50 protein-coding genes and 2 pseudogenes (1 of these 52 running past the window's edge) are annotated in these 57,671 nt (G+C 55.9%); 27 read left to right on the top strand and 25 right to left on the bottom strand.

The window, feature by feature from the left end; genetic code table 11:
- Positions 1–319 precede the first annotated feature (319 nt).
- The 10 genes from HY868_24310 to HY868_24355 all read right to left on the bottom strand — a co-directional run bounded on the left by HY868_24310 (position 320) and on the right by HY868_24355 (position 13,689).
- Positions 320–493 (bottom strand): hypothetical protein, encoded by a 174-nt coding sequence (locus tag HY868_24310; GenBank protein MBI5305277.1) that lies wholly within the window; start codon positions 491–493, stop codon positions 320–322.
- Between the two features lie 271 nt (positions 494–764).
- Positions 765–3,206 (bottom strand): glycoside hydrolase family 3 C-terminal domain-containing protein, encoded by a 2,442-nt coding sequence (locus tag HY868_24315; protein ID MBI5305278.1) that lies wholly within the window; start codon positions 3,204–3,206, stop codon positions 765–767.
- A gap of 157 nt (positions 3,207–3,363) precedes the next feature.
- The gene (locus HY868_24320) at positions 3,364–4,194 is read right to left on the bottom strand and encodes a carbohydrate ABC transporter permease (GenBank protein MBI5305279.1); all 831 of its coding nucleotides are present in this window, start codon (positions 4,192–4,194) and stop codon (positions 3,364–3,366) included.
- Between the two features lie 71 nt (positions 4,195–4,265).
- Entirely contained in the window at positions 4,266–5,252 is a 987-nt protein-coding gene (locus tag HY868_24325) for a sugar ABC transporter permease (protein ID MBI5305280.1), read from the bottom strand.
- Positions 5,253–5,372: 120 nt separating this feature from the next.
- Positions 5,373–6,998, bottom strand: a complete 1,626-nt coding sequence (locus tag HY868_24330; GenBank protein ID MBI5305281.1) for an extracellular solute-binding protein — start codon at positions 6,996–6,998, stop codon at positions 5,373–5,375.
- A 49-nt stretch (positions 6,999–7,047) separates the two neighbouring features.
- The gene (locus HY868_24335) at positions 7,048–8,577 is read right to left on the bottom strand and encodes a sulfatase (GenBank protein ID MBI5305282.1); all 1,530 of its coding nucleotides are present in this window, start codon (positions 8,575–8,577) and stop codon (positions 7,048–7,050) included.
- Between the two features lie 81 nt (positions 8,578–8,658).
- Positions 8,659–10,383, bottom strand: coding sequence for a SulP family inorganic anion transporter (locus tag HY868_24340; GenBank protein MBI5305283.1), 1,725 nt, complete (start codon positions 10,381–10,383; stop codon positions 8,659–8,661).
- Positions 10,380–11,666, bottom strand: a complete 1,287-nt coding sequence (locus HY868_24345; GenBank protein MBI5305284.1) for an anaerobic sulfatase maturase — start codon at positions 11,664–11,666, stop codon at positions 10,380–10,382. Before HY868_24345 ends, HY868_24340 begins: the two co-directional genes overlap by 4 nt.
- Before the next feature lie 5 nt (positions 11,667–11,671).
- Complete coding sequence (locus HY868_24350; protein ID MBI5305285.1) at positions 11,672–12,334, bottom strand: transaldolase; 663 nt, start codon at positions 12,332–12,334, stop codon at positions 11,672–11,674.
- Positions 12,335–12,444: 110 nt separating this feature from the next.
- Positions 12,445–13,689, bottom strand: a complete 1,245-nt coding sequence (locus HY868_24355) for an ROK family protein (GenBank protein MBI5305286.1) — start codon at positions 13,687–13,689, stop codon at positions 12,445–12,447.
- Between the two features lie 150 nt (positions 13,690–13,839).
- Between HY868_24355 and HY868_24360 the strand changes: the two genes are divergently transcribed.
- The 18 genes from HY868_24360 (at position 13,840) to HY868_24445 (ending at position 32,993) form a co-directional block, all read left to right on the top strand.
- Entirely contained in the window at positions 13,840–15,207 is a 1,368-nt protein-coding gene (locus tag HY868_24360; GenBank protein ID MBI5305287.1) for a hypothetical protein, read from the top strand.
- Positions 15,208–15,241: 34 nt separating this feature from the next.
- A complete protein-coding gene (locus HY868_24365; GenBank protein MBI5305288.1) occupies positions 15,242–16,171 on the top strand; it encodes a triose-phosphate isomerase in 930 nt (309 codons plus the stop codon).
- 127 nt (positions 16,172–16,298) lie between these two features.
- A complete protein-coding gene (locus HY868_24370; GenBank protein MBI5305289.1) occupies positions 16,299–17,747 on the top strand; it encodes a DUF2088 domain-containing protein in 1,449 nt (482 codons plus the stop codon).
- A 105-nt stretch (positions 17,748–17,852) separates the two neighbouring features.
- On the top strand, positions 17,853–18,089 hold the full coding sequence (locus HY868_24375; GenBank protein MBI5305290.1) for a hypothetical protein: 237 nt from the start codon (positions 17,853–17,855) through the stop codon (positions 18,087–18,089).
- Complete coding sequence (locus tag HY868_24380; protein MBI5305291.1) at positions 18,086–18,235, top strand: hypothetical protein; 150 nt, start codon at positions 18,086–18,088, stop codon at positions 18,233–18,235. The genes HY868_24375 and HY868_24380 overlap by 4 nt, the downstream gene beginning before the upstream one ends.
- Before the next feature lie 207 nt (positions 18,236–18,442).
- Positions 18,443–18,997 (top strand): transposase, encoded by a 555-nt coding sequence (locus tag HY868_24385; GenBank protein ID MBI5305292.1) that lies wholly within the window; start codon positions 18,443–18,445, stop codon positions 18,995–18,997.
- 261 nt (positions 18,998–19,258) lie between these two features.
- Positions 19,259–20,626 (top strand): alpha-glucosidase/alpha-galactosidase, encoded by a 1,368-nt coding sequence (locus HY868_24390; protein MBI5305293.1) that lies wholly within the window; start codon positions 19,259–19,261, stop codon positions 20,624–20,626.
- Positions 20,627–20,651: 25 nt separating this feature from the next.
- Complete coding sequence (locus HY868_24395; GenBank protein ID MBI5305294.1) at positions 20,652–21,689, top strand: LacI family DNA-binding transcriptional regulator; 1,038 nt, start codon at positions 20,652–20,654, stop codon at positions 21,687–21,689.
- Between the two features lie 231 nt (positions 21,690–21,920).
- On the top strand, positions 21,921–23,336 hold the full coding sequence (locus HY868_24400) for an extracellular solute-binding protein (GenBank protein MBI5305295.1): 1,416 nt from the start codon (positions 21,921–21,923) through the stop codon (positions 23,334–23,336).
- A gap of 116 nt (positions 23,337–23,452) precedes the next feature.
- Positions 23,453–24,403: a sugar ABC transporter permease gene (locus HY868_24405; GenBank protein ID MBI5305296.1), complete on the top strand. Its 951-nt coding sequence runs from the start codon at positions 23,453–23,455 to the stop codon at positions 24,401–24,403.
- A 134-nt stretch (positions 24,404–24,537) separates the two neighbouring features.
- The gene (locus tag HY868_24410) at positions 24,538–25,266 is read left to right on the top strand and encodes a carbohydrate ABC transporter permease (protein ID MBI5305297.1); all 729 of its coding nucleotides are present in this window, start codon (positions 24,538–24,540) and stop codon (positions 25,264–25,266) included.
- 104 nt (positions 25,267–25,370) lie between these two features.
- Entirely contained in the window at positions 25,371–26,417 is a 1,047-nt protein-coding gene (locus HY868_24415) for a zinc-binding dehydrogenase (GenBank protein ID MBI5305298.1), read from the top strand.
- A gap of 75 nt (positions 26,418–26,492) precedes the next feature.
- Positions 26,493–27,494: a Gfo/Idh/MocA family oxidoreductase gene (locus HY868_24420; protein ID MBI5305299.1), complete on the top strand. Its 1,002-nt coding sequence runs from the start codon at positions 26,493–26,495 to the stop codon at positions 27,492–27,494.
- Positions 27,491–28,657, top strand: a complete 1,167-nt coding sequence (locus tag HY868_24425) for a hypothetical protein (protein MBI5305300.1) — start codon at positions 27,491–27,493, stop codon at positions 28,655–28,657. Before HY868_24420 ends, HY868_24425 begins: the two co-directional genes overlap by 4 nt.
- A 114-nt stretch (positions 28,658–28,771) precedes the next feature.
- Positions 28,772–29,641: an SDR family oxidoreductase gene (locus HY868_24430; GenBank protein ID MBI5305301.1), complete on the top strand. Its 870-nt coding sequence runs from the start codon at positions 28,772–28,774 to the stop codon at positions 29,639–29,641.
- A 103-nt stretch (positions 29,642–29,744) separates the two neighbouring features.
- Complete coding sequence (locus tag HY868_24435) at positions 29,745–30,833, top strand: transaldolase family protein (GenBank protein MBI5305302.1); 1,089 nt, start codon at positions 29,745–29,747, stop codon at positions 30,831–30,833.
- Between the two features lie 19 nt (positions 30,834–30,852).
- Entirely contained in the window at positions 30,853–32,325 is a 1,473-nt protein-coding gene (locus HY868_24440; GenBank protein ID MBI5305303.1) for a CoA-acylating methylmalonate-semialdehyde dehydrogenase, read from the top strand.
- Positions 32,326–32,339: 14 nt separating this feature from the next.
- Positions 32,340–32,993: a corrinoid protein gene (locus HY868_24445; protein MBI5305304.1), complete on the top strand. Its 654-nt coding sequence runs from the start codon at positions 32,340–32,342 to the stop codon at positions 32,991–32,993.
- Positions 32,994–33,193: 200 nt separating this feature from the next.
- On the opposite strand, the gene HY868_24450 is transcribed toward HY868_24445, so the two are convergent.
- Complete coding sequence (locus HY868_24450) at positions 33,194–33,892, bottom strand: recombinase family protein (protein ID MBI5305305.1); 699 nt, start codon at positions 33,890–33,892, stop codon at positions 33,194–33,196.
- A 37-nt stretch (positions 33,893–33,929) separates the two neighbouring features.
- On the opposite strand from HY868_24450, the gene HY868_24455 reads away from it, so the two are divergent.
- Together HY868_24455 and HY868_24460 are read left to right on the top strand one after the other, a co-directional pair.
- Entirely contained in the window at positions 33,930–34,727 is a 798-nt protein-coding gene (locus HY868_24455; protein ID MBI5305306.1) for an ISAs1 family transposase, read from the top strand.
- Positions 34,728–34,932: 205 nt separating this feature from the next.
- The gene (locus HY868_24460) at positions 34,933–35,208 is read left to right on the top strand and encodes an SWIM zinc finger family protein (protein MBI5305307.1); all 276 of its coding nucleotides are present in this window, start codon (positions 34,933–34,935) and stop codon (positions 35,206–35,208) included.
- A 50-nt stretch (positions 35,209–35,258) separates the two neighbouring features.
- Here the strand turns inward: HY868_24460 and HY868_24465 are convergent, their stop codons facing one another.
- Together HY868_24465 and HY868_24470 are read right to left on the bottom strand one after the other, a co-directional pair.
- Positions 35,259–35,852: an XTP/dITP diphosphatase gene (locus HY868_24465; GenBank protein ID MBI5305308.1), complete on the bottom strand. Its 594-nt coding sequence runs from the start codon at positions 35,850–35,852 to the stop codon at positions 35,259–35,261.
- The gene (locus tag HY868_24470) at positions 35,853–36,191 is read right to left on the bottom strand and encodes a DsrE family protein (protein MBI5305309.1); all 339 of its coding nucleotides are present in this window, start codon (positions 36,189–36,191) and stop codon (positions 35,853–35,855) included.
- Between the two features lie 94 nt (positions 36,192–36,285).
- On the opposite strand from HY868_24470, the gene HY868_24475 reads away from it, so the two are divergent.
- Positions 36,286–36,756: a DUF4446 family protein gene (locus HY868_24475; protein MBI5305310.1), complete on the top strand. Its 471-nt coding sequence runs from the start codon at positions 36,286–36,288 to the stop codon at positions 36,754–36,756.
- A 128-nt stretch (positions 36,757–36,884) separates the two neighbouring features.
- On the opposite strand, the gene HY868_24480 is transcribed toward HY868_24475, so the two are convergent.
- A complete protein-coding gene (locus HY868_24480) occupies positions 36,885–38,351 on the bottom strand; it encodes a glycosyltransferase (GenBank protein ID MBI5305311.1) in 1,467 nt (488 codons plus the stop codon).
- Positions 38,352–38,531: 180 nt separating this feature from the next.
- Here HY868_24480 and HY868_24485 point away from each other — a divergent pair, with 180 nt between their 5' ends.
- The 5 genes from HY868_24485 (at position 38,532) to ndk (ending at position 45,236) form a co-directional block, all read left to right on the top strand.
- On the top strand, positions 38,532–39,500 hold the full coding sequence (locus HY868_24485; protein ID MBI5305312.1) for a glycosyltransferase: 969 nt from the start codon (positions 38,532–38,534) through the stop codon (positions 39,498–39,500).
- 14 nt (positions 39,501–39,514) lie between these two features.
- The gene (locus HY868_24490; protein ID MBI5305313.1) at positions 39,515–41,134 is read left to right on the top strand and encodes a hypothetical protein; all 1,620 of its coding nucleotides are present in this window, start codon (positions 39,515–39,517) and stop codon (positions 41,132–41,134) included.
- Between the two features lie 41 nt (positions 41,135–41,175).
- Positions 41,176–42,204 carry a histone deacetylase gene (locus HY868_24495; GenBank protein ID MBI5305314.1) on the top strand — a complete coding sequence of 343 codons (1,029 nt, stop codon included), beginning with the start codon at positions 41,176–41,178 and terminating at the stop codon, positions 42,202–42,204.
- 145 nt (positions 42,205–42,349) lie between these two features.
- On the top strand, positions 42,350–44,701 hold the full coding sequence (locus HY868_24500) for a tetratricopeptide repeat protein (GenBank protein ID MBI5305315.1): 2,352 nt from the start codon (positions 42,350–42,352) through the stop codon (positions 44,699–44,701).
- An 85-nt stretch (positions 44,702–44,786) separates the two neighbouring features.
- Positions 44,787–45,236: a nucleoside-diphosphate kinase gene (gene ndk / locus HY868_24505; protein MBI5305316.1), complete on the top strand. Its 450-nt coding sequence runs from the start codon at positions 44,787–44,789 to the stop codon at positions 45,234–45,236.
- Between the two features lie 131 nt (positions 45,237–45,367).
- Here ndk and rsfS read toward each other — a convergent pair whose 3' ends face one another.
- Positions 45,368–45,715: a ribosome silencing factor gene (gene rsfS / locus HY868_24510; protein MBI5305317.1), complete on the bottom strand. Its 348-nt coding sequence runs from the start codon at positions 45,713–45,715 to the stop codon at positions 45,368–45,370.
- A 181-nt stretch (positions 45,716–45,896) separates the two neighbouring features.
- On the opposite strand from rsfS, the gene HY868_24515 reads away from it, so the two are divergent.
- Positions 45,897–46,841 (top strand): NAD-dependent epimerase/dehydratase family protein, encoded by a 945-nt coding sequence (locus tag HY868_24515; GenBank protein ID MBI5305318.1) that lies wholly within the window; start codon positions 45,897–45,899, stop codon positions 46,839–46,841.
- 69 nt (positions 46,842–46,910) lie between these two features.
- Here HY868_24515 and HY868_24520 read toward each other — a convergent pair whose 3' ends face one another.
- The 10 genes and pseudogenes from HY868_24520 to HY868_24565 form a co-directional block, all read right to left on the bottom strand.
- Complete coding sequence (locus tag HY868_24520; protein MBI5305319.1) at positions 46,911–47,720, bottom strand: hypothetical protein; 810 nt, start codon at positions 47,718–47,720, stop codon at positions 46,911–46,913.
- Positions 47,721–47,924: 204 nt separating this feature from the next.
- Complete coding sequence (locus tag HY868_24525; protein MBI5305320.1) at positions 47,925–48,269, bottom strand: SEC-C domain-containing protein; 345 nt, start codon at positions 48,267–48,269, stop codon at positions 47,925–47,927.
- Positions 48,270–49,412: 1,143 nt separating this feature from the next.
- Positions 49,413–50,219 (bottom strand): annotated as a pseudogene (locus tag HY868_24530) (hypothetical protein).
- Positions 50,220–50,834: 615 nt separating this feature from the next.
- Positions 50,835–52,385: pseudogene (locus HY868_24535) on the bottom strand (preprotein translocase subunit SecA).
- Between the two features lie 87 nt (positions 52,386–52,472).
- Entirely contained in the window at positions 52,473–53,429 is a 957-nt protein-coding gene (locus tag HY868_24540) for a ribose-phosphate diphosphokinase (protein MBI5305321.1), read from the bottom strand.
- A 157-nt stretch (positions 53,430–53,586) separates the two neighbouring features.
- Entirely contained in the window at positions 53,587–54,069 is a 483-nt protein-coding gene (locus tag HY868_24545; GenBank protein ID MBI5305322.1) for a peptidylprolyl isomerase, read from the bottom strand.
- A gap of 576 nt (positions 54,070–54,645) precedes the next feature.
- A complete protein-coding gene (locus HY868_24550) occupies positions 54,646–55,275 on the bottom strand; it encodes a histidine phosphatase family protein (GenBank protein ID MBI5305323.1) in 630 nt (209 codons plus the stop codon).
- 3 nt (positions 55,276–55,278) lie between these two features.
- Positions 55,279–56,166 carry a thermonuclease family protein gene (locus tag HY868_24555; GenBank protein ID MBI5305324.1) on the bottom strand — a complete coding sequence of 296 codons (888 nt, stop codon included), beginning with the start codon at positions 56,164–56,166 and terminating at the stop codon, positions 55,279–55,281.
- A gap of 546 nt (positions 56,167–56,712) precedes the next feature.
- Positions 56,713–57,654 (bottom strand): methylmalonyl Co-A mutase-associated GTPase MeaB, encoded by a 942-nt coding sequence (meaB, locus tag HY868_24560; protein ID MBI5305325.1) that lies wholly within the window; start codon positions 57,652–57,654, stop codon positions 56,713–56,715.
- A protein-coding gene (locus tag HY868_24565; GenBank protein MBI5305326.1) for a cobalamin B12-binding domain-containing protein crosses the window boundary here: on the bottom strand, positions 57,654–57,671 show its 3' end. 399 nt of this gene lie beyond the right edge of the window; only the last 18 of its 417 coding nucleotides appear in the window; its start codon lies beyond the right edge, outside the window; it ends in the stop codon at positions 57,654–57,656. The genes meaB and HY868_24565 overlap by 1 nt, the downstream gene beginning before the upstream one ends.

Here is a 57,671-nt window from a genome sequence, read left to right on the forward strand (position 1 = left end):
CCCAAAGGCAAGGCACGCCAGCGTGCCGAACGGCATCCGATCATCAAGAAGAGCAAGAAATAGCGCGATTGACGATTCGGTTTCGATTGTAAGGTGCGATTTTCTCAACTCGGAAAACCCGAGTCGTTCGGCGTTAGTCTAAACTCGAATGGAATGCAGCACATTGCGCAAGACCCAACGATCACTGGCTACGATCGCTTGATTCCGACCGCGAGTCATCGCGCCGCCGATGTTGCGCCGGCAGCCGTTCAATTTTTGCAGAGCGAACCGCCACAACCATTTTTTCTTTCATCGGTTTTGAGGAAACGCATTGCCCATTTCATCGCGCGAGCGAAAAAGAAGATGCGCGATATACACTGCTGCCGGCGACCTTGCCCGACACGCCGGAAATTCGCGCCGACTTTGCCGATTTCAAAACCAGCGCGCGCGTGTTCGACAACGCGGTGGGCACGGTGTTGCGCGGACTAGCGGCAAGTGGTCTCGCCCAAAACACCTTACGGTTTGTCTCCGAACGAACGCGCCCATTTTGTTATGCCCGGATAGACGATCGTGGGCTTGGGATTTCTCCTCAACTACGATCCGAGCTCTCATGCTGATCGTCAATCCAATGCCTTCGCCAATATCAAAAGCTATCCGCGAATAACGCGAATAAAAAACAAAATTAGCGACGATTCGCGTGATTCGCGGATAAATTGACAGGTGAAGACGATATGGCGAAGGTATTGCAATAAGAACGGCGTTGAACTATGGATCAATGTCAATTCCTATCTCTCGACATGCACTCGCGAGAGGTAACTGCGTTTGCCTAATACTTGCACGGTTTCGCCGGTGATTTCAAACGCACCTTTCAGGCGAATATCAGCCGAACTAGCGCCGATCATTACTTCCATATTCCCTGGTTCGACGGCGAACTGCATGTTGTGATTGTAAAAGCCAAGTTGGTTCATCTTGACTGTGAACGTTACTTTGCAGCGCTCTCCCGGCTGAAGCTCGACACGTTTGAATCCCACCAGTTCCTGCACCGGGCGAGTGACGCGCGCTTCACAGTCATGCAGGTAGAGTTGCACCACTTCACTGCCCGCCACAGCGCCAACGTTTTTGACGGAACACGCAATCGCAATTTCACCGGTCGCGTCCACGTGTTTTGCGCTCAATTGCAAATCGCTGAATTCAAATCTTGTGTAACTCAAGCCATGCCCAAACGCATACAAGGGTAGGTTCGACTCGTTGACGTATCCGTAACCCAGGAAAGCGGTAACGCCTTCAGTGTAAATAGTTTGGTAGCCGCTGCCCGCTTTGTGATTGTAGAAAAGCGGCACCTGACCGGTACTGCGCGGTATCGTCACCGGCAATTTTCCGCCGGGGTTGACCTCGCCGAACAAAACATCCGCGAGTGCTTCGCCGCCGGCTTGACCAGGGAACCAAGCATGAAGGATCGCCGGGATATGCGAAGCGTCTGCCGCCCACGGAATCGCGAGCGGACGCCCATCGAAAAGCACTAGCACAATGGGTTTGCCGGTTGCGTGAATGGCTTGAAGCAATTCTTGCTGAACGCCCATCAATTCGATGGTGGACGCATCGCGCCCTTCACCGCAGGTGCATTCCTTGCCCCAGCCCGATCTGCCGCCGAGCGCGACCACAACCACATCGGATTTTTGCGCGGCATTGATCGCTTCGGCAAATCCATCCTTGGATGGATCGGTGATGCCACAGCCCTTGGCGTAAATCACCTCCACGCCTTGGCGCTGGGCGATTGCATCGCGCAAACTGAGCGCGTCATATTCTTTCTCGATGTATTGATTGATGTCGCCCATCTCGCCCAGCGCAACGAAAAATTCGGGACGCTTTTTCTTGTCATCTTGCTCCGCGACTTTATCCGACACACCTTGCATCGATGCTCTGCCGCCGCGACGCAAATTCTTCATCATCTCCATCATTGCCGGGAACGTGTACCCGGCAAACAAGCTATCGCGCACGCTATCGGCGTGAGGACCGATCACCGCGATTGTCTTGGCGTTTTTCAATGGAAGCAAGTCCGCATCGTTTTTGAGCAACGTAATGGATTGCTCTGCCAATTTACGCGAGAGTTGACGATGTGCCGGATTTTCAAAAGCAGTTCTGACTTTGTTCACATCGACAAATGGATTTTCGAACAGCCCCAGTTTGAACTTGATGGTCAGGATGCGCCGCACCGCTTCATCGACATACGCCACATCGACCAAGCCCTGGTTGACCGCGCCCACCAATTCGTAATATGCTTCGGCGACGGGCGTATCCCCATCCAGTCCGGCTTCAATCGCCATGATTGCGGCTTCTTGCATGTTCTTGGCGACATGTTGTTTCGTAACGGTCAGTTCAATCGAGCCGCCGTCGCACGTCGCCGAACCTTTGAACCCCATCGTGTCGCGCAATAAATCGCGCAAAATATTTTTGTTGACGCTCACGGGCTGACCGTCGATTTCGGAATACGTCACCATCACCATGCCCAAATCGCTTTCGTGGATCGCAGTCTCGAAGGGTCGAGCGAATGTCTCGTACAATTCGCGTTCGCCGATGTGTACTGCCGCCATGTTCAATCCACCCTGCGAAATGCTGTAACCCAGGAAATGTTTGGCGCACGAGATGACGCCAGTGCGCAAATCATCGCTCTGCAAACCATGCGTGAACGCCGCACCAAACGCCGACGATAGATATGGGTCTTCGCCAAACGTCTCGTGCCCACGTCCCCAGCGCGGATCTTGCGCCAGGTCGATCACTGGCGCGAGCGCGATGTGTACGCCCGTAGCGCGCATCTGTTCGCGGATCACTTGCGCGGCTTGTTCGACCAACTCGGGTTCCCAGGTTGATGCGAGCGCAATCGGCGTGGGAAAGTTGGTCGCGCCGACGGCGACGAATCCGTTCAACGCTTCATTCTGGAACATCAAGGGGATTCCCAGTCGCGTGTTTTCCAGTACAAATTTCTGAATGCGATTGGCGAACTCGGCGATTTGCTCCGGGTTGTCCACGAATATCATCGAGAACTGCGCCATCCGCCCGAGACCATTCGCCATGTGTTTTATCATCAGTGCTGGGTCGGGGACCTGTTCACCGATCAACATGCGCGGCATCACACAACACAGTTGCGCCACTTTTTCTTCCAATGTCATTTGCGCCAGCAGATCATCTACGCGTTGTTCAATCGGCAAGGTTGCATCTTTATAGGACATGATCTCTCCAGAAAATAGGACGCGGATGAACGCGGACACCTGCACTTGCGTGCGGTGCAAGTGTGAACGCGGATAAATATAATAAAATCCGCGTTTGTCCGCGTTTGTCCGCGTCCAAGAATTCTTGCTCGTTATACAAATGTTTCATTCGGAGGTACTATTGCTTGACCGCGCCAGAAATACCTTCGACGAAATAGCGTTGCAGGAGAATGAACATGATAATCACCGGCAAAAGACTGATCGTCGCCGCCGCCGCCATGCCACTCCAATCCACATAGTACTCGCCTCTGAACGCATAGATCCCAACGGCGAGTGTGCGAAGACCTGGGCGCGAAAGGGTCAGCACGAGCGGCAACAAGAAACTGTTCCAGATCGTAATGAAACGCAAGATGACCGTCGAGGCGATCACCGGCTTGGACAGCGGTAGCATGATGGACCAAAACACGCGCAAGAATCCGGCTCCATCCATTTGCGCGGCTTCTTCCAGTTCACGCGGGAGTTGCGCGAAATACCCGGCAAAGAGCAAGATCGAGAGGACGTTCACCCCACCAGCTTCCGCGAGAATCACGCCCCACAACGTATCCGCGAGTCCCAACCGATTGACGATCTCGAAAATCGGGATGACCGTATAGCCCTGCGGGATGAACACAGTCGCGACGAACAAACCCATCAGCAGTTTCTTACCAGGAAACGAATAGCGTCCCAGGACGTAACCGATCATCGCGGCGGTTGTGGTTGCAATTGCCACAGCCGCGACGGTGACGATGACCGAGTTGAAGAAATAATCTCCGATGTGTGCGTTCTGCCACGCCCGTACGTAATTGTCCCAGTGCAACGTCGTCGGAATCAAACCCGTGCCTTGGAAAAATTCTGCATTCGTCTTGAGCGATGCGGAAATCATCCACAGAAACGGATAGATCCAGATCAGGCAGATCGGAATCAGGATGAGACTCACAATGGTGGCACGCCGATTGGAGCCTTGCCCCATCCGTAGTAATACTTGTGTCCAAGTTGTGCGTTGGGGTCGCAAAGAAGCCAGTTCCATCTATGTTCTCCTGCTCACACCGATTGTAGATCCGATCGAAAATCGCGCAAACTGCGCGCGCCCCATGCTTGAAAGAGCGCAAGGATCATCACGGCGACGCCAAAGAACACGCCCGCTGCCGACGCATATCCCAAGCGGGGCGTGCCCATGCCCGTCTCGCCGCCGAACGCGACGCGATAGATATAAACTTCCATGACTTCGGTGGCGAAGAATGGACCACCACCGGTCAAGGTTTGGATCAGTGGAAAGACGTGCAGTGCGCCGACCGCCGTGACGAGAATGATCACAATCGCAAACGGCACGATGAGGGGAAGTGTGATATTCCACAGTTGTCTCCACCAGCCCGCGCCATCAACCTTGGCGGCTTCGTACAGTTCGCGCGGAATCGTCTGGAGCGCGGCGAGCCAATAGATCATCGGCTGACCCAGCCACTTCCAAATGAAAACCGCAATCACAGTCCAAAGCGTCGTTTGCGGGTCGCCCAAGAAATCAATCGGCTGAGTGATCAGGTGGAGGTCGCGGAGGACGCCGTTGATCGGACCATTGAATGGGCTGAGGATCAGCGTCATCAACATACCGACGATGGCAGCCGTCGTGACGACCGGCAAAAAGATCATGGTTCGGAATAGAGGTGAGAGCTTGAGCGCCTGGTCGTTCAGGACGATGGCGATGAGCAACGCCAAGATGAGTTGTATCGGCACGGCGACGATCATAAACTGAAACGAGCGAAGGAACGCATCCCAAAAGTACTTGTCTTGAATGAGTTCCGCATAGTTCGCCAGTCCGACGAAGGTCTTGTCCGCCGTAAACCCAGACCATTGCAACAGCGAAAAGTACCATGATGAGACAATCGGGTAGAACGTGAACATGGTGGCGAGGATCAGTGAAGGCGCGGCGAAAAGATAGCACCAACGCCTGTCCCAGAGTTGGCGCACCCAACTCGATTTTTTCTGCTCCGTGGTCGCGGACGCTCTTCTGGCGATGCGCAATTTAGCTTCCATAGGCAAGTCTCCTTCTCTCTCGGATGAATCGGAACCGAACAGGAAAATATTGGAGGCGTGATAGGCGATGCGTGATACGTGATGCGTCCCGAATCACGCATCACGTATCACGTTTCATGCCTATTTCTTTATCGCCTTATAGTCCGCTTCGGTGTAATCCTTGGTCAAATCCCAGTTCGGGAAGACGTAATCATCGCGTGACACGTTCGCGCCTTTGTCTTTTGCCGCTTTGAGCGCGCGGTCGAGTTCTTTATCGTACGCGTCCTTGACGCCTTGCATCGCTTGCTTGACGCCGGTGATCTGACCTGACATCAAACCTTGGATAACCTGCTCAACGCTCGGCGTAGGAGCTTTGCGTTCGAGGTCAACCTTGACAATGTCCGGATTCCGCACAGCAAGTGTTGGTCCCACACGGAACATCTTGAACTGCATCTCCAACGACTTGAGGTCAGATGGAATATCGGACGCCGTCTCGATGGCTTGCGGGAAGATGCCGGGGTTGCCCAAGCCGGCGATCTTGTTCCAAGCATATTGCCCTTCCAACGTACCGCGCAGGCAAAAGATATCGGCGACGATTTCCGGAACCTTGCTCTTGGCGTAAAGCCACCACTCGACATTGCCGCCTGCCGATGCGTGCAAGGGCGAGTAGGTGCCGCCACCTTTTTGAGTCGGCGTGAGTGCGACCGCGTACTTAAAGTTGGGATTTTCCGCGCGCCACGTATCAATGCACCACAACCCTTGCAACATCATGCCGGCATTCCCTTGACCCATATTCGCACGCGCCTGAAGCGCATTGAGCGACATGAATCCCGGGAAAAAGCTGCCATCGGCTTTCATCGCGAGCAATAACTCGATCGCGCCGATGTAGTTATCGTTCGTAAAGATGTATTCGCCTTTGCGTAAATCAAGGAAACCCTCGGCGCCGGTCGCATTCACGTACGAGACACCGCCATTCAGACGCATTAGGTCGCCGATCAAAAAGCCCCAGCGCGGGAGTTGCGCCCCACCGTCAATGATGCCAAAGTATTTGCCCGCCCCTTGCTCGGTGATTTTCTTTGCGGCAGCGCGAAAGTCATCCCAAGTGAATGGCTTGCCAATCGGGTCATAGCCGGCTTTTTGCATCTGCTCCTGATTGAACAGCAACATCGTGTTTGAGCGCTGGTTCGTGCCCAAGGGGAACGTATAGGTTTTGCCGCCAAACATATTGATGCCTTCGACGAACGACATCGGTGGGAAAGCGGCTTTGACCTTGTCCAAGTCCGGAATCAGGTCGTCCAGCGGGCGAATCCATCCTTCTTGAATCGCTTGGGCGGGCGAGATACCGAGGGGGATACTAAAGCAGTCGTGCGCGTTCCCGTTCTGCACACCCAACGGGACAATCTTGGCGATTTCGTTCCAGCCCAGACCATCGTATTGGCAGGTGATGTTGGGATAGCTTTTCTGATACAGCTCGAAGAATTTTTTCCAGTAAACGCCTTTGACATCGCCGCTATCCAGCAAACGGAACGTCACCGCGCCTTTGGGCAACTTGACTGAGGTGGGTTTGATGCAGATGTCTCCCTTGGAGCACGCCATCGCGGCAGCCGTTGTTGCAGGCACAGCGGTTGCCGACATTGCGGCGGCTTTGGTCGGTGCAGCGGTTGGCACCGGCGTCGCAGCGGGCGCACACGCCGCCAAGACACTCCCTGCCGCGAGTGTGGCAGAGAGTCGCAAAAACTCACGTCGTGAAATCGGTTGGTCAGACATACGCCTCCTTTGGCTCTGATAAAAATTTTTTGCGATTGTATGCGGAATACTAAAAGATGCTCGGTTGGGTCATTGCTATCTCCTTTCGCCGGGTACCAAACGCGCCAATCAAAGTCAGACCCAGCCGCGTGAATTGTTCGGGAGGCGCATCGTTCTCGCGCATCAAGCGGACCATGTGGTCAATCATTTTTGTTTCGACAACTGGGTCGTGGATGGGGTGTTCCTGTTTTGGATCAGTTTCTAAATCGAAAAGGACGGTGCCGACGTTGAGCGGGTCTCTAAGCGGACGTTCCACGGAACGAATTTTCATCACGCGCGCGGCTTTCGTAAATGAGAAGGGTTCTGCCAATTCGACAGTCTCAAAATCTTTTACATCGAACATCTGCCGCATGTGAGTCGGCATCAGCGTATATTCGAACAGCGGTTTATTTTCGGCATTGGGTGCGCGCATGTAGACATAGCGACCGTCGGTACAGTAAACGAACTTGCCATGCTCCCCGAACAAACCCGCGGTGTGATGTGGAACATCCTCGGCGATTGCATCTTTGAGCGCAATACCCTGCATGTCCTTTGGGATTGGCACACCAAAATATTCCAAGAGCGTAGGCGGCAGGTCAATGATCTGGGTCAGACCCGATCGCCGTTCACCCTGTTTCTTGCAACGCGGGTCCCAAATAAACAACGGCTTGCGCGCGATTTCGTTGTAAAATGGGTGCATTCCCTTTGCCCACCAATCGTGTTCGCCCAGCATAAAGCCATGGTCCGTCGTCACGATGAGCAGTGTATCCTTCCACAAATCATACTCATCCATCCGGTCAAGCACTTTGCCGAGCTGGGTATCGCACATGCTGACGAGCGCCGCGTATTGATACCGCAGATGCTCGACCTGTTCGCGCGTCTCCTTCACTGGCGCGTAGGGGGGCCAATCGAAATGCGGACCGAGATAATCGTGCGGGTAGAGGTCTTTGTAGTTCTGCTGAGTGTAAAATGGCTCGTGCGGGTCAAACGTTTCGATTTGCAGAAACCAGTTATCCTGTTCGCGATTCGTCGCGATAAATTCGAGACCCAGGTTGAACGTTTGCACCTGCGGCATTTCGTCATCGCGCCGTAGATACTTGCGATTCACCCAATCCTGTCGCCAACTCTTGCCCGGATGCGCAGAGACGACTTCTGGGATATTTGGATCCTTGACCTCGCCCTTCCACGGATCGCCTTCCTGTCCGCGAACGCATTCCCAACTGCTATAGCGCGTATGGTATGTCGCGCCGCCATCTTCCCAGTAATGCTGGTGATCGCTGACCAGATGCGTATAAACACCATTGTTCTTCAGAATCTCCGGCATCGAATCGTCAAAGGGTTCAAGCGGTCCCCAACTGCGATGCAAAAAGTTGTATCGTCCGGTGTGCAACTCGCGACGCGCGGGCATACACGGCATACTCGAAATGTAGCAGTTGTCGAACGTCACCGTGCGTTGCGCGAGCCGTTCAAAGTTCGGCGCGATGACGCCAAGCGATTCGTTGCCGTACGGTGGCAGGAAATGTCGGTCAAGAGAATCGAACATGACCAGAATTGCTTTCACTGATTATTGCTCCGGAAAATGTGACGAGTGGCGCGATGCGTTGAATTCACGCATGTCGAATTGGTTCGGGATCGTCAATCGCTACGAGATGAATTGATGTGCCCCTTCCTGAATTTGCTTGGCTCGCTGCAATGCCGCGCGGGTAGATTCAAAAAGCATATCGTTCGCTTCAAAAATATTTTCTCTGCCAAAGAGCGTGACCACACCGGCGGATTGGAGAGTTGCAATCAGGTTCGTGCGCACGCCGCATAAAATCACGCGCGCTCCATTTCGCTTTGCGCTCGCGGCAATCCGCTCGAGTGCGATGATGCCGGTGCTGGCAAGATGATGCACTCGGCGCAAACGCAGAATCACCACTTTAACTCCCGACTGAAACAACGCATCCAATCGCCGTTCGAGTTCATCCGCCGCGCCAAAATACAGCGTGCCTTCGACGTGAATAATCGCGATGGGAACGGGGTGCTTGAGCAAGTCATCGTAACTGCGCTCGATGAACTGACCGTCATCCTCAATGAGATAACTCAACTGTATCTTGCCACTCTCATACAGATACAAGCCGATGGACAACACCACGCCGAGGTAAATCGCGTAATGCAAAGGCAAGAGCAACGTCGCCACCAGCGTGACGAGAAGCGTAATGCGACTGGTTGTATGACTCGACCACGTCAATTGGATATGCTTGACATCAATCATCTTTGCCGCTGCCACGACGACGATGCCCGCCAGCGCGGCGGTGGGAATGAAGCCCAGCCACGGCGCGAACACAAGCGCCGCGAGAAAAACAAAGACACCTGAAAAGATACTCGCTATCTGCGTCTGAGCGCCGCTGCTGAAATTTACCGCGCTGCGGGAAAGTGACCCCGACGCGGGAATACATTGGAAAAATCCGCCGACCAAGGAAGCCAGTCCCTGCCCAACAAACTCGCGTGATGAATCAATTCGTTGCCCCGATGTCGCCGCAAGCGACTTGGCAACGGACATCGGTTCGACCAAGCCCAGCAAAGCCACTGCCCCACCGCCGGCGACCAGCATTTCCAAATACTGCGGATCGATTTGCGGAAGATGGAACGCGAGCATGACCTGAACCGATCCCAGGTTGCTCACGAGTTCGACTCCTTGCGCTTTCAAGTCCAACATCTCTACGCCGACACTCGCGCCAACGATAGCAAGTAAAGGTGCGGGCAACTGCATGTTGAGTTGTCGAATCACGACCAACAGCACTATCGTCGCCATCCCGGTTATCGCGGTGAAAGGATTGATCAAGAACACATCGCGCAGCGCATCGAGGAGAATGCTCAACGGTTCACGCGAGATCGTACGCGGGAGACCAAGCAAATTGCCCAGTTGATTGAGGACGATCAAAATACTCGCGCCCGTGAGAAAGCCAGTGAGGACAGAGTTGGAAACATAGCGAATAATGCCGCCGAGTCGGAACACACCGAGCGCCAGGCGAATCGCGCCGCTGAGGATAGCAATCGCAAAAACATATTCGACATAGTCGGCGCGTTGAACGACGGGCAGCAAAACACCAATCGTCACGAGCGCGATACCGTTGGTTGGACCGGTGTTGAGATGGCGTGAGCTGCCGAACAGCGCGGCGATGATCGCCGGCAGAATCGCGGTGTAGAGTCCGTAGATGGGATTGACGCCCGCAATCGCGGCATACGCCATTGCTTGCGGCACAGCGACCATCGCGACCGTGAATCCGGCAACGAGATCGGGGCGCAACGACCCTGCCGCATACGACGCGAGTCGGTGCGCGAGCGAACCAGGATTTGGGGATTGCAGCGTGGTCGTCGTTTTCATGGGGTGCGATCGGCTCCATGACATTGCTTGAATTTTTTCCCACTGCCACAGGGACACGGCGAGTTACGCCCCGCCATCTTAAACGCGTGTTTCAATTCGACTTCGTGCCGCGCCAACATGAGCATGATGTCTGCTGGCGGACGCTGTTCCCGGAGCAACTGTGCCATGGTCTTCATCGGTTGATCAATGTGCGTGAAGAATGCCTTGAATCCTTCGCACAGATAGTTCAACCCAGGTTCGCCCTCGGGAGTTTTGAGCACACGGTCTTTGGGACAACCGCCGTTGCATATGAACCGCACGGAACATTCGCGACAGTAGCGCGGGAGCGTGTCCTGTTTGTCCAAACCAAACTGGCGTTGTTGCGGCGAGGCGACCATTTCAATCAACCGCGTTTCGCTGAGCTTACCCAATTTGAAACGCGGCTCGACAAAGTGGTCGCACGCAAACAGATCGCCGTTGTGCTCCATGGCAAGCGCGCTCCCACACGTATCGGCAAAGATGCACAACGAAGCAGGATGTCCTGACCACACTCCGAGCGCCACATCAAAGAGTTGGACGAATACGCGTCCGACATCGCGGCGCACCCACTCGTCAAAGATCGCGATCAGGAAATTGCCGTACTGCTTGCCAGTCACCGAGCGCGCTGTGACCTCGTCGCCTTCTTGGAATCCCGTCGCATTGTCTCGCTCGACGATGGGAATGAATTGGATAAAGTGCGTTTTGACTTCATCGCGCAAAAAACGATAGACTTGCAAGGGATGCTCGGCATTGGCGGCGTGAACGGTGGTGAGGATGTTGAATTCGACGCGATACTGTTTCAGCAATTCAATGCCGCGCATCACGCGGTCAAACGTTGGCGCGCCGCCTTTGTCCACGCGATACGCATCGTGAAGTTCGCACGGACCATCGAGACTGACTCCGAGCAAGAAATCATTTTCGCGAAAGAACTTGCACCATTCGTCATCGAGCGTCGTCGCGTTCGTTTGCAACGCATTGTGAATGGTCATTTCCGGCTTGGCATACTGCTTTTGCAGTTCGACCGCGCGCCGGAAAAAATCTAATCCCATCAGCGTCGGTTCACCGCCTTGCCACGCAAACGTCGCTTCCGGCACACGCTGGGCTTGTATGTATTGGCGCGTGTAATCTTCCAAGAGCGCATCGCTCATTCGAAATGTGCTATTGGGATACAACCGCTCCTTGGAGAGGAAGAAGCAATAGCGACAATCGAGATTACAGATCGCGCCGCGCGGCTTGAGCATCACGTGGAATGCGGATGGTGTCATAGAAATTACTGATACGGTGTCGCGTCCCAGCTCTCGCTAAATATCTTTAATCCCTTTGCCGTGTACGGATGATCGAACGCGTCTTTGTACACGTCGAACCCAGCGGTCACGATGTCCGCGCCGGCGATTCCAGCTTCGACGATCTGGCGCGCATTGCGAACCGCCGCGACGAGCACCTCCGTTTTGAAATCATAGTTGCGATAGATGCGCGTAATTTCGGCGACCATCTGTGAGATTTCTTCGCCGTTCGATTCCTTCCAACCGACAAAGACCGACATGTACGTCGCGCCGAGTCGCGCGGCTTGCAGCGCCTGCGCCGCCGAAAAAACGAGCGTGAGATTGACGCGCACATTTTTTTGGCGCAACATCCACAGCGCTTTGAAGCCGGCTTCGGTCGCCGGAATCTTGATCACAAAGTTGGGCGACATCGCCGCGAGTTTCATACCTTCCTCGAACATTGCTTCCGCATCTGTAAAGTGCGGATTCACCTCGACGGACAAAGTCTTGTTCGTGCCAGCGAGCAGTTTACCGATTTCGTTGATCGCCGTGAGAAATGGTTTGCCACTGTTTCGCACATGACGCGGATTACTCGTCACGCCATCCACGTTCCACATTTCGAGCGCATACTTGACTTCATCTACTTTCGCAGAATCCAGAAAGAATTTCATCCCGATCTCCTTCGTTATTTATTATTTTCTTTGCGTTTTTGCTTCTTTGCGTGAGGATGGTGCGGAAGTAGACAAGTGGCGCGCGAAACATTTCTCCGCGCGTCACCACATCAGACTTCCTCAGGATTCAGATAAAGATATTTCGCCAGCGCCAACGCCGCCGCACCGACCATGCCAGCTTGCCAGCCGAAGGTGGTCGCTTGCAAACGCGCTTGTTGCCCCATGCCACCAAACGCCGTCGCTTGCATCGTCGCTTTGGCAATGGGTAAAATCACATCCGCTTCGTCGCTAAAAAGCCCACCCAGGAGAATCAACTCGGGGTTGATCAGATTGACGAGATTCGTCAATGCGAGACCCAAATAGTTTGCGCTCGTCTCAACCAGTTGCTTGGCGAGCGGATCGCCCGCACGTGCCGCGAGGTACAAACGCTTGATCGGACGGACGCTCGTTTCGGTGTGCCAGATCGTCGCGAGCTGGCTCGCGGGGTTCGCGCACACAAGGTCCCCGGCGCTTTGCGCCAGGGAGGGTTCCGATACGAGCGTTTCCAGGCAACCGCGCTGACCGCAACGACACATCAGTCCGTCGCGCGGCATGACAATCGTATGCCCGATTTCGCCCGCGCCTAAACCACTGCCGCGTAAAACTTGGCTATTCATCACGATGCCCGCGCCAACGCCGAAACGACCGTACACAAACACCAGCGAGCGGACACCGCGTCCCGCGCCGAACATGGCTTCGCCCAATGCCATGCAGCGCACGTTGTTATCAACAACAATGGGCAATTTGAGTCGTGCATGCAACCACTCGTGGATGGGAACATCCCGCCATCCAAAGTTCGCCGCCAGGAGATTGACGCCGGTGTGATAATCAACCAAGCCGGACGCGCCCACACCGATACCCAAAATCTTACGGCGCTTGATCTGATGACTTGCAATCAGCGTCTCGATTTTCTCGGCGACGCATTGAATCACATCGAAAGCCGGGGTTTCGTTCGAGAAAGGTGTTTCGGTATAGTCCACCAATTCGCCCAGCAGGTTGGCAAGCGCCACGCGAAACACACCGACGCGCATCTGCACGCCCAGCACGTAACGGGCGTCAGGCACCAAACACAATTTCGCGCGCGGTCTGCCCACCCGTCGCTCTGCCACAAACTGCTTGCTATTGCATTCACGCACGATACCCTGTTTGTACAAGTCATCAACCAGATTGGTGATGGCGGTCGCGGAGAGCGAGGTCTTTTCGGCGAGTTGGATGCGCGAGAGCGCACCCTCGGAAAGCAAACGCAGCAAGAGGGCGCGGAGGTTATGCTCTTTGACCAGACTGACGTTACGTCCTAGAGAATTCGTTTCGGTCATCGGTAATTATTAAACCTTGTTGAATAATTCTCGATTCTATTGTATAATAGAATTGTCCGCCTGTCAATACCGGCTTTAATTATTCAAACTCCTTGAATAATTGGCGGTTTACAGACGATGCCATAAACATTTTTAGAGGAGGCGTTAACCTTGACCCACTTTCCCACTTTGCGACTTGGCTTGGCTTGCATTGCGCGCAGTCGGTTTGATTATCAAGCGGCGCGCGACATTTACCATCGCTCCGTTGCGGCGTTGAAACAGTTTCCAAATGTTGACGTCATTGCGCCCGACGATTTGATTTTGGATAACCCCGACGATCCAACTCCCGGCTTGATCCCGCAAGCGATCAACTTTTTCCAGCAGGCACAGATCGACGCGCTCATTATTCAAAATGGTACGTTCACGATGGGCGACTTGTCGTTGGAATTAGCGGATCGTTTCAGTGTGCCGCTCATCCTATGGTCGCCGCTGGAGCCGGATTGGACGAGCGGACGTTTGCGTTTGAACTCGCTCGTTGGGCTGAATGTCAATTCCAGTCATTTCTTCAAGATCGGTCGTCCCTTTCGTTACCTCGTTGCGAATCCGGGCGATCAAGTGTTTCAAGAAGAGATGGGACGATTTGTACGCGTGCTCGGTCTCGTGCGTGGATTGCGCCGCACCAAGATTGCGATGCTGGGCACGCGCGCGCAAGGGTTCTTCGATCTCGCCTTCAACGAGATGGAACTGCGCGCGAAACTCGGCGTCGAAGTCGTTGCAGTCGGCTTGGGTGATGTGTTCAGCATCGCGCGCGATCTGCCGGCGAAACAAGTGAACGAAACCAAAGTGCGTGTGCGCGAAATGCTCGACGACATGTCCGAGGTTTCGCCGGAGAAAGAAGACTTGCAAGCGCGCGCGTATCTCGCGATGCGTCAGGTCGCCGAGCAGACGAACGCGAGTGCGCTCGCGGTCAAGTGCTGGCCCGAATTTCCATTCGATTATGGCGTCGCCGCGTGTTCTTCCGTCGCGCTGATGAACGACGACATGATTCCCGGCGGCTGCGAAGGCGACCTCGAAGGCGCGCTCACGTCATTGATCGTTCAACGACTGGCGAATAGCATTCCATTCTTGTCCGATGTCTCCGCGATCGATCGCGACAAAAACGCACTGTTGCTGTGGCACAATGGCTGCGCGGCATTGCGACTCGCGGCAACGCGCAAACATCTCTTCACCCACTTTCAGATGAATCGCGGCTTGACGGTTGGTTTTGGTCTGCAACCGGGTCGCGTGACGCTCACGCGTTTGGGCAATGATGGCAAGCATCTACGTCTCTTCACCACAACCGGCGAAGCACTGCCAACGGAGATGTTCATTCGCGGCACACTCAGTTGGGTCAAGACAGATGCGCCAGTGAAACGTGTTCTAGACGAATTCATTTACGGTGGCTGGGAACATCACCTCGCGATGTCATACGCCGACCTTGTCGCCGATCTCGAAGAATTTGCCGCGATCACCGGCATCCCGCTGACGAAAGTTGTCTAACGAGGGTGGCATTGCCTTTCAAAAGGAGGAAACCATGAAAAAAATTTTTGTGAACCTGAAACGCTTTGACGTGCCGCGTAAACTCGGCGGCGTGTGCCCAATGGACGATCCGATTGCGTGGATCGAATCGGTCATCACCCAGTCGGTTGAACTGGGATTGGGCATGCACGAAAATCTCGCGTTGACTTTTCTTTTGCCCGAAGGACTCGTGCCGAGCGCCGCGCGTTGCCTCGCCAAGTTTCCGGTGGAACGACGCAAGATGTTAGCGGTTGGTGTGCAAGGTGTACACTGGGACGATGTTCGCCCCGGCAAAAATTTTGGCGCGTTCACGACGAGTGTGCCCGCTATCGCCGCGGCAAACCTGGGGAGCCAGTGGGCGATTATCGGACACTCGGAAGAACGCCGCGCGAAATCGCAAATCCTCGGCGCATACGATGGCTCGATTGCCACAAACACCGAGGCGCGTGTGCGTGCCATGTCAACGGTTGACCAACTCGTTCATGACCAAGTGCAATGCGCGTTGAATGCCGGTTTGAGCGTACTCATGTGCGTGGGCGAATCGGCGGAGGAGCGCGGTGACGGAACGTTTGAAGAACAGCAACCGCGCATCGAACGTGTTTTGCAGTCGCAAGTGGTGAATGACTTGAAGGGTGCTGAGCAGTTCATTCGCAATGGAAAAATCGTCATCGGTTACGAACCGATTTGGGCGATTGGTCCCGGCAAGGTGCCGCCGGGCAAGGAGTACATCGCGTTCGTCTCGGCGTTCATTCAACGCGTGGCTCTCGAAAACCTGGGCGCAAAGATTCCGGTGGTCTACGGCGGTGGATTGAAAGAAGAAAATGCGGCGCTGATTGCAAGCATTGCGACGATTGACGGCGGCTTGGTCGCGCTGACGCAATTCACCGGCGAGATCGGTTTCAACGTCGCGCAGTTGAACGCGATTGTCGCCAAGTATCTCGCGTGAAAATGTTTGGGACGCGGACAAACGCAGACAAACGCAGATTTTATTATTTTAATCCGCGTTCATCCGCGTTCACACTTGCACCGCACGCAAGTGCAGGTGTCCGCGTCCCATTTCCAAGGGAGACACAATGAAAACCGTGCAATTTGAATACGGCGAAGGAACACTCGCGGTGCAACTACCGGACTCGGCGGATATTTTCGTTCCGGGCGAAACGGTCGCCGACCCGCCGTACTTGCCAGACGTGGAAGCCGCGACACGCGAATCGGTGCTTCATCCGATTGGAATGCCGCCGCTCGCGCACCTCGCGAAACCTGGGTCGAAAGTAACCATCAGTTTTCCAGATAAAGTGAAAGGCGGCTTTCAAGCGAACTCGCATCGCAAGACCGCGATTCCAATCATCGTCACCGAGTTGCTCAAAGCGGGGGTGAACAAGCGCGACATCAAACTCATTTGCTCGAACGGCTTGCATCGCAAAAACACCGACGAAGAAATTCGCTCGTTGATCGGCGACCCGCTCTATCGCGAATTTATGCCAACGCATCAAATCGTCAACCACGATTCCGAAGACTGGGACAATCTCGTTGACCTGGGTTACGACGAACTAGGCGACCGTGTCATCATGAATCGTGAGGTGTTTGAATCGGATGTGCCGATTCTGATTGGGCACGTGGTTGGCAATCCGTACGCCGGTTATTCGGGTGGCTACAAAATGATCGCCACGGGATTGACGCACTGGAAATGTATTGCGGCACATCACATTCCCGCCGTCATGCACGGTCCCGATTTTACACCGGTCTCAGCACACAGCATGATGCGCCAAAAGATGAATGCGATCGGCATGCACATGGAAAACAAGATGGGCAAAAAGTTTTTCATGTGCGATGCGGTGCTCGACACCAACGCGCGCCAAATCGCGATTTTCTCCGGCTATGGTGCCGAGATTCAACCTTTGTCGTGGAAGGCAGCGAACCAGCGCACGTTCGTTCCGTTCGCGCAAGAAAAATACGATGTGATGATGTTTGGGATGCCGCAGAATTTTCACTACGGCAATGGGCACGGGACGAATCCGATTCTGATGATGCAGGCGATTGCCGCGCAAATCATTCGGCACAAGCGCGTGCTCAAGGATAACGGCGTCATCATTTGCAGTTCGATCTGCAACGGCTATTTCCACGACGAAGAGTTTCCATCGTACCGCGAACTGTACGAGTTGTTCCAAAACGATTATCACAACATCCTGCCCGATCTCGACAAGTACGGCGAGTACTTTTGCTCCAAGACCGAGTACGTGAACAAGTATCGCTATAACTATGGTTATCATCCGTATCACGCCTTCTCGATGATTTCGTGCGGGCACATTGCGGAGATGCACACAGCCGCAGTGTACATCGTTGGCGCGTATGCGCCGGGGTATGCGCGCGCGATGGGGATGAAGACGCGCGCAACGTTTGCGGAGGCGTTAAAGGATGCCGAACGATACACGGGACCGAATCCGAAAATCCTCGCGTTGCCGCGCACGTTTCGCACGGGCGCCGTGCATTTGATGATGCGCGACGAACAGGTTCCAGAGATATGATCTGCTACGCCGAATTATTTGGCGAGGCGAAAATTTTAATCTGGCAACGATGGTACACCTATCTTTATTCTGAGTGTAACGCTCCTGGTCGCGTTCATTCTTTTGTTGAGCAACAATCTTTCAACCGATGTGATTGCCTTGTGCGTGGCGTTGATCCTGGGCTTGTCCGGGGTCTTGACCACCACAGAAATGTTTGCCGGCTTTAGCGGCTCCGCCGTCATCACCATCCTCGGCGCGTTTATCATGACATATGCCCTCGCCGCCACCGGCGTCACTCGCAAAATGATCAAGCTCTTGACCATGTCGGTTCCCGTGGTGAAAAACACTTGGTGTGGTTCGTGATGCTACTGAGTGCCGGGCTGTCGCTCATCAAGAACAAAATCGTTGCCGCCGCCGTACTGCTTCCAGCCGCAACCGACCGGATTTCATTGTGTTGGATATGCCACCCGCATCGGAACGCCCAGTACGTGGGAATCGGGCTGGGTTAGCCATGGTGATTACGGTCATTGCCTTGACCCTGTCGGCGTTCGATGTTTTGCCGGTAGCGGAAGCGATGTTGATCGGTGCGATAGCGATGGAGCTGACGGGTTGTCTCAAAATAGAAGAAGCGTATCGTGTCGTGGATTGACGCGCGATTTTTCTCATCATGGGGATGTCGTCAGTGAGCACCGCGATGATCAAGACCGGCGCTTTTCCTGCAACCGAATTCCCCGCTGACAGATGAACACACTGATCCGTTAGATCCTCCGTGGCAACGAGCGAACAACCAACGCGGACGCGAGACATACGCTAATGATCGTCCGCCGATTGTCGGAACGATTGGGCGTGAAAGCGGTCAAGTTCGTTTGCGAGTTGTACTGAACACGACGGGTGAAACCCTGGAAACTCCTGTGCATCAGTTCACCTGTGTCGAAGCCATGGTCTACACGGATGAATCGAACGGTTACAATCACATCATTCGCCTCCATGCCACCGTCGAACATGGCATTCATGAATACGCCCGCGACGATGACAGCGATGGAATTCGCGAAGCGCATTGCAACAACCTCGGAAGGGATGTGGACGGATGTCCGCAATTTTCTGCGCCCGTTCAAAGGCGTTCACAAGAAATATCTTGCCGAGTATGTGGCGATCTGCGAATTTCGACGAAATTTGAAACGCGTGTCGCCAGCATTTATTTCATCTCTTGTCACCTTTCCCACTTTTTGCATCTTGGCGAAACGACTTTGCACCAGCCGTGGATTGTTTGACACGCGATATTGACAAAAAGCTGAAATAATTGTATTATGTTAGTGTCATCGTTTACATGTTTAATATAAATTTTAATCACATATTATACATAAATAGATCTATTTACGCGCAAATTCACTTATCAAAAATGTAAACGATAACATTAAAGTGCATTTATTGCGGATTTTATTGGATTCAAGACCAGAGCCATTGAGTTGCAAAAATTCGTGGACGCATTACCGAATTTCAAGGAGTCGCGTAGAGTGCCAAAAATCACCTTCATGGGCGCAGGCAGTTCTGTATTTGCCAAAAATATTCTGGGCGATTGTCTGCTAACCGATGCTCTTCACGATGCCCACATCGCACTCTATGATATCGACGCGGATCGCCTGAACGATTCGCGTCTGATGCTCGAAGTGTTGAATCGCAACATCAACGCAGAGCGCGCGACGATCACAACGCACCTGGGTGTCGAGCAACGACGCGATGCGCTCATTGGCGCCGATTACGTCGTCAACGCAATTCAAGTCGGCGGATATGAACCGGCGACCGTGATTGATTTTGAGATTCCGAAAAAGTACGGTCTGCGTCAAACGATCGGCGACACCCTGGGCATTGGCGGAATTTTCCGCGCGCTCCGCACGATCCCAGTCATGTTCGATTTTGCGCGCGATATGGAAGTCGTGTGTCCGGACGCGTGGTTCCTCAACTACGTCAACCCGATGGCGATGATCACGCTGGCAATGTTGCGCGCGACCGACATTCACACCGTCGGTCTGTGCCACTCCGTCCAAGTGTGTGCGCGCCGATTATTGCGCCGGGTCGGCATCGAAAATGATGTGCGCGAGTTGAAATGGAAGATCGCCGGTATCAATCATCAAGCCTGGTTGCTCGAAATCACAGATGGCGGACGCGATTTGTATCCCGAAATTAAACAGCGTGCCGAAGCAATGAATCGCGCGGCACGACAATCAGATGCACCCAAGCATGATGACATGGTGCGCTTTGAGATCATGCGCCACTTTGGTTTCTACAACACGGAATCGTCGGAACACACGGCGGAGTATTCTCCGTACTGGATCAAGTCCACGCACCCGGAGTTGATCGACGCGTTTAACATTCCGCTCGACGAATATCCGCGCCGTTGCGTTCATCAAATCGAAGAATGGGCAAAGCGAAGTCATGAACTTGTTGCGAATCCACAATTGTCTCATCAGCGCAGCGACGAGTATGGCTCGTACATCATGGAAGCAATGGAGACCGACGAGCCGTGTCGTATCGGCGGCAATGTTATGAATACCGGACTGATTACGAATCTTCCGTCGAACGCAGTTGTCGAAGTGCCATGCTTGGTCGATCGCAATGGCGTGCAAGGTTGTTACATCGGCGATTTGCCGGAACAACTTGCCGCGCTCAATCGCACGAACATCAACGTGCAACTGCTCACCGTCGAAGCCGCGCTGACGCACGATCGCGAGAAAGTGTACCAAGCCGCAATGCTCGACCCGCACACATCGGCAGAACTCACACTCGATCAAATTCGCGCGTTGTGTGATGACTTGTTCGCGGCGCATGGAATGGAACTGACTTTCCGGCAATGCGGAAATTTGGACGCGGACAAACGCGGACAAACGCGGATGAAGAAATAGTCGCACATTTGAAAGAGCGATAAAAATGTCCAAGCCAACCATCAAAGATGTAGCACACGCCGCCGGTGTTTCGACGGCAACCGTCTCGCGCGTATTGCATGAGAACGGATATGTCTCCGATGAAGCACGAAAGTTAGTCGAACAGGCGTTGGAAAAAACCGGCTTTCGGCTCAATCTCGTCGCGCAAAGTCTGCGCCGCCAACATTCGCGCATTATCGGGCATCTGCTCACCAACCTCGTGCCTAATCCGTACTTCGCCAGCGTCGAAGCCGGCGTTGAAGAAATCGCGGTTAAGAACGGCTACAGCGTTCTCGTTTGGAACACCTTGGCGAATGCGGATCGCGAACGCGAAGGTGTGGAAGCGTTCATCGATCGCCGGATCGATGCAATGATTTTCACGACGCCGCGCAACGTCAAAAACGTCCAAGCCGCAAAGCAAGCGGGGATTCAAGTCGTGCAAATCGAAAAGCCGGTTTACACGAGTTCGCATCTCGTGATGGTCGATAATTACAGCGGCGCGGCGAGCGCGATGGAGCATCTCATCGCATTGGGGCATCGCCGCATCGCGTTTGTCGGTCGCGTGACGCCGCCGAATCTTCAGAAAAATTACGAAGCCGATCAGCAGCGCTTCAAAGGTTATCAAGATGTGATGCGCAATCATGACCTTATACCGGATGAACGCTGGGTCTGTCTGAATGTGGACCCGTACTCCGTTGCGGATGGCTATCGTTTTGCTAGTACGATTCTCGCGCAAACGCCGCGCGTCACCGCGATTCTCGCTGGCTGCGATATTCTCGCCGCCGGTGTACTTCAAGCCGCGTACGAACTCGGAGTCCAAGTCCCCCAGGATTTATCGGTCATCGGTTTCGATAATACCTTCGCGCCATTTCTCACTCCGCCATTGACGACCGTCGATTTGCCCGCGCTCGAAATGGGACGCACTGCCGCGCGCCTTGCGATCACCGCGCTTGAGTCTGAATCGAACCGCGAAACGAACTTGCGAACGGAGACGCTCAAGGCAGAACTGATCGTCCGAAAATCCACCGCGCGTTTATCGGGATAGATTATTTTTTTGCCTGATGTGTAAACGATGACACATTACCTCACTCCTCACCCCCCTCTCTTGTCGCGCACCCTAAGCGGAGCGTAGCGAAGTCGAAGGGCAGCGACAGGAGAGGGGAGAGCGGCAGGGGTGAGGGGTGAGGTAAGGAGGGCAAGCAACGAACACAAATTCAGAAAGCCATCATTTAATCCGTACGGAAATTTGCACGTCATCCAACCAAAGGAGTCTGAGATGAAAAAGTTTTTTGCACCGTTGTTGGTCGCCCTGACCTTGATCGGTTTGATCGCCTGTCAAGCCGCGCCAACTCCAGTCCCCCCGACCCAAGCGCCCGCGCCGACGACTGCCCCTGCCCCAACGCAAGCCGCCGTCGTTCCCACCAAAGCGCCCGAGCCGACGAAAGCGCCCGAGCCAACCAAAGCCCCCGCGCCAACCATCGCGAAGCAAGTCACGTTAAAAGTCGTCGATGTGCGCACCGATGCCAAACAGGGCGCTGCCATGGACAAGATCAACAAGCTGTTCATGGAAAAGTATCCCAACATCAAAGTCCAGCGCGAGGCAATGCAACTCGCGGACTTGCAGACTATTGCGCCGACCAATCTTTCTGCCGGCACGACCTGGGATGTGATTGAGTACGGACCGGGCGGCAATTACGTCGGCGTGCTCGCCGATGCCGGCTTGGTGCGTCCGCTCGACAATGAAGCGAAGCAACTCGGCTGGGACAAAAAGTTCTTCAAGTGGACGATGGAACGAACATTGTGGAACGGCAAAATGTTTGGCGTCCCGAACGCGCTCGAAACCTACGGCTGCTTCTACAACGTAGATCAGTTCAAGAAACTGAACATCGAAGTTCCAAAGACTTACGATGATCTGCTCAAGCTCGCCAAGACTGCGAAAGACAACAACCTGACGCCAATCGCGTTTGGCGATTTGGAGAAATGGCCCGCTTATCATTCGTTCAGCATGACGACGAACAATCTGCTCGGCAATTCAAAACTCGAACCACTGCTCTACACCAAAGCGAGTTGGGACGATCCGGAAATCGCCAAAGCGATCAAGACCTGGTTCGTCGATCTGCCCAAAGCCGGCGCATTCAACACCGATCCCGTGGCGACCAAGGTCGAGGATTCACGCACCTTGTTTTACACCGGCAAAGCATTGACGATCTGCACAGGCACATTCTTGATCGGTCGCGTCGAACTCAATGCCAAAGGATTTATACCGGGGTTCTTCTACTTCCCGGCAATAGATGGCAAAGCGATCAATCCACCGGCGGGCGTTGGCAAACTTTGGATCACACCGACCAAAGCGCCCAATCCACAAGAGGCGATTTTGTACTTGGATTTCCTGACGAGCGCTGCAGCATCGAAGGTTTATCTCGAAGAAGTCGGATTGATTCCGGCGTGGCCCGTCGATACATCCAACATCAACATCAGCGCGATGATGAAAACGGTCGTCGCCGAGTTGGGCAAACCGGGTTTGAGCATGGGACACAACATCGACGTCGAAATGCCGGCGAACTTTGTGCTGGCAATGGGCGATGGTTTCCAAGCTGTTCTGCTCGGACAGAAAACACCTGAGCAAATGGCGAAGGACTTGCAAAAAGCCAAAGAGGATGCGATTGCCTCCGGCGCGATGAAGGTCAAGTAGAGTATCGATAACCTCACCCCCTTCCCCCCACCCCCTTCCCCCTCTCCTGTCGCTGAACTGCGCGACAGGAGAGGGGGAAGGGGGCAAGGGGGATGGGGGTGAGGAGGAGAGTCCGAATGCAAGTTCAACCCCAAGTGATTGTCGGGAAAAATGTCGCCATGAGTACTGCGCGCAATTCTTTTTTCACCCGCTGGCTCGATAAAAACAAAACCGGTTTTCTGTTCGTGTTGCCCGCGCTGATCTTTTATACGATCTTTTTCTTCGTTCCGATTCTCAACACGATCTACTATAGCTTTGTGCGCTGGAACGGCGCGGCGCCGACAATGCAATGGGTCGGTCTCGCGAATTACGCGCAGATGTTTCAGGACACCCAGTTGTGGTCTGCGTTTCAGCACAACGTCACCTGGATCATTGCCGGCACGCTTGCACCAATTGCGATTGCGCTGCCGCTCGCTTTACTCGTGACCAACATATCGCGCGGTCGGCTATTTTATCAGACGGCGTTCTTCATGCCGCACATTCTCTCGAACGTCGTCGTCGCCGTGATCTGGGGTTGGATTTACAGTCCGCAGTTTGGTTTGCTCAACGCGGCGTTGCGGAACCTGGGTCTCGATTCGTGGACGCGCGGTTGGCTCGGCAATCCGCAAACGGCATTGTTTGCGATTGTCGCTGCCGCGGTGTGGCACTATATCGGTTTTTGTTTGGTGATTTTTGTCGCGGGCTTGCAAGATGTTGACGTGACCTTGATCGAAGCCGCGAAGATGGATGGCGCGAATGAACTCCAGCGATTCTTTCACGTCATCATTCCACAGATGCGCCACGTGCTCAACATGGTGATCGTCTACACGTTGATCGGCGGCTTTAATGTGTTCGACATTGTGCGCGTGATGACGGATGGCGGTCCCGCCGGCAACACCGAGTTGATTGGAACATACGCTTACAAGATGTCGTTCCGCACATTAAACATCGGTTATGGCGCGACGATTTCCGTGCTCATCATGGTTCTCTCGCTCGGCGCGTCCATCGTGTACAACTTGCTGCGCGATCGCGAGGAGGTCAGACGATGACAACAATTTCGATCACACGCGCAAATTCAAAAATAAAACCGCTCAAAGTTTTTATCGATGGACTCAAGTACAGCGTCCTCACGCTTGTGTTGGCGCTGATGATCGCGCCGCTCTTGTTGATGTGGATGTCGGCGATGAAGACGACCGTCGAAGTCGAAACCGATCCGCTCGCGCTGCCGCAGCGTTGGTCGTTCGATAATTTGGCGACGGCATGGACGGTCGGACGTTACGCGCTCTATGCACAGAATTCGATCCTCATCACGATTCCCGTCGTCGGCGGCGTGGTGGTGTTGTCATGTCTCGCCGGCTATGGTTTTGCGCGACTCAGGTTCGCCGGACAAAAGGCGCTCTACTATTATCTCTTGCTCGGTTTGATGGTGACCGTTCAATCGATCATGATCCCCCTGTTTTACAATGTCAAGAACCTGGGTCTGCTCGGTTCGCACTGGGCGATGATTCTTCCTTCGATTGGACTCGGCATTCCATTCGGAACATTTTTGATGTATTCATTTTTTCGCGGACTGCCGGAAGAACTGGCTGACGCCGCGCGTGTCGATGGCTGCAACGAATTCCAAGTTTTCTATCGCGTCATTTTGCCGCTCACCTCACCGGCGGTTTCGTCGTTGACGATTTTTCAATTCATGTGGTCGTGGAATGCATTCTTGTTGCCGCTCCTCTTTCTCAACTCCGAATCACTTCGTCCGATCACACTGGGGCTGATGTTGTTCCAAGGCGAATACACCACCGAATTTCCACTCATCGCCGCCGGTGTCACACTGGCATCGCTGCCGATCATCATCGTGTATTTGATTTTGCAGCGACAATTTTTGCGCGGGCTAACTGCCGGCGCGTTGAAAGGTTGAACCTCACCCCCACCCCCTTGCCCCCTCCCCCTCTCCTGAACCGCACTTCAGGTTCAGGAGAGGGGGAGGGGGTGGGGGGAGAGGGTGAGGATTGGAGAACACACATGGGACAAGTCCTCACCATTCAAGAACCCTTTAAGGTTGGCTTTGACGAATATGAAGACCGACCGCTGTCCGAATCTGAAGTGCGGATTCAAACACTTTATTCCGGGATTAGCGCGGGCACGGAACTCACCGCGTATCGCGGGAGTAATCCTTACTTGCACAAATTCTGGAATGAAAAAGATCGACTCTTTGTCACGAGCCAACCGCCGTCCAAACAATATCCCATGATCGCGTTTGGTTATGAGGAATGTGGGCGCGTGATTGAAATCGGAAATCAGGTGACCCAGCTCAAACCCGGCGATTGCGTGTACGGAAACTGGGGACATCGCACGTATCACATCGCGACCGAAGAATGGGCAGCCGCGCGTCTCATGCCGGAAAATCTCGATCCCATGCTCGGAATCTTTAACGTGATAACCGCAATTGCATACAACGGCATCTTGGACGCGGCGATTCGTCTGGGCGAAACGGTCGCGGTGTTCGGACTCGGCACGCCGGGGCAGATGGTCGCGCAGATGGCGAAACGATCCGGCGCGCGCGTGATTGGCGTTGACATGATCGACTTGCGGTTAGACTTGGCACAGAAGATGGGCTGGATCGATGTTGCGCTCGACGCGCGGCGAGGACGGATCGCCGAACGCATCAAGGAACTCACCGACAATCGCGGCGCGGATGTTGTGATCGAAGTGTCGGGCAGTTATGCCGCGCTGCATGAAGCGATCCGCGCGGCGGCGTATTCCGCCAAAGCAATCACACTCGGATTTTTTCAGGCACAAGGTTGCGACTTGTATCTCGGCGAAGAATTTCATCACAACCGCATCAACATCGTTTGTTCGCAAATCGGCGGCGTGTCGCCCGAACTCACGTATCGCTGGAATCGCCGGCGGCTGGAGCAAATGGGCATTCGTCTCCAAGCCGAGGGCGTACTCAATTTCAAACCATTGATCACACACGTCGTGCCATTCTGTAACGCGGCGGAAGCATATCGCATTGCCGACCAGGAACCGGACAAGGCAATCCAAGTCGTTCTCGATTTTAATAACTGAACCGCAAAGAACACGAAGAACAAAAAAAATAACTTTGTGTCCTTCGTGTCTTTGTAGTTCCATTCGGGATTCAACATGCAACAATTGAAAACGGCGATCCTGGGTTGCGGTGGTTTTGCTAATCGCCACGCTCAAAACATCGCCTCACTGCCGGAACAATTCGAACTCGTCGCATTTTGCGATGTTGACCTTGCACGCGCTCACGCCTTCAACGAAAAGTACGGCGCGGGTCGCGGCGTGGTCTTTCAAGATCATCACGCTTTGTTTAAGCAAACGAACTTGGATTTGTGTTTGATTTGTCTGCCGCCATTCGGTCATGCCGACGAGGTTGAAATCGCCGCGCAATGCGGCGTGCATCTGCTCATCGAAAAACCGATCGCGCTCACGTCGCAACACGCCTGGCGCATGGTACAAGCGGCGGAACGCGCCGGCATCGTGACCCAGGTTGGGTTCATGTACCGGTTTGGCGCGGCGGTCGCGCGATTGAAAGAATTGATCGACAATGGTCAAGCCGGGAACCTCGGGCTGATGAGCGCGCATTATTTTTGCAATCATCTTCATGCGCCGTGGTGGCGCGACCGTGAAAAATCCGGCGGGCAGTTAGTCGAGCAAGCGATTCATCTGGTTGACTTGATGCGCTACCTGATGGGCGAAGCCGCGACGGTGTACAGTTTGCAGAACAACGTGTTCCATCGCGATCTTCCCAGCTACACCGTCGAAGATGTGTCGGGCACAGTGATCGGTTTTGAGAACGGAAGCGTCGGCGTGCTGTATGCGTCGAATGGCGCGGTTCCCAACAAGTGGCTCTACGATGTTCGCATCGTCGCCAAGAATCTCACCGCTGAATTCTCGAATGCGAATTGCGGGGTGATTACGCACACGAACGATTCGACATTGAAGACCGAAACGATTAGCTCCGATGCGAATCTTTATCTGCTCGAACTCCAAGACCTGTGGCGCGCGATTGTCAATCGCCAACCCACGCGCACGCCGATTCGTGAAGGCGCGCGCTCGCTCGATCTTGTGCTCGCCGCGATGCGCTCGGCAAAAACGCAGAACATTGAAAGGTTACCATGAACGCACGTCAACGCTTTTTGGCGGCGATGCACTATCAATCGCGCGACCGGTCGCCGCTGCTCGATTTCAACTTTTGGCCCGAGACCTTGCCGATCTGGCAAGAGCAAGGTTTGCCGGATTGGGTGGATCGACAAAACGAGGATGTTTTTTTTGGAATTGATTTTTCTCTCGATAATGTTGGCGCGACCGGGGTGCGTGATGGTTTAGCGCCCACGTTCAGAAAAATAATTCTTGAAGATCGCGGCGACGTGCGTCTTTTGCAACAACGCGACGGCGTCCGCGTCGAACGGCGCAAACACATGTCGTCGTGGCACTCGGTTGGATACTTGCTCACCGATCGCGCGAGTTGGAACAAACACTACAAGCCGCGCCTCGATCCGGCAAATCGCGTGCGCTATCCAGCCGATTGGAACACGCGTGTCAAGACATGGTGCGACCCGAATCGCAATTATCCCATCGTGTTGCCCGGCGGAAGTCTGTATGGTTGGCTGCGCAATTGGATGGGACTCGAAAATATTTCGATGGTGATTTTCGACAACCCAGTTTGGTTTGAAGAAATGGTAACGACGGTCGCCGACTGCATCATCGGCGTGCTCGAACGCATCCTTGCAACTGGCGGCAGGTTCGACGCGTGCTCGATGTGGGAGGACATGTGTTACAACACCGGTCCGCTCATCAATCCCAAACATTTCAAAAAATATTTTGTTCCGCACTATCGGCGCATTTCGGATTTGCTTCGCAAGCATGGCGTGGACATTATCTATCTCGATTGCGATGGCAAGATCGACGATTTGATTCCGTTGTGGTTGGACGCCGGAATCAATTGCATGTATCCTGTCGAAGTCGGCACATGGAAGCACGATCCAATCGAATTGTGCCAACGCTTTGGGAAAGATTTGTTGATGATGGGCGGATTCGACAAGCATTATCTTTTTGGATCTCCGGAAGAAATCGAAAAAGAAATTTATCGCCTGCTGCCGCTCGTCGAAGAAGGTGGGTACATCGGATTTCCCGATCATCGCGTTCCGCCGGACGTGCCGTACAAAAATTATGTGTTCTTCATCGAGACCCTGCGCCGGGTTTGGGGACAAGACACAAATCTGAAACCGATGGGCGTCAAATCGAAAAAGCCGAAAGAACGCCGAATGTTTTTCTATTGGTGACCTCACCCCTCACCCCTGCCCCTCTCCCCTCTCCTGTGACTCGCGAAGCGTTCGTCACAGGAGAGGGGAGAGGGGTTGGGGAGTGGGGTGAGGTGGAAACGGAACTCGTGGAATATGAATCACGCTGAATTGACTCGACTGTACGATTTCACGAATCGCGTTGTCGCGATCACCGGCGGCGCGGGTGCGCTGGGGAGCGAGATGGCGTGTGCCTTGATCGGTTGTGGCGCGCACGTTGCGATCCTCGACCGCGTTGCAGAATTGCCGCAACAATTTGTTGAGCGAATCGAAAATGAAAAGACATCCCGCTCAGGTCGTCTCGTTTTTCAGCAGACCGATGTGCTTGATCGCGCGTCACTCATCCACGCGCAAAAATCTATCGAGACGCAACTGGGTCAAGTTGATATATTGATCAATGCAGCGGGCGGCAATCATCCCAACGCGACAACTGGCGCGTATGGGAAACCAGGTGAACCGGCTGATCTCAGATTCTTCGATCTTGCCGAAGATGGTTTGCGCCGTACGATGGATCTCAATTTTCTCGGCACGGTGTTTCCGTGCCAGGTCTTTGGTCGCGGCATGGCGGAGCGCGGCGAAGGCATCATTCTCAACATCTCTTCGATGAATGCGCTTCGACCCTTAACGCGCATCCCAGCGTACTCGGCGGGCAAAGCGGCAGTTAGCAATTTCACGCAATGGCTCGCGGTCTACCTGGCGATGAATTATTCGCCGCGCATTCGCGTCAATGCGCTTGCGCCCGGTTTTTTCATCACCGCGCAAAGTCGTTTTCTTGCGCTCGACCCGGCAACCGGCGAATTGAGCGCGCGTGGTCGCACTGTCGTCGCGCACACGCCGATGGGTCGCTATGGCGCGCCGGACGAATTGATTGGAACGATGTTTTGGTTGCTCTCGCCGGCATCCGCATTTGTAACTGGGACAATCGTTCCGGTGGATGGCGGCTTTTCCGCGTTTAGCGGTGTGTGAAAAAAAAGATGACAACGGACAAGAACGGATTTAGCGGACTTGTAATTGGTTTGTCCGTTCAATCCCATGTCGTCCGTTGTAATCCCCAAGGAGAAGCGTACGCATGAGTGTTCAATATACAAGTCCACTGCACCAAACTGTTACGACTACAGTCACCGATTATTGGAACGATTCATGCGCGGTCGAAGAACTGACGTATGCGCTGGAGCATGGCGCAGTCGGCGCAACGACGAATCCGACGATTGTGTTGGACGTGCTGAAAAAAGAATCACAGTATTGGCGCGGGCAATTGCAAGAAATGATCCAGGCAAATCCAATCGCGTCCGAAGATGAAATCGCTTGGTGGTTGATCGAGCAGATGGCAATGCGCAGCGCGAAATTATTGCTGCCGGTGTTTGAACGCGAGCATCACAAAAAAGGTCGCCTCTCGATTCAAACGAACCCCACGTTTTATCGAAACGCTGAAGCGATTGTTGAGCAAGCCATGCACTTTAACTCGCTCGCGCCAAACATACAAGCCAAAATCCCGGTCACTCATGCTGGGATCACTGCAATCGAAGAAGCGACCTATCGCGGTGTGAACATCAATGCGACGGTGTGTTTCACTGTGCCGCAATCGCTCGCCGTCGCCGAAGCCGTTGAACGCGGTTTGAAGCGCCGGGTCGCCGAGGGCAAGCACATCGATGACATGTCGCCGGTCTGCACGATCATGATCGGTCGTCTCGACGATTGGATGCAGGCGCTGATCAAACGCGACGCGATTTCGTGCGATCCGGGGTGCGTGCATTGGGCGGGCATCGCGTGCATCAAAAAGGCATCGGGTATATATTCAGAGCGCGGCTATCGCACACGTTTGCTCGCGGCGGCGTATCGCCATCACTTGCATTGGTCCGAGTTGATCGGCGGCGATGTGGTGCTCACAATTCCGTACGTGTGGCAGCGTCAATTCAATGCGTCCGACATCGAAGTGAAGGAACGCTTTGCCAATCCGGTTGCACAAGAAATCATTGACGAACTGCATAAATATTTTCCGGATTTTCGACGCGCGTATGATGTGGATGGATTGCGCTGTGAGGAATTCGATACATTTGGAGCAACCGTTCGCACGCTCCGTACATTCATCGCATCGTATCGCGAATTGATCGCCTACGTGCGCGATGTAATGCTTCCCGATCCGGAAATCCGGCGTTGAGTAGGGGCGAGGTGACACAATGACCCGGCAGCTAGAAAATTTTATCGATGGACAATGGATGCGCTCGCAGGCGTCCGAATATCTCGACATTATGAATCCCGCGACCTTGGAAACACTCGCCCAGGTCCCCCTGTCGCCCGGCGCAGACGTGATGATCGCGGCAAACGCAGCAAGCCAGGCAAGCGTCGAATGGCGACGGACACCGGCGGGCGAACGCATTCAATACCTCTTCAAATTGAAAAATCTTTTAGAACAACATCTCGACGAACTCGCGCGTGCGATCACCATCGAGTGCGGCAAGACGCTGGCAGAAAGCATCGGCGAATTGCAACGCGGGATCGAGAATGTACAAGTCGCGTGCGGCATTCCCTCGTTGATGCAAGGCAACGTCAGCGAAGATATTGCGCGCGGGATCGACGAAACGATGATTCGTCAGCCGCTCGGTGTTGTCGCCGCGATTACGCCCTTTAATTTTCCGGCGATGATTCCGCTCTGGTTTCTGCCGTATGCTGTTGCGACCGGCAACTGTTTCATTCTCAAGCCGAGCGAGCGTGTTCCGCTAACGGCATGCAAATTGTTCGAGTTGATTCAAGCCGCCGGTTTTCCACCCGGCGTCGTTCAACTGATTCACGGTGGCAAAGCAACCGTGGATGCGATTTTGGATCACCCAGTTATTCGCGCCGTGAGTTTTGTCGGCTCGACCCAGGTCGCGCGCTACATCTACAGTCGCGCGGCAGCGCAGGGGAAGCGCGCGCAATGTCAAGGCGGCGCGAAAAATCCGGTCGTGATTATGCCGGATGCGGACATGACTTCGGCAACGCGCGTCCTTGCCGATTCGGCATTCGGCTGCGCGGGGCAACGCTGTCTCGCCGCCGCCGATGCGATCGCCGTCGGCGATGCGCATCGCGCATTCACCGAACAAATCGTCGAGGTCGCGATGAATCGCAGAGTCGGTTATGGTCTCGAAAAAGATGTCGAGATGGGTCCGGTCATCAGCGCGGCGAGTCAATCGCGCATTGCCAATTTGATCGAACAGGGGAAAGCGGAAGGCGGAAAAATTCTGGTCGATGGACGTGAGCGTCAAGTGCGCGGGTACGAACAAGGTTATTTTATCTTTCCGACGATCATCGATGCACTGCCAGCCGAAAGCCAGCTTGCCAAAACTGAAATCTTTGGTCCCGTGTTAAGCACGACCCAGGTCAACACACTCGACGAAGCGATCGGCTTGGTCAATCTGCGGCGCTATGGCAACAGCGCGTGCATCTTCACTTCGAGCGGTGCGGCGGCGCGACAATTTCGGTACGAAGTGAATGCCGGAAATGTCGGCGTGAACATTGCGATTGCCGCACCGATGGCGTACTATCCGTTTAGCGGCTGGGGCGACAGTTTCTTCGGCGACTTGCACGGACAAGCGCGGCATGGTGTTGAGTTTTACACGCAGACCAAAGTGGTGGTTGAGCGGTGGTCCCAAGAGTGGACCAGAAAATTTTGAAATAGGAGTAGAACGTGTCAAGGCTTGAATCAATCCGGACAGCAGTTATCGAAGGCGATGCGAATCAAACGCGAACCGATGTAACTCGAGGTTTAGCCGAGGGAATCAGCGCTGCCGACATTTTGAACAAGGCGCTTGTTTCCGCAATGTCCGAAGTCGGAAAACGTTTTGAAGAAGGTGAGTATTTTGTGCCTGAAATGCTGATCTCGGCGCGTGCTATGAAAGAAGGCTTGGCAATTCTCAAGCCGAAACTTGCCGCGGCAGCCGTTGAACCGGCTGGCAAAATTGCGATTGGCACCGTTAAAGGTGATCTGCACGACATTGGCAAAAATCTCGTCGCGATGTTGATGGAAGGGGCTGGGTTCAAAGTCTTCGATTTGGGCGTAGATGTCTCACCAGAAAAATTTAGCCAAGCCGCCACAAATGATATTCAGGTCATTGCGATGTCTGCCTTGCTCACCACGACGATGCCGATGATGCAACAAACCATTCAGCATTTGAATAAAATGGGTGTGCGTAATCGTGTGCATGTTATTGTCGGTGGCGCGTCGGTGACCGAAGCGTTTGCACAATCCATCGGCGCTGATGCCTTTGCGCCTGACGCAAGCACCGCCGCACGCAAAGCGCTCGCACTTGTCAAAAAGCAATCTTTGTTTTGTGTTCGATGAGATTTGGCGTCACCGAATCCCATCGGATCAATCAATTTAGTGGTCAAATGATTCTTCCCCACCACTCTCACTGTCGTTACAATCCGCTAACCAACGAATGGATTTTGATTTCTCCTCATCGTGATTAAATCTGTCCGAGCCACGGATAGATTGAATCGCAAGCACCGACAGAGCTATTCGTATGTGCCAGTTTGTTATCTCTACCGGGGCAATCGGCGCGCGGCTGGCAAATTAAACCCACTCAATAACCACATGTTTGTTTTCGGGAATGACATTGCTCCTTGGTTGCCCAAGCCAATGCCATGTAAGGATGCTCGAATGAGATGACTACCACATTCGCCGCAAAACAATTTACTGGTCACAGGAAAAAGCGTTCGGGTTCTGGTAGTCAAAGAATGTGGTTTTCGATGCATCCGCTTGCGAATTTCCTGACAGCGCTCAAACACTTCGGTCGTGACCAAGGACGGGTGGCTACCGTCTTGCAACAAGGTCGGGTTGTATCGTTTCGACTTGGTACCGTGTTCGGTTGTGCCAAAGTACGGAACGCGTCCAGTGTAGAAGACGCGCATCAGCAGTTCGCGAACACTGTCGCGCGTGAACTGTTGTGGTCCACCTCGTGGTTGCAAGCGTTTGGTCCGAAAGTGTCGCGTGGTTCCGTCGGGTAGCGTCACGACATAGCCGTTCAACTTTTCGGCGATAAGCCCGTCGCAATATTTTCCTGCTTGATGCCAATCGAAGGAAAGGTGGACTGCAATGCTTTCAATAGGATGAAGGATCAGAGATTTTCCATCACTACGATTGGTTTCGGAGTAATATGGACAGTAGTTCAATCCATTGGTCATCATTGCATGGCGGATCGCTCTGAGTGCACCTCCATCCTCATCGTCAGGATCGAGCAAAGGTCACAGTATCCAACTCACCCTGGATGGCAAGACCTTGCGCGGCACCATCCCCGCAGGACACACGCGCGGCGTTCATCTCTTGGCGGCGTTCTTGCCGGGCGAAGGCTGGGTGATGGCGCAAGTCGAGGTGGGCGCGAAAGAAAACGAAATTCCCGCCGCCGCGCGCGTCTTAAAATGCCTGGATTTACAGGGTAAAATCATCACCGGCGATGCTCTGCTTGCCCAACGCGAGTTATCGCGCCAGATTGGTGAGGCGCAGGGCGACTACGTTTGGACGGTGAAAGCCAATCAACCGCAACTGTGTCAGGATCTGGAAACGCTGTTTGCCGGCGAATCCTGCACCCCGGGCTTTAGTGCGGCGACGAAAGATTTTCGCTCGGCGGAAACGGTGGACAAGGCGCACGGACGGATTGAGCTGCGCACCCTCACGGCGAGTCAGGAATTAAAGGGCTATCTCGACTGGCCCTATGCCGAACAAGTCTTTCAACTCGAACGTCGTTTTGGGCGTGTGGCGGACGGGCGCGTGATGCATGAAGTCGTCTATGGGATCACCAGCCTGACCGCCCACGAAGCGAATGCCCCACGCTTACTCGAGCTTGTGCGGGGGCATTGGTTGATTGAGAACCGGTTGCATTATCGCCGCGATCAAACGATGCGCGAAGATTGGTATCACGTGCGCTTGGGAACGGCACCGCAGGCAATGGCCGTGATTAACAATCTGGTCTTGGGCTTGCTAGACAAGCAATCTTTTCGGAGTGTGCCAGAAGCGCGGCGTTACTATGCGGCTCACCTTGATCAAGCTTTGAGTCTGCTCGTGCAATCGCCGTGCTGACTTTGCACGCGCCCTGGATGAGGCGACTCGGCGCATTGACTTTTCCGGCGATTCGGCATATACTCACGATTGTAAGGAGTTTCTGACGATGAGTGGTTTTCCCGCCCGAGGGCAACGGGAATCAGCTTGCAATTTTCAAAGGCACTAGACGCGCCCGTGCGCGTCTGGTGTTTTTTGTTTGGCAAATCCCAGTCAGGAGGTTGTGATGGATTCGAGTATGTACGGTAAGATCGAAAAGGCAAAGCGGTACGCCGCCGAAGCGGATCGCCGCGTCGTCTTTACCAAGTTCGAAGTGAAACTCGAAGGGGACAACAACACGTACACCGTGGCTTTTGATTTGGGTCGTTGGTCGTGCGGATGCCGCTACTTTGCGACGCACGGCTTGTGCAGTCACACGATGGCGATGGAACGCGTATTAGGCAGCAAGATTCCACCTTCGCCCGAAGCGGTTGCAACGGTGGTGGGTGTAACGAACAACTGAATACGCGAGTAGAACGCGAGACCCGAAGGGTGATTGCCCTTCGGGTCTTTTTATTCGCCAAAATGTTTGAGCAGTTCGCGCGCGTGTTCCGCCGCGCGGGCGCGATGGCTGATGCGATTTTTTTCTGCGCTCGACAATTCCGCCATCGTCAACCCGCGTTCGGAAAACAGGAACACGGGATCGTACCCAAACCCGTTCGCGCCGCGCGGCGCGAACGCAATTTCGCCTTCGCACGCGCCGGCGCATTCGCGCGTGTCGCCGCGCGGCGACGCGAGGACGATGACACACCGGAAACGCGCGGCGCGTTGTGCGCGCGGCACGTCGCGCAGTTTGTCGAGTAAGAAGACGACGCGCGCCGCGTCGCTCGCATCGTCGCCGGCGTACCGTTTCGAGCGGATGCCTGGCTCGCCGCCGAGCGCGTCCACTTCTAACCCGGAATCATCCGCGAGGGTGAGCAAACCGCTTGCGCGCGCGTACGCGGTCGCCTTGAGGTGCGCGTTCTCCGCAAAGGTCGCGCCGGTCTCTTCCACATCGTCTTGAATGCCAACATCGTCAAGCGTGACGAGTTCGTAGGGCAATCCCGCGAAGATTTCCTGATACTCGCGCAGTTTGCCGCGATTGTGCGTCGCAATCAACAATTTCATCTATACACTGATCACTTTCGCCGCGCCATTCATCGCGGCGATGATGTCGCCCATGCCGCCGACAATGCCGACGCGCACCTGCTCACGCAAGCCAAGAAAATCGAGACACGTTTGGCAAATGACGAGTCGTGTCGCTTTGCCGGCGAGATTTTGTAACGGTTCCAAAACGGGCGAACCCGCGCACGCCAGTTTGACGCCTTCGCCGTAAAACGCGATGACCCCGGGCGGCGTGTCTTGATTGAGCAACGTCAAAAACGTCGCCGCGAGTTTTTGTTGCAACGCAGTGGGCGCATCGCCCATCCCAAAACGCGTAAAGAGAATCACGGTGTCCGAATTCATTTTGGTTTCCTCTTGTCACTCTTGACCTTGTAAACCAATCGCGCTACAATGCGACTGCTTTGATTTCAAAATCTCCAACCCATACGGGGGGCGTGTGGAAATTCTGGTTGTAATTCTGTTGCTGGCGTTGATCGCGCTTGGCGGCTGGGTCGTCTTTCTCGAACTGCGGCATCAAAAACTCGCGGCAGCGTTTCGCACGGTGATGACCGGTCGCGCGGGCGCGGACTTGGAATCTATCTTGATGGATTACCTGGCGCGGATGGATCGCGTCGAGCAAGTGGCGCAGGCAGTAGAGCAACATCTTGTGCACATCGAAAGCAAAATGCCGTTCCTGATCCAGCACGTCGGCATCGTGCGCTTCAATCCATTCTCGGACAAGGGCGGCGACCAGAGTTTCGTCGTCGCGGTGCTCGACGACCACACCGACGGTTTTGTATTCAGCGGCTTGCACTCGCGCACCGATGTGCGCGTCTACGCCAAGCCGGTCGTCAGCGGACAATCCACCTACACATTGACCGCCGAAGAAAAAGAAGCCATCGCGCGCGCGATGAAACCGCGGACGTGATTTTGGATTTTCGATTTCTGATTTTCGATTTGCCGCCGTTGAAGTTTTTTCCTCGCTTCAACGGCGTTTCTTTTAGTAGCGAATTCACAATACGCAATACGCAATTTGCCATTCGCCATCCGCCATTCCTAATTCGCTGCCGCCAGTTCGACCTCACGTTGCCGCGCCGGACGCGCGTGCCACACGCTCAACGCGCCGGTAAAACCGAAACTCGCCGCGTACAACAACAAGTACGGCAACGTCCAGTACGCGTGCTGATGCCACGCAATCGCCGCGCCGACCAGCGCGTACACGGCAAGCGCCCACTCGCCAATCGTTTCCCAGCCCAATGTCAACGCGTACCGTTTTTCCGTCCACGAATCGCCGTCCGCTTCGACGCGGAATTTCGGCGTGCGGCGAAACGTGTTGCCGCGCCGCGTGAGCGCCTCGATCACGGCGATAGAATTGTTGAGCGCCAGCCCGGTACCCAGTAGCAGCAGCACGCTGAAATAGCGCATCCGCGAGATCCAATCGGGATACAACGCGCGTTGCGACATGCCGTAGATCGTCACCGGACCCAGCATTGCGAAACTGAACAGCATCATCACGTCGGCGAACTGAACGCGCCACGCGAGAAGCGGCACAAGCATAATCAGCATGACGATCAGCAAGGGATTCATTAGATAGCCGGACAGATGAAGCAAACCGACGATGCGTTTGAACCAGGGCACGCCCGGTGCGGTGAGAATGCGCGGTCCCAGTTTGACGAGACATTGGGTTGAACCCTTTGCCCAGCGAAATTGTTGACGCTTGTACGCGTGAATCTGCGGCGGCAACTCGGCAGGCGAGATCACGTCCGGCAAAAACAAGAATTGCCAGCCGCGCAGTTGCGCGCGGTACGACAAGTCCAGGTCTTCGCTCAACGTATCGCCGTGCCAGCCGCCCGCATCGTCAATACACGCGCGCCGCCACACGCCGGCGGTGCCGTTAAAGTTAAAGAACAAGCCATTGCGCGAGCGCGCGACCTGCTCGACGACGAAATGTCCATCGAGCGCGATCGCTTGCGCGCGGGTCAACGCCGAGTAATCGTGATTGAGATGTCCCCACCGCGTTTGCGTCATCCCCAGCTCGGGGCGCGCGAGAAAATGCGGAATCGTCTTTTTGAGAAAATCGGTCGGCGGCACAAAGTCCGCGTCAAAGATCGCGATAAATTCGCCGGTCGCGTACTTTAATCCTTCGGACAGCGCGCCGGCTTTGAACCCGCTGCGGTCCGCGCGGCGAATCAGCGCAATGTCCACGCCGCGCCGGCGATGGTACTCGACACGCGCTTGCGCGATCGCGGTCGTCTCATCGTCCGAATCGTCGAGCACCTGGATTTGCAACCGGTCGCGCCGCCAATCGAGCAGTGCCGCCGCGTCAATCAATCGTTCGACGACGTACAGCTCGTTAAAGATCGGCAATTGCACCGTCACGCGCGGCATCACGAACAATGTCGGCGTCGTGGTCTTGTTGTTGCGTTTACGCCAAAACAAACCAACCGATAGAATGAGATTCAAACCATAGATGCCAAGAAAAATCGCGGCAATCAAATAAACCCAATAAAAAATTCCTGCCACACTACCTCCGATGAAACCAGGATAACAGTGCGGGAGTATACCACTGAATAAAAAATTCAACAAGGTTTGTGCCGTGGCTGGTATCCACGCGCGTCATTGCGAGCGCGGGCAACACTCACCCCTCCCTTCCCTCCCCTTACCAAGGGGGGCTGGGTGGGGTGATTGTGTTATAATAGCGCCGTGAAAATTTCACTCATCATCACCGTCAAGAACGAAGCGGACGCGCTGCCGCGTTTGCTGGATTCGATTGCCGCGCAGACGCTCGCGCCAGACGACATCGTCGTCGTGGACGGCGGCTCGACCGACGCGACGCTCGCGGTGTTGCGCGCGGCGATGACGCGGTTGCCGGTGCGCGTGATCGTCGAACCGGGCGCGAACATTTCGCGCGGACGCAACCTTGCGATTCACGCGGCAACTGGTGACATTATCGGTTCGACCGACGCGGGGGTGCGGCTCGACGCGGGCTGGGTCGAGGAATTGGTCAAGCCCTTCGACCACCGACCACCAACCGCCGACGTGGTTGCCGGCTTTTTCGTGCCCGACCCGCGCGGCGCGTTCGAGACCGCGCTCGCCGCGACAACGCTTCCCGCGCTCGCGGACATTCGTCCTGAAAAGTTTCTGCCCTCGTCGCGTTCGATTGCGTTTCGCAAATCCGCGTGGGAGCAAGTGCGCGGCTATCCTGAATGGCTCGACTTTTGCGAAGACTTGATTTTCGATTTCGATTTGCAACGCGCCGGTTTTCGATTCGCGTTTGCGCCACGCGCGGTCGCGCATTTTCGCCCGCGTCCCAGTTTGCGCGCGTTCTTCAAGCAGTACTATCAGTACGCGCGCGGCGACGGCAAAGCGAATCTATGGTTCACGCGCCACGTGATTCGTTACCTCACGTACCTCGTCGCGTTGCCGCTCGCGCTCGTCGTCACATTCGTGATACCGCTCGTCGCGCTCGCGTTGTGGCTCGGCGCGTTTTGCGGAATGTTCTTTACGCCGTACAAACGCCTCGCGCGAATGCTGGGTGATCTCACATTCGCCGAACGCGTGTCCGCGTGCGCGTGGGTTCCGCTCATCCGCGTCACCGGCGACATCGCGAAAATGATCGGCTATCCGGTGGGCGTAGTATGGCGCATTCGACATCGTTCAATCTTCAAGTGAAAAGGAACCAGCCAATGCGTATCCTGAAACCTGGGTCGCGCGTGATTGCCATACTTTTGAGCGCGGCGTTGTTGAGCGCGTGCGACGCGTTGATCGCAACGCCCACACCGATTCCACCAACGGCAACCCCGGTCACGCCGACGCCGACCGCGACCGCGACGATTACGCCAACCCCGACCGCGACCGCGACGATCACACCCACACCAACCGCGACGGCAACGCCCACACCAACCGCGACGCCGACGGTCGCGCAAGCCAAGCCGCTTACGTTCGCGCACCCGGTGACGGTGCTGCCAACCCAGGTTTTGCGCGCGAGTATTGCGCCGCGGCAGTTTGTCGCGGACTCGGCTGATGAACTCGCCGCGAACCAACTCATCGCGCCGCGCGGCGCAACGCCATCCGCGATCACGCGCACCCAAGCGGAACAAGACACGCGCTTTTTCTTCCGTTTGCTCAAACATGGTTATGCGGGGTACGGTGTCTTTGGCGCGGAGGGTAATTTTGAGCGCGCGGAGAACGCGACCTTGCAAACGATCGCGCGCGAAACCACGTTGACGCCCACGCGTCTTGCCAGCGCACTGCGCGATAGTTTGTCGTTCATCCAAGATTGCCACTTTAACATCGGCGGAGACTCGCTGTTCAAAGATGCGGACTATTTTTATTTCGATGGAATCCATTTCTTCAAAGAAGGCGAGCGTTATTACTATTGGGGCGCGAGCGGCAAAACATTCGTCACCGCCGTGAACGGCAAAGCGCCCGGCGAGTTTATAAAGTTGTCGCTCGCGCCGAACGGCGACCCGGTGTACCAACTGGGTGTTACCGCGACCCAGTATCCGAGCGAACTTGTCCTGGATGGCGTCGCCGCCGATGGCAAGGTCCAACGCCAACGCGCACTCTGGAGTCGTTCGCCGCGTATCGGCGACCACACCACGTTCGCGCGTTATTTGGAGCAAGACGTTTCGGTCGTCGTCAGCCGATCGTTTTCCGATGCGACGGACGCGTTGCGAAAATTTAGAGAAGACGCCGAGAACCTCCGCATCGAGCCAATCGTCGTTTTGGATTTGCGCGGCAATACCGGCGGCTTGGTCTCCGTGCCGGGCGATTGGATCAACGGGCTGACATGGCGCGTGCCGGCATTTCCCTTCGTCCGCACCGAAATCGAATCGCGCACCGTCCTCGCGGGCAAAATCAATATGCTTGCCACGCGCACGTTCGACGCGAATGAGTTGCAACTGTTATTCAAAGACTGGGATTCGGGCAAAGCCACACGCCGTTGGAGCGATATCCGCGTGCCGGAATTCGCGCCGTTCCGGTGGCATCAATTGATGGTTGTGTTGATTGATGGTGAAACCGCGTCCGCCGGCGAAGTGATGGTCGGCTACCTGCGCCAGTTCGAACACGTCGTCATCGTCGGAGAAAATTCCGCGGGCTGTATCACCTACGGCGATGTGTCGCGCTATGTGTTGCCCAACTCGAATCTGAGTGTGTCGTTCGGTTCGGAATTATTCGTCATGCCCGATCTCACCGAATTCGAAGGCAAGGGTTTCGCGCCGGATTTGTGGGTACCCTCGAACAAGGCGCTGCCCTACGCAATTGCCGCGATCAAAAAGGGCTGGCTGAAGCCGCCGCCTTGAAGCCAACCTTGCGCCGGTTTCTCGTCAACGGAGTGATGAAAATGACGACCGCTTTTCTTTATTCGCCGATTTTTCTCGAACACGCCGAGGAAGGGCATCCCGAATCGCCGGAGCGCCTCACCGCGACGATGCGCGTGTTGAAAGAATCCGGTTTGCTCGAACGTCTCACCGCGCTCGAACCGGTTCCCGCAACCGACGCGCAACTCGAAGCGGCGCACACGCGCGAACACGTCGCGCGCGTCAAGCAACTCGTCGCGCGCGGCGGCGGACATTTCGACCCGGACACGTACGCCAACGCGCGTTCGCTCGATGCGGCGCGGCTGGCGGCTGGCGCGGTCGTGCGCGGCGTAGACGCGGTAATGCAGCGCGAAGTAGACAACGCGTTCGCGCTCGCGCGACCGCCGGGACATCACGCCACGCGCCAACGCGCGATGGGTTTTTGTCTGTTCAATAATGTTGCCGTCGCCGCGCAACACGCGCTCGACGCGTTCGGTTTGGAACGCGTGCTGATCGTGGATTACGACGTGCATCATGGCAACGGGACCCAGGATATTTTTTACAACACGCCGCGCGTCCTGTACTTTTCGACGCACCAATATCCGCACTATCCCGGCACCGGCGATTGGGATGAAATCGGCGCAGGCGATGGAACCGGCTTCACGGTCAATGTGCCATTGCCGGCCGGCGTCGGCGACGAAGGTTATCAACGCGTCTTTGACGATTTGCTCGCGCCGCTGGCTGAACGGTACCACCCGCAGTTGATTCTCGCGTCCGTCGGGTTCGACGCGCACTGGCGCGATCCGCTCGCGATGCAAGGGCTGTCGCTCGCCGGGTACGCGTCGCTCGCGCGCACGCTCATCCTGCTCGCGCGCGATCTGTGCGATGGGCGCATCGTGTTCGCGCTCGAAGGCGGGTACGATCTCGACGTGATCGCGCACGGCGTCGCGTCCACGTTTCGTGCGCTGCTCGGCGACGCGGACATTCCTGATCCGATTGGCGCGTCGCGCCGAGGCGAACGCGACATTACCGAATTGGTCGAGCATCTCAAGGGCGCGCATCGGCTCGTGTAAGCATTTGCCTGGCTCGTGAATGGTTGACCATTTACCCGAATTGTTGCATAATAGCGATACCCAAGATGTACCAAACCCTTGCGAAGGTTTGTGTGACCGGCGCAAGGTTGACCGTCAAAGTACTCGCTCGCGCGAGGAGATGATTGTGGAAGATCGAGTAACCCTCACCGCGTACGCGGATGAAATCCGCGAATTGATCCACCACGACCGCAATACCGAAGCGATTGCGCTCTGTCGGCACATTTTGCGCTTTTACCCAAAGTGCGTTGACACCATCCGCCAGGTTGCGGAAGCGTGTTTGGAACAGCACGAATACGACGCCGCGCAGGATTTGTTTCGTCGCGTGCTCAGCGCGGACCCGGAAAATGCCGTCGCGTATGTCGGGCTGGCTTCGATTTTTGAAGAACGCCAACTGATGGATGAAGCGGTGTGGCACATGGAGCGCGCGTTCGAACTTTCGCCGGCGCATCCGGAAATTCACAAAGAACTGTTGCGTTTACACACGCTCAACTCGCGTAAAACGCGCGCGCGCTTGAAAATGACGCCCGGCGCGCTCGCGCGGTTGTACGCGTATCAGGGCTTGCTCGCGCAAGCGACCCAGGAATTGCGCGCAATTGTCGCGGGCGATCCCACGCGCCTCGACACGCGCACCGCGCTCGTCGAAATGTTGTGGCGCACGGGACGCATCCACGAAGCCGCGCAGGTCGCGCAAGATTTGCTTGGACCGCTGCCGTACTGCCTCAAGGCGAATTTGATTTTGGGCACTGCCTGGAAAGAGAGCGGCTTGCCGGAAAGCGAAGCGTACTTGCAACGCGCGCAACAACTCGACCCGACCAATCGCGTCGCGGCGAATCTACTCGGCGCGCGTTCACCGCTTTTGCCCGTCGAGCCGACCGTTCCGCGCTATGTCGAAGGCGCGCCAGCACCGGTCGTGACCATAACGCCAGTGGCGGCGCCAACGCCGTTTGACCTAACCGTGCCAGTGGAAGAAACTCCGTTCGCGCCAGAGCCGGAGGTCGTATCCGTTTTCGATCAAGCGCCCGCGCCAACACCGACCGTCGAAATGCCGGCGGAATCGGCAACGGATGTTGAAATCGGTCCGTCTGCCAAACCGGAATTGCCGATCACGGCTTTGCCGCCGTGGTTGCGCGGCGAGGGTGTTCCGAGCACCGCCGAGACCTCGGAGATGCCGCCAGTCAAACCGGCGGTCGCGGAAGAAGGCACAGCATTGCCACAATGGATCAGCCAAGCGCCCGATGCAACCGCGCGCGAACCGGAAGAGATCCTGCCGCCCACTTGGCGCGACACGCTGGCGACGCCGGCGGAGGAGACCGCGCCAACGGATACCACGTTCGATTGGCTCAACGTGTTGCGCCAAAAACAAATTGTAGAAGAACCCGCGCCCGAGGAACCGGAACCGCCGGCGATTTTCGTCGCGCAACCACCCGCAGAAATTCCGGCAGAACTCGCGCACGCGGAATCTGTTGAACCCGAATCCGAACTACCGTCAATTTTCGCCGAGCAACCCAGCGACGAAATTCCGGCGCAACCCACGCGCGCGGAAACTGCCGAACCCGAATTCGAATTGCCGGCGATTTTTGCCGAGCAACCCAGCGACGAAATTCCGGCGCAACCCACGCGCGCGGAAACTGCCGAACCCGAATTCGAATTGCCGGCGATTTTCGCCGGGCAACCCGGCGACGAAATTCCGGCGCAACCCACGCGCGCGGAAACTGCCGAACCCGAATTCGAATTACCGTCAATTTTCGCCGAGCAACCCGGCGAAGAAATTCCGGCGCAACCCACGCGTGCGGAAACTGCCGAACCCGAATTCGAATTGCCGGCGATTTTCGCCGGGCAACCCGGCGAGGAAATTCCGGCGCAACCCACGCGTGCGGAAACTGCCGAACCCGAATTCGAATTGCCGTCAATTTTTGCCGAGCAACCCGGCGAAGAAACCACCGAACCCGAAGTGCCGTCCATTTTCGCGGATCAACCGCGCGCAGAAACTGCCGAACCCGAATTCGAATTGCCGTCAATTTTTGCCGAGCGCCCAGGCGAGGAAATTCCGGTTGAGCCCGCGCGCGCCGGAACTGCCGAACCGGAATTCGAACTACCGGCGATTTTCGCCGAACAACCGCGTCCAGAAATTCCGGCGGAACCGGTGTCTGCCGCGCGTGAACGCCGCGCGGCTCTCCCGCCCGAGCCAAAAGTACGGAAGCAACCCAAGGGTTATTCGCATCTCATCCTCGCGCGCGAACATCGCGACGACTCGCGCTGGAACGATGCGCTCGTCGAGTACGACTGGGTGATTCAACACGCGCCGCGTTTCATCGCCGAAGTCATCGTGGATGTCGAATCCTTGGTGCGCCGCGCGGGCGTCCCGCTCGAAGCGCATCGCGTTTTGGGCGATGCGTACACGCGCGCCGGGCGTCTCAACGACGCGCTGGAACGCTATCGCTATTTGCGCGAACGACTCGAAGCGAGCGAAGCGTGATACCCGGGCGAAGGATTTTGCGATAGTGGGCAGAACCTTCGCCCACGTGTGTCAATCCAAAATCGAAAATATCACGGAGGTTCCATTGCAACAAACATTGGTGATCGTCAAGCCGGACGGGGTGCAACGCGCGCTCGTCGGGAAAATTCTCGCGCGGTTCGAGGAACGCGGGATGAAGATCGTCGCGCTGAAAATGCTCCAGGTCAGCCGCGCGCTCGCGGAACAACATTACGCCGTGCACAAGGGGAAATTTTTTTACGATGGGTTGGTCGGTTACATTACGTCCAGCCCGGTCGTCGTGATGGTGCTCGAAGGGCACGAGGCGATTGGCGCAGTCCGCGCGATGGTTGGCGCGACGCGACCCTGGGAAGCCGCCGCCGGCACGATCCGCGGTGATTACGCAATGATGGGATTACGCAATCTCATCCACGCGTCCGATGCGCCGGAAACCGCGGCGAACGAAATCGCGCTGTGGTTCAAGCCCGAGGAATTGAGCGCGTACACGCGCGAGGTGGATCGCTGGGTGAATGAGTAATCGGTCGGCAGTCAACCGTCGCCAGTAAACAGTATTCTGTAGTTAAAACACACACGACGCGGAGTCATTCCGCGTCGTGTGTGTTTTGTTTACTAACGACTGTTGACCGTTGACTATGGACAGTTGACTGACTAGCGCATTCGCACAACCGTCGGCGCTTTTTCCCAGACTTGTTCGAGCTGATAATAATCGCGCAGGGCAGGACTGAACAAATGCACGATCACGCCGTTGTAATCGAGCAGAATCCAACCCGAATCCGGCGTGCCTTCGACGCCGAGCGGTAAGACCTTGAGTTTCTTTAATTGCTTTTGGATATCATCGCTCATCGCTTTCATCTGGCGTTCGTTATCCGCCGTGGCGATGATGAAATAATCGGCGATGTACGAGACCGTGCGCGTGTCGAGCATCAAAATGTCCGCGCCTTGTTTGTCCGAGATCCAATCGAGAATTTGGCGAGCCAGTTCATCGGGTTCCAGAATACGTGCCTCCTGTGCGAATGTATTACCAGAATACTAGCGCGGATTGGGGCATGTGTCAAGCGTGGTCGTGCGTGTGTGCGCGCGACGCTATGGGGCGCTTGACAAAGGGCGCATGGTTATGTATAATGTTTACGCTGTAAACTAAAATGAACAATGTATCTTTTTGTAAGGAGAAAAGCGAATGAACGACCATACCTTGAATGTCGTGCTGGGCGCGAGCGGCGGCATTGGCAACGCGGTGGCACGCACACTCGCGGCGCAAGGCAAGCGCGTGCGCGCGGTGAATCGAAGCGGCAAAGCGGACTTGCCGGCGACCGTCGAGGTCGTGCGCGGCGATGCACTCGACGCGGCGAGCGTGCGTGCGGCGTGCGCGGGCGCAGGAGTCGTGTTCAACTGTGTCAACGTGCCCTACCCAGAGTGGGAGGCAAAATTTCCGCCGATGATGCAAAACATCACCGATGCGGCGGCGGCAGTTGACGCAAAACTGATTTTTGCCGACAACGTGTACATGTACGGTCCCGTGTCCGTTCCGCTCACCGAAGATTTACCGTATGCCGCGCCGGGACACAAAGGCAAACTACGCGCGCGGCTGGCGAACGAGTTGATGCAAGCGCACGCGAGTGGCAAGGTGCGCGTCGCAATCGGTCGCGCGTCCGATTTTTACGGACCGGGCGTGACGAATGCGTTGGCGGGCGGCGATGTTTTTCGCGCCATCGTCGCCGGGAAACAAGCGATGTGGGCTGGCTCGCTCGACATGCCGCACACGCTGACGTACATTGACGATTTCGCGCGCGGGCTGATCACGCTCGCAGAACGCGACGATGCCCTGGGACAAACGTGGCACATTGCCGGCGCGGAGCCGATCACGGCTCGACAGTTCTTCCAGCTCGCGTTTGAAATTGCGGGGACGCGCGCACACATAGGCGTGTACTCGCCGTGGATGATTTGGCTCGTCGGCGTGTTCTCGCCGTTGGTGCGCGAGGTGCGCGAGACGCTGTACCAGTTCACGCGACCGTTCGTCGTAGACGGAACGAAATTCGCGCGTGCGTTCGGCTACAACCCTTGCACGCCGCATCGCCAAGCGATCGAGCAAACGATCGCGTGGTACCGGAATCACCCGAAATAATTTCGCGCGCACACAACGAGTTTCATCGCCAAAACAAAACGCCCCTCGGCTTGAGGGGCGTCTTCATTTCTACTTGCTCTTGGACGAGATAAGACTCGTCAAGTTACGCAACAGGTCGTACCAGAACGGCGCGCCGAGTGAAACGGCGAGGGTCGTCAAAATCAACCCTAGAATTTTCTGAAACCACTCCAACGGCGTTGCCGGCAAAGTGTTCCATCCTATCGGCAAGGCGCTTTGCGATAACGTGTTCACGGCTTGTTGAAACGCGCCGGATTGCGCGCCCTGTGCCGCGCCGCTCACCGCGGCGCGCAATCCTGGTTCGCGCCAAAGTGAGTTGCCAATGGCGAGCGAGTCCGCGCCAAAAATCAACGTGACTGCCAGCGCCACAAAGACGGTCAGGACTTGAATGCGTTGGCGATATACGAGTGAAACACGATCCATCGCAGAGTTGAACCAGGTTTCGACCTGATTGCGCGCTTGGACCATATTGCCATTTGCCGCGTCGACAATGCTGATGACCGCTTGGCGCACCGAACTATCCGGCATTTGCATCGCACTGGCGCGCACTTTGTCCAGACCGGTCGGTTCATTCGCCGCCGGCGCAATCGCATCGAAGAAAGCGAGCGCGAAGGTGTTGGCAGGAATATAGGTCAGCGCCTTGCCTTCTTTGCCGGTCAATCCTTGTACGAGTGGATGAGAAAGAACCTTGGTGGTCAACTGTGGGTCCGCCAGCAACGTGCGAATTCCAACTGCCAAGTCTTTGGCGCGCCATTGCATCCATCCCGCAATGAGGTCATTGATCTTGGAAGAAATCGTGCTCAACAAAAAGTACACAAAAATCAAACCGATGGCAACATCAATAATTGTGGAGCCGAACATAGACACCTCCTTGGGTAAGTGTTGCCGAAATTATAACAAACCCCGCGCGGAGTGTCAATCAGTTTGACGCGCAATTATCAAGCCGGGTCGAAAATTGCTCGCGTAGATCGCAAGCCGCGCACAAAAAAGCACTCCGCTTCACTCGGAGTGCTTTGCGATGTTTGATTAAGGCGACTCGCAACCGTTCTGCAATAAATCGCGCCGTTAGCGCGTATCGCTTGGCATGTGACAGTTCTTGTATTTCTTGCCACTCCCACACCAGCACGGATCGTTGCGTCCCAGTTTCACACCGACCGATGCGTTGACCGGTTTGCGCGGCGGTTCGGCTTGCTTCTTACTTTCCGCTTTGGGCTTGCCGCCATCCGGCTTGGCGTTCGCCGATTTGGTCGCGCCCGTCGCCACTTTTTGACTCGTGCCGGCTTCTTCGACGGCTTGCCGCGCCGCGCGATCGCGCTCGGCGCTGGCGAGCCGCGCAAAACCGCGATACTGGTACGTGAACACGTACGTTACCACCTGCGAGCGGATGCGCGCGTACAATTCGCCGAACATTTCGGACGCGCGTAGTTTGTATTGCACCAGCGGATCGCGCTGCGCGAACGCTTGCAAGCCGATGCCTTCGCGCAACGCTTCGATCTCGGTGAGATAGTCCACCCACAAATTTGTTACGATACTCAACATCAACTCGCGCAAGAGATCGTTGAACGCGGCGGTGCCGCCGCGCACAACTTCGAGTTGTTGGAGCGATTTTTCCCAATACGCGAGAATCTCGGCGCGCAACGCGTCGCGATCCGTCACGTCGAGTTTCTTCGCCGCGAGGTGCGTCCACGCGAATCGCGGCACGAGCAGTTCGAGCCGGCGATGCGTGCGCGTGTCGAATGCCGCCGCGCGATAGTGCGCGATCGAGAAAAGCAGATGCGCGAGCCGCGTGCCTTGCGCGTCCGCCGCGCTCTTGAGGCGCTCTTCCAATTCGCGTTCGATGTCGTCGAGATATTTCTCGGCTTGCTTGGTGAACGTGTCGTCCAGCGACGCGGCAAGGTCTTCGCGCAACGCGCCAAAGTTCAACGTGTCCTTAGCTTGATAGCGAAAATCTATCGGCTGTCCGATGCGCTTGACGACGCGACGCACGATCTGTTCCACCACCCGCGCATCGAACGCGCGACGCACCGCGTCCATGATTTCGCGCTCGCCGATTTCAGCGCCGCGTTCGGCGCGCACCTCCACTTGCAAGCCGGTCGCCTGTCCCAGCGTTTGCAACGCCATCCGCAAATCGAGCGAGCGATTTTGTTCGCGCGATTCTTGCTGGATCGTCGTGAGCGTATTCTTCGCCAGGTCTTCGATTTCGTCCCATGCCGCTTTGTGTTGTTGCTCGAACGTATCCACCGTTTCCGGCACGATCACATCGGAAATGTAATCGCGCTGCGCTTCGAGCGCGGCTTGCGCGACGTCGGCAATCTTCTCCGCGTTCGCATTTTCCAAATCGCGTTGGAGGCGCGCGAGTGAGAACGGCGACCACAGTTCGTTCTCGTTGAGGTAAAAACCGGGCAAGAGCGAATCGAGATGCGCGAGCAAACGCGACGCATCGCCGGCATCGCCCTTGAGATTTTCGTTGAGGATGCGCGCGATTTCTTCTTCGAGCCAGCCGCGCAAATCGCTCCGCAAATCCGCTTTGGTCAGAATGCGATAACGTTGTCCGTAAATGATCTCGCGCTGTTTGTTGAGCACGTCGTCGTACTCGAGCAGGTGTTTGCGGATGTCAAAGTTGTACCCTTCCATCTTCACTTGCGCTTGCTCGAGCGATTTCGATACCCAATCGTGCTCAATCGGAATGTCTTCCGTCCACACGCGATCCATCAAACCCTTGCCGCCCATTCGCCGCATAATGTCGTCTTCAAGCGACACGTAAAATCGCGACGAGCCGGCATCGCCTTGACGACCGGAACGACCGCGCAACTGATTGTCAATGCGGCGCGCCTCATGGCGCTCGGTGCCGATGATGCGTAGCCCGCCGAGTTCGCGCACACGCGCGCGGTCGTGAATGTGCTTTTGAAAACGCGCGACTGGTTCGGCGTCGAGCGCGTACTTGTCCGGCGGAATCCGGTCGAGCGCCTCGGCGATTTGATCGAACGACAGATTGTACGGGTCAATGCCTTCGCGATGCAACACCCGCGAAACCTGGGTCAACACATCCTCCGGCAATTCGCCGCCGAGTTTGATGTCCACGCCGCGTCCCGCCATGTTCGTCGCGAGCGTGACGGTGTGCGGCTCGCCCGCGCGCGCGATGACGTGCGCCTCGCGTTCGTGCTCTTTCGCATTCAGTACTTGATGCGGGATGCCGCCGCGCAAAATATCCGCGAGTCGTTTGGTGTCCTCCACGTTGAAAATTTCACTTTGCGCGTCCGCGTTCTCCGCCGCGAACGGGTCGGCGTTCACGTCGAGTTTTTTCGCGAGGCGCGTCACATCGTCGTCGCGCAGGAACAAGCGTTTGACGATCACATCCATATCGCCCGCGCGAACCCGGTGTTCGTCGCGCACCGCGTCGAGATCGCCGAGCGAATCGAGCAACGCACGATTGACGTTCGCCAAATCCTCGCGCGAAAGGCGCAAATCCTGGTACACCTGCGACACGATTTGAAATGCTTCATCGGGCGGCACGGCGGTGAGTCTTTGCGCGATCTTGGGCAGGTCGTCCGGGTGCGTCGAGATTTCTTCGCACAAAGTTTCGCCGCTGTTGAGCAAGCCGCGTTCTTCGAGCCGCGCGGCGAATTCGACATCGCGCTTGGCAAGCGACTCAAGTTCTTGCAAGTCGCGTTCGTTCACATTCAACTGCTTGGCAGTGTCTTTGCCGCGCGTGCGCGCTTTCAAGCGCGCCAACTCGCGCGTGTCTACCTTGAACTTGCGCGCCACCGCGCTGACCGCGCGCAAATCGAACGCGTGGAACAAGCGCGACGAGAGCGCCTCGTCGTAATTCTCCGGCGCTTCGTCGAGCGACCGCGCGAGAATCAATTTGAGCGTGCCGCGTTGTTTGTCGTTCAGCGCGTTGCTGTCTTCAATCGCGCGTTGCAGCAAGCGCGCGCGCGCGTACAGTTGCAGTCTCGGCGCGGCGAGACGGTGGTTCAATCGTTCGGATGTTTCAATCGCGGTCGTGCCGACGAGCGTGGGCTGTCCCTTGGCGAACAGTTGCACCAGCTCGACCGTCACCGCGCGCCACTTGGCTTCTTCGTTGCGATAAATCTGATCGGGTTGATCCGCGCGAATCATTGGCTTGTTCGTCGGAATCACGACGACGTCGAGACCGTACACTTTTTGAAATTCGTCTTCTTCCGTCTTCGCCGTGCCGGTCATGCCGGCGAGACGATGATACAAACGAAAATAATTTTGCAGCGTGACGGTCGCGTACGTCACCGATTCTTGTTGAATGGCTACGCGCTCTTTCGCTTCGACCGCTTGGTGCAATCCATCCGACCAGCGTCGCCCGGGCATCAAGCGTCCGGTGAATTCGTCCACGATGATGACCTGACCTTTGCGAACGATGTAATCCTTGTCGCGCTTGAACAGGTGCTCAGCTTTGAGCGCGGCTTCGAGGTGGTGCAGGACTTTGGCTTGCTGCGGATCAATTTCTTCGGGACGGTCTGGGTTGGTAAAGCGCGACCCCAGCAATTCCTCGACGCGATCATACCCGGCTTCGGTCAAGGTGATGCCGCGCGTGCGTTGGTCAATCGTGTAATCGTCGGGCGCAAGTTTACGCACGAGTTCCGCGAGACGATAGTATTCGTCCGATGCTTCGCCGGCGGGACCGGAAATAATCAACGGCGTGCGCGCCTCGTCAATCAAAATGTTGTCCACCTCGTCCACAATCGCGTAATACAATTCGCGTTGGACGCGGTCGTCGAGCCGCCACGCCATATTATCGCGCAAATAATCGAAACCGAATTCGCTGTTCGTGCCGTAGGTGATGTCGGCGCGATACGCTTCTTGCCGCGTGCACGGGCGGAGATAATTCATCTCGGCGGTTTGCGCTTTGAACCCAGGATCGAAAATGAGCGCGCTGCCTTCGTTTTGTTGAATCACCGCAACGCTCAAACCAAGCGCGTGATAGACCGGACCCATCAATTGGGTGTGATAACGCGCCAGGTAATCGTTGACCGTGACGAGGTGCGCGCCGCGTCCGAGCAGCGCGTTGAGGTACAACGGCGTCGTCGCGACGAGTGTTTTGCCTTCGCCGGTCCTCATCTCCGCGACCTGACCTTCGTGCAGAACGATGCCGCCGATCAGTTGCACGTCGAAATGGCGCAAGCCAATCGTGCGCACGCTCACTTCGCGCGTCACCGCGAACGCCTCGGGCAGAATCTCGTCGAGCGTCGCGCGTTCGGTGTCCACCAATTTTTTCTGCGCGGGCTTGAGTTGTTCTTCGAGCATCTGCCGGTCTTGCGCGTCCTTGGCGCGCGTCAACTCGTCTTGCAGTTCCGCGACTTGAGCGCGCGGCGCGGCAAGCGCGTCGTCCAAGCGCGCGCGAAACTCGGCGGTCTTGGCGCGCAGTTGCGCGTCGGTCAGTTTTTGCAACGCCGGTTCGAGCGGATTGATTTTTTCCTTGACGATCTTCCAACAACGTTGGACTTGTTTCTCGCTGGGATCCCCGGCGAGTTTAGTGTACAAATTTTTTAGCATGTCTCTAATTTTTGATTTTGGATTGCCGATTTTCGATTGTAGATTTTCGCAATCGAAAATCAGAAATCAAAAATCGAAAATGAACTCTCACGCGTCCTTGAGATACTCGCCCACGCTGCGCCCTTCGTGCGTGCGCGCGACGGTTTCCGCGAGCAACGGCGCAACCGAGAGAATCTTGAAATTCGGCAGTCGCCTTTCATCGGGAATCGGCACCGTATCCGTACAAATAAATTCTTCGATAGGCGCTTGGCTGAGTCGTTCGAACGCCGGGTTGGAGAGAATCGCGTGCGTGCAAACGGTAAAGACCGCGCGCGCGCCATTGCGCTTGAGCAAGTAAACCGCTTCGGTCAACGTGCCGGCGGTATCCACTTCATCGTCCACGATAATCGCGTTCTTGTCTTGCACGTCGCCGATGACCGTCAGTGCCTGTGCTTTGGGGTCGTTGCCGATGCGCCGTTTTTCGACGAACGCCAGCGGCGCGTCGAGCCGGCGCGCAAAGTTGCGCGCCTTTTTCGCGAAACCCAGGTCGGCAGAAACCACGACCGCGTCCGGAATTTTCTTCGCCGCGAGATATTCGCTGAGCACTGGAAACGCCGAGAACTCATCGCCGGGAATACTAAAGAAACCCTGAATCTGCCCGGCATGGAGATCGAACGTCATATAACGATCCGCGCCGGCGGTCACGATCAAATCGGCGAGCAAACGCGCGGTGATCGCGACGCGGGGTTGATCTTTTTTGTCGCTGCGGCTGTACGCGTAAAATGGAATGATGACGGTGATGCGACCGGCGGACGCGCGTTTGAGCGCGTCGAGCATGATCAGCATCTCCATAATGTTCCGATTGACGGGCGAACAGAGACTTTGCAACAGAAAGACATCCTGTCCGCGCACGCTGCAACAGAGATGCACGAAAATATTTTCGTTTGGAAAGTCGAACAACTCGGTTTCGAGAAGTGTGACGCCCAAGTACCGGCAAATGGCTTCTGCCAAGGGCCGATTACTGCGCCCACTCAGCAGCGCCAATTCGCCGTACATCTTCGCCATTGAAATCCTCCAGATTGACGCGTAGTTTGGCAATGTCAGATTTTGTTCTTTTGCCACAGAGGGCACAGGGAACCCAGAGGAACACAAAAAAATCTCTGTGACCTCTGTGCGCTCTGCGGCTAATCTGACACTGGCAAAGTAGAGTCGCCGCGCGTCTCTACTTTTCGTCAATCACAATCGTTTGAATGATATCGCCTTTCGCGATCTTGGCGACCACGTCCATCCCCTGCGTGACCTGCCCGAACGCGGTGTACGCGCCGTCGAGGAAGGGCGTTGCCTCGAGCGTGATGTAGAATTGACTGCCGCTCGATTCGCGTCTGGGATTTTGCTGGTCGCCGAGCCGCGCCATCGCGATCGCGCCTTTGCTGTGCTTGATTTTGATTTCCGCCGGAATCGTATAACCCGGTCCGCCGGTGCCATCACCTTGCGGATCGCCGCCCTGGATCACAAAGTTCGGTTCGACACGATGGAATTTCAGGTCGTTGTAAAAACCGACGCGCGCGAGCGAGACGAAATTATTCACCGTCTGCGGCGCATCTTTCGCCGAGAGTTCGACGACGATATCGCCTTTCGCGGTCTTGATCGTCGCGCTGTACTTTTTGTTGACATCAATCGTCATTTGCGGTGGTGCCTTAAACATGCCACTCCTTTGTAGTGGTGGAATTTTTTCGACGCCCCCGGTGTTGGTGGGTGTCGAGGTCGGAAACGGTGTTGGCGCAATGCCGGCGGTCGGCATCGCGATCGTGGTCGGCGTGGGCGCGGCGGTCGGCGCGGCGCACGCGGTTATCAGCGCGAGCAATCCGATCAGCGCGATCAACGCGCCAAACAAGAAACAGCCCTTGCGCGTTGCGACGGGGCGAGCTTGCCAAGTTTCCTTCTGCATTGCAGTTTGTGCCTCCACAATTAATTGATCGGTATCTTTATAATGACTGGCGTACATCAAGCGCGCCTTGCGGAGCGCGGACAGCGCCTCGGCGTACCGTTGCGCGGCGAGATGCGCTTTGCCTTGCTGGTACCATCCTTCGATGTCTTTCATCCGCAACGCCCATTGCAATTTCGCCTCCGCGCCCTGAATCACGCGGTCGAACGAAAGCAGTTGCCGATACAACGCAACGACCTGGTCCCAGTTTTCGGTCGCCGTCGCGGCATCGGCATCCTTGAGCAATTGCGCAATCCGTTCTTCACTATTCCCCGGTAAGTTATCGTTCGTCATTCGCTATTCGCCGTTTCCCGCGTGTCCATCGCGCAAATGACAGGTATCGTTGAGCAAACGCACGATCGCGCGCTCGACGCGCCACTCGACCAGACTGAGCGACGCGTTGTCGAGCCAGAATGGCGTGCGGCGTTGCACGTCGAGCCGCACCAGTGTCGCGAGCATCAAGCCTAGCGTGCCGCCGTGCGATACAATCGCGAGACGGCTGGCGTCGGAATGCCGCGCGTGCGCGTCGTCGAGGAACGCGCAGACGCGTTCGTGGAATTGCGTTTGCGTTTCGCCGCGCGGCAGATTCAGCGGCTCTTGGCGATGGTGCCACGCGTGATACATCTCCGGAAATTGTTTTTCAAATTCCTGGATCGTCAGTCCTTCCAATTCGCCGAGATGTTTTTCTTCGAGCCGCGCATCGGACACCGGCGGGTGTCCCAGTTTTTGCGCGATGATCTCCGCGGTCGTGCGCGCGCGGGCAAGCGGACTGGTGTACAGCGCGTCGAATGATTCGCCCGCGAGCCGTGCGGCGAGGTGGTGCGCTTGGGCGATGCCGCGCGCGTTGAGCGCGATGTCCACCGCACCCTGGACGCGTCCTTCGGTGTTCCAGTCCGTTTCACCGTGTCGAATGAGCCAGAGTTGCACGTGTTACTCCGGTGGGGTGAGATTCAACTTGCTCACGGCGTCCGTCACATCCTTGGACCAGATGAACAAGCGATTATACGGCTTGACTCGGTGATAATCCTGCGGAAAGAAAATCTCGCGCGTGGTCATATCCACGCAGTATCGTTCGACCCATCCTTCGCGTTCTTCGCGTGAAGGTTTCGGTCCATTCACCAATTTCTGCGTCACTTGAAACAGCTTGATGCACATCCGGAATTCGTATCCCGTGAGCGAAAGCGGGTCCGCCCACGCGCCGCGCGGTTCGGTAAACGCGGCTTGGCTCGTTTCCTGAAACAGGACCAAATCCGGATAACTGGGGATGCTGGGATAAATGATCAAGGATGCCGCCCAACCGGATTCGACCATCAACAAGTTGAAGGTGGCGCGTTCTTTGCGCGACATGCGCGCACGCTCTGCATCGGAATAATTCGGCGCGATGTACGCCAGCAGGCGACCGTACTGTTCGAATTTCTCGTCGCCCGTCCAAACGAACAGATTGCGATTCTTGCCGTTCGGCAATTTTAGTTTTTCGTCGAGCAGGTTTCGGAAATGCTCTGTCGCGCGATTGCCTTGCGTCTCTTGCAGTGTCCCCGCCGTGCCGGTGACGAGTCTGGGATGCAAGTGTTGCGCGAGACCATCGCTAATTGGCGCTTTGCCTTGCTGGATCCAATCCGCCAGCTGGTGCAGGTTCGTATCTTGTTTCGATGGTTTCTGATTGCCGGGGTAATGCACCTCGGGTGTGTCAATGCACAACATGCGAACCGCGACCGAGATCGCCGGCGTGTCGCCGTCGGTCGCGCCGAGAAATTGGTGATCGCCAACTGAATCGAGTGCGAACCCCTGCGGGTCCCAGAAAATCTTGACTTGAGACATCATGACTCCTTATGCGACCGCTCTCAACGCGTTCGAGGTGAACACTTCGGCGGGATAGCTTGCCGGAATCTTGCGTGTACGTGTTGCGAGTTTCAGGAAATTCGACATGGGCGCGCGCCGCATGATTCGCACCACAGTATTTCGCGCGGAGAGCGATAGCGACTGCAAGCCATCGAGGTGTAGCGGTTCTCCCGCGCTAGCTTCCAGCATGGCTTGGCAACTAATGAGGATCAACTCTACCGGTTCTTTCGTTTTTGGATTGTAATACAAAATAGACTTTATCGGAAACAACTTTTGCCTCTCGCCAAGACGCAAAGCAAGCAAAGAATCATCTTGGCACGCAAAGTATCATCTTGAAAAAGATTGGCGTTCTTGACGGCTTGGCGAGAGATGTCTTATTCTCGATAATGTCTAATGATGTTGTCGTTCAATTCCACGCCGCGCAATGGTTGCGCGCGGTTTTTAACAAACGTCACCATGAGAATATCTCCCTCCGAATCGTAGTGAATTGATTTCATTGGCGATGCCTCTGGTGTCCGAATACCTCTACTGCTTTAGACCTATGAGCGATTCCGCCGCGCTGTACACATCACACTCGCGCGTCGCAATTTTCTCGACGAGCGAGTTCACGCGCGTACCATTCACGCCGCCGAGCAGTCGCGCCATCCATTCGCGCTGCACCACTATTTCGAGTTCCGCGCGCACGCGCGCGCGTTCGCGCACTGCAAACAAATCGTGCGTGTCGAGAAACGCGCGATGCTTGCCGATCCAATCCACCACCTCCGCGACGCCGTCGCCCTGGGTCGCAATCGTCTTGAGCACCGGCGGTCGCCAGTCGCCTTCCTTCACCGGCTTGAGGTTCAAATTCATTTCGAGCGCGGCAACCGTCGCGCTCACTTCGTCGTGGTCCGCTTTGTTGACGACGAGCACATCCGCGATTTCGAGAATGCCGGCTTTGATCGCCTGAATATCGTCGCCCAGTCCCGGCGCTTCGACGACGACCGTTGTGTGCGCGTTCTTCGCAATGTCCACTTCGTTCTGTCCCGCGCCGACTGTTTCGACGAGCACCACTCCAAACCCGGCGGCGTCGAGCACTTTGACCGCATCGGCGGTCGCCGCCGCGAGTCCGCCGAGCGAACCGCGCGTCGCCATCGAGCGAATGAACACACCCACATCGCCAGATAAATCTTGCATCCGCAGACGATCGCCCAGGATCGCGCCGCCGCTGAACGGACTGGTCGGGTCTACAGCAATAATGCCGACGCGTGCTCCGCGTCGGCGATACTGTTTGGCGATGGCGTTGACGAGCGTGCTTTTGCCGGTGCCCGGCGCGCCGGTAATCCCGACGATGTGCGCGCGACCGGTGAAGCGAAAGAGCGCCGCGACCACCTCACGCGCATTCGCGCCGCCCCGCTCGACCGCGCTGATCGCGCGTGCGACGGCACGCGGATTGCCCGCGCGCACCGCTTCGATCTGTGCCGGTTCCACTACGCGGCAGCTCCGCG

Source organism: Chloroflexota bacterium (assembly GCA_016219275.1).
Lineage (GTDB): Bacteria > Chloroflexota > Anaerolineae > UBA4142 > UBA4142 > JACRBM01.

What these genes read in the sequence shown, in the direction of transcription:
- HY868_24315 (MBI5305278.1), bottom strand. Translation starts at nt 3,206, where the DNA reads ATGTCCTATAAAGATGCAACCTTGCCGATTGAACAACGCGTAGATGAT.
- HY868_24320 (MBI5305279.1), bottom strand. Translation starts at nt 4,194, where the DNA reads ATGGGGCAAGGCTCCAATCGGCGTGCCACCATTGTGAGTCTCATCCTG.
- HY868_24325 (MBI5305280.1), bottom strand. Translation starts at nt 5,252, where the DNA reads ATGGAAGCTAAATTGCGCATCGCCAGAAGAGCGTCCGCGACCACGGAG.
- HY868_24330 (MBI5305281.1), bottom strand. Translation starts at nt 6,998, where the DNA reads ATGTCTGACCAACCGATTTCACGACGTGAGTTTTTGCGACTCTCTGCC.
- HY868_24340 (MBI5305283.1), bottom strand. Translation starts at nt 10,383, where the DNA reads ATGAAAACGACGACCACGCTGCAATCCCCAAATCCTGGTTCGCTCGCG.
- HY868_24345 (MBI5305284.1), bottom strand. Translation starts at nt 11,666, where the DNA reads ATGACACCATCCGCATTCCACGTGATGCTCAAGCCGCGCGGCGCGATC.
- HY868_24350 (MBI5305285.1), bottom strand. Translation starts at nt 12,334, where the DNA reads ATGAAATTCTTTCTGGATTCTGCGAAAGTAGATGAAGTCAAGTATGCG.
- HY868_24355 (MBI5305286.1), bottom strand. Translation starts at nt 13,689, where the DNA reads ATGACCGAAACGAATTCTCTAGGACGTAACGTCAGTCTGGTCAAAGAG.
- HY868_24365 (MBI5305288.1), top strand. Translation starts at nt 15,242, where the DNA reads ATGAAAAAAATTTTTGTGAACCTGAAACGCTTTGACGTGCCGCGTAAA.
- HY868_24370 (MBI5305289.1), top strand. Translation starts at nt 16,299, where the DNA reads ATGAAAACCGTGCAATTTGAATACGGCGAAGGAACACTCGCGGTGCAA.
- HY868_24390 (MBI5305293.1), top strand. Translation starts at nt 19,259, where the DNA reads ATGGGCGCAGGCAGTTCTGTATTTGCCAAAAATATTCTGGGCGATTGT.
- HY868_24395 (MBI5305294.1), top strand. Translation starts at nt 20,652, where the DNA reads ATGTCCAAGCCAACCATCAAAGATGTAGCACACGCCGCCGGTGTTTCG.
- HY868_24400 (MBI5305295.1), top strand. Translation starts at nt 21,921, where the DNA reads ATGAAAAAGTTTTTTGCACCGTTGTTGGTCGCCCTGACCTTGATCGGT.
- HY868_24405 (MBI5305296.1), top strand. Translation starts at nt 23,453, where the DNA reads ATGCAAGTTCAACCCCAAGTGATTGTCGGGAAAAATGTCGCCATGAGT.
- HY868_24410 (MBI5305297.1), top strand. Translation starts at nt 24,538, where the DNA reads ATGAAGACGACCGTCGAAGTCGAAACCGATCCGCTCGCGCTGCCGCAG.
- HY868_24415 (MBI5305298.1), top strand. Translation starts at nt 25,371, where the DNA reads ATGGGACAAGTCCTCACCATTCAAGAACCCTTTAAGGTTGGCTTTGAC.
- HY868_24420 (MBI5305299.1), top strand. Translation starts at nt 26,493, where the DNA reads ATGCAACAATTGAAAACGGCGATCCTGGGTTGCGGTGGTTTTGCTAAT.
- HY868_24425 (MBI5305300.1), top strand. Translation starts at nt 27,491, where the DNA reads ATGAACGCACGTCAACGCTTTTTGGCGGCGATGCACTATCAATCGCGC.
- HY868_24430 (MBI5305301.1), top strand. Translation starts at nt 28,772, where the DNA reads ATGAATCACGCTGAATTGACTCGACTGTACGATTTCACGAATCGCGTT.
- HY868_24435 (MBI5305302.1), top strand. Translation starts at nt 29,745, where the DNA reads ATGAGTGTTCAATATACAAGTCCACTGCACCAAACTGTTACGACTACA.
- HY868_24440 (MBI5305303.1), top strand. Translation starts at nt 30,853, where the DNA reads ATGACCCGGCAGCTAGAAAATTTTATCGATGGACAATGGATGCGCTCG.
- HY868_24460 (MBI5305307.1), top strand. Translation starts at nt 34,933, where the DNA reads ATGGATTCGAGTATGTACGGTAAGATCGAAAAGGCAAAGCGGTACGCC.
- HY868_24465 (MBI5305308.1), bottom strand. Translation starts at nt 35,852, where the DNA reads ATGAAATTGTTGATTGCGACGCACAATCGCGGCAAACTGCGCGAGTAT.
- HY868_24470 (MBI5305309.1), bottom strand. Translation starts at nt 36,191, where the DNA reads ATGAATTCGGACACCGTGATTCTCTTTACGCGTTTTGGGATGGGCGAT.
- HY868_24490 (MBI5305313.1), top strand. Translation starts at nt 39,515, where the DNA reads ATGCGTATCCTGAAACCTGGGTCGCGCGTGATTGCCATACTTTTGAGC.
- HY868_24495 (MBI5305314.1), top strand. Translation starts at nt 41,176, where the DNA reads ATGACGACCGCTTTTCTTTATTCGCCGATTTTTCTCGAACACGCCGAG.
- HY868_24515 (MBI5305318.1), top strand. Translation starts at nt 45,897, where the DNA reads ATGAACGACCATACCTTGAATGTCGTGCTGGGCGCGAGCGGCGGCATT.
- HY868_24520 (MBI5305319.1), bottom strand. Translation starts at nt 47,720, where the DNA reads ATGTTCGGCTCCACAATTATTGATGTTGCCATCGGTTTGATTTTTGTG.
- HY868_24525 (MBI5305320.1), bottom strand. Translation starts at nt 48,269, where the DNA reads ATGTTCGGCGAATTGTACGCGCGCATCCGCTCGCAGGTGGTAACGTAC.
- HY868_24540 (MBI5305321.1), bottom strand. Translation starts at nt 53,429, where the DNA reads ATGGCGAAGATGTACGGCGAATTGGCGCTGCTGAGTGGGCGCAGTAAT.
- HY868_24545 (MBI5305322.1), bottom strand. Translation starts at nt 54,069, where the DNA reads ATGTTTAAGGCACCACCGCAAATGACGATTGATGTCAACAAAAAGTAC.
- HY868_24555 (MBI5305324.1), bottom strand. Translation starts at nt 56,166, where the DNA reads ATGTCTCAAGTCAAGATTTTCTGGGACCCGCAGGGGTTCGCACTCGAT.